The following is a 57,671-nucleotide window of genomic DNA, read 5'->3' on the forward strand; positions in this document are numbered from 1 at the left end:
GACCTGCCGGCCCTCCACAAGTCCGCTCCCCGTGGCTACTCCGTCGCCGTGGATCCGCTTGTCTCCAAGGCCGAACATTGTGGACCGCCCCTTGCTGTAGTGCTGGTGCTCCACAAAACTCCCCTCGTCCAGCAATGCCTGCAGCCGCTCCCGNGCGGTGTGCTTCCCNTTCTGGTGCTGCTGCTCTATCCGCGCCTCACCACCGCCAAGACGCACCTGCTCCCGAATCGTTTTCATGTGTTGTATCGCTTCCCGATTTCCCACTGTCCTACTCCTTGCAGATCTTCGCAGAAAAACTTCATCCTGCAGAACCGCCGCTCCGATTTGCCTCGAGCCCGGCAGCCCTGGTCTTCTGTATTCTTTGTACTCTTCGATATTAAACAGCCACGGTACGCCCTGACCGCACCCCTGTCAAGCTGTGACTTTTTCTTGTCCTCCCCATATAATACCCNGAAGGCGGAAGAAATGCTCTACCCAGTTGCGCCAGAAGAGCCTCTCCGGGCTATTCCGGGGGCGCTTGTGCCCGATTCCTTTTCCGGTATTCTCAGGGGGCGCCATCGGGAGGTGGCAAATATCGANCTTCGGGATCACCGGGGCTCCTATTTTGTCTCCCTCGTGGCGAATACCCGGGATCGAACGGCCCTTTCGATCTTTCTCCCCTCCCGGGAATCCCGGGTTCTTCTCGGGACACTCCAGCCTGGAGAGATCATCACCGGTCTGCCCCGGGGGATCGCACGGGGAAACCCGGAAACGGCGCCTCTCCTGGCGGAGTACCCCGGGGAGGCCCTCCATGNGGCCNGGCGCTACCAGGGCGAGCTCCAGCTATCACCGGCGGAACAACGGGCCCTCACCTGCCAGGACTGCCCCAGGACGCTCAGGCAGGTCCTTCTGGAGGAACCCCGCTTTCACCGCGGATTTCTGCCCCTCGTTTTTTCTGCGGGTCTTTCTGCGCGGTATTCTGNAGCTCTTTCTGCGAACGACCCTGCGGAGCCCCGGAACGATCCATTTCTTGAGCGAGCCAGACGGTGTCTGACGGCCGAAATCCCTCCGGACCCCCGGGTTCTGGCGGGACTGGCCGGACTCGGCCCCGGCTTTACCCCGGCGGGTGACGATTTTCTGGCCGGACTCCTGCTCGCCCTGGATATTGTGCTTGCCCTGGATATTGTCCCGATTCGAGAGGTGCCCCGGGACTCCCTGCTCTTTTTCCGGCGGGAGCTGGCAGCTTCCCTGGAGGGACATCTGGAAAAGACTACCACGGGAGGGGCAACGCTGCTTCGCCTGGCTCTGGAGAAGCGACCTCCCCTTTTTGCCCACCGGCTGTGCCGCGTTCTGGCACTGCCCGGCCGCCCCCCGGAGATCAGAGCCCGAAGAGCATCCCATATTGCAGATAGCCACGGGAATAGCTCGGGACTTGATTTTTTGGCTGGTTTTGCCTGGTTTCTCCTGATCCTTCCGGGATTTGACAGGGAGCAGAACTGGGTGTAGCGTTTACATCTTCCACGAGGAAGTTGTACGAATCCCCGGAGGGTGGTATCCCCGGGGGATTCCGGCAACGTACCGGTGACGGACCCGATGGATAACGGACCCGACGAAAGAGAGGCTTGACGTGAAGCGAATCATCCTGCGGAAGGATTCGTACTACGATTCAGTATTTCTGATGCTGATCAGTACGGACGTGAAGAAGCTGGAGGGGATCACCGACGCGGTGGTCGCCATGGGAACAGAGATGAACCTGGGGTTGCTCCAGGACATGGGCATGAGCGGGCCCGAGCTCGCCAAGGCTGGTCCCAACGATCTGATCATTTCCCTTGAGGGAGTTTCCGGCGAGGCCGTTGATGCCGCCGAGANGGCGGTGGACCAGCTCCTCACCAAGAAGGCAGCCCCCGGGGACNACGCCGCCTANCGCCACGCCAGTAGCGAGGCCGCCTACGAGGCCGCCCCCGACTCGAACCTGGTCATCATTTCCGTGCCCGGAGCCTACGCCCCGCGAGAGGTACGAAAAGCCCTCGGAGCAGGCAAGCACGTGATGCTCTTCTCCGATAATGTCTCTCTGGAGGAGGAGGTAAAACTGAAAACCCTGGCCCGCGAAAAAGGCCTCCTCCTGATGGGGCCGGACTGCGGTACGGCCATCATCAACGGAAAACCCCTCTGCTTTGCCAACCAGGTCGCGCCCGGTTCAATTGGCGTGGTCTCTGCCGCCGGAACGGGCCTCCAGGAGGTAACATCCCTGATCTCCCGCGCCGGAGGGGGGATCTCCCAGGCGATCGGTACGGGCGGACGCGATCTGAAGAGCGAAAAAGTGAACGGCTCCACGGCCCTCATGGCCATCGAGGCCCTGGCAGAGGATCCCGACACCCAGGTGATCGTGGTTATCTCCAAGCCGCCGGCCCCGAAGGTCGCCGAGCGGGTGATCCAGGCGCTGAAAAAAACGGGAAAACCCGCTGTGGTCCATCTGATCGGCCTGCCCGGGGAATCCTCCCAGGGGAACCTTCACTACGCCTCCAACCTCGAGGAGACGGCGCGCATGGCCGTGGCGATCTCCCGGGGAGAATCCTGGTCCCCCTCGGTTTTTGATGCCGACGAGAAGGAGATCGACGCTCTGGTGGAGCGGGAAGTCTCGGCTGTCTCCAGCAGCCAGCGGTATCTCCGCGGATACTTCACGGGAGGGACTCTCACCGACGAGGCGGTCTTCGTTCTGAACGACAGCCTGGGTGGCATCTATTCCTTCGACCCCAGCGACAAGGCCTTTGCCCTGAAGGACCCCCAGCGCTCGGAGAAACACACCATCGTCGACCTGGGCGAGGATGTGTTCACCGTCGGGCGCCCCCATCCCATGATCGATCCCTCCACGAGGACCGAGCGGATGCTCCGCGAGGCCGACGACGAGGAGATCGCCCTGGTTCTGGTGGATTGCGTCATCGGCTACGGCAGTCACCCCGATCCGGCGGGTGCCCTGGCCCCGGCGATCGCGACGATGCGCCGGGCTGCGGCAAAACGNGGGGGATATCTTCCCGTTATCGCCAGCATTACCGGCACCGAGGGGGACTTCCAGAACATTGCCTCCCAGGAGCGGGCTCTCACCGCTGCCGGTGCCGTGGTGATGCCCTCCAACTACCAGGCCGTCGAGCTTGCCCGGCGCATGATGGCTCTTCTGAAAACACGATAGGAGCAGAAAATCATGAGCAAGAACAATGTCACCGCCCTTTTCGGGCAGGAGCTGAACGTAGTAAATCTGGGACTCCAGGGGTTTGGCGAAACCCTGTCACAGCTGGGAACCCCCGTTGTCCCCGTCGACTGGAAACCCCCTGCCGGNGGCGACCCCGAGCTGGCTGCCCTCCTGGACCGCCTGGACGNGGCTGAAGCCGCAGGCAAGCTGGACCGGGCCAGGGCAAACCAGGAAGCGGTCACCCGGATTCTGAAGGGGAAGCCGACCCTGGTGGGAATCGGCATCGCCAGGGAAACCGTCCCGGGGATGCACAAGAAGCTTATCATGCACGCCGGGCCGCCCGTGGAGTGGCCCGATATGGCCGGCCCCCTGCGGGGGGCGATCATCGGGGGCATCCTCTACGAGGGGCTGGCAGAGACCCCGGAGGAGGCTGAAAAGCTGGCTGCCTCGGGTGAGATCACCTTCGATCCCTGCCATCACCATAACGCCGTGGGGCCCATGGCGGGAGTCACCACGGCCAGCATGCCCGTGTGGATCATGGAGAACNNNACCTTCGGGAACCGCGCCTACTGCACCCTGAACGAGGGGCTGGGCAAGGTGCTCCGCTACGGAGCCAACTCCAAAGAGGTNATCGACCGGCTGCGCTGGATGGAGCAGGAGCTGGCTCCGATCCTCAAGAAGGCTCTGGATCTGCACGGTCCCCTGGACATGAAGAATCTCATCGCCCAGGTTCTGCAGATGGGTGACGAGGGCCACAACCGGAACCGCGCGGGCACCAGTCTCTTCATTCGCGAAATGGCACCCTACCTGGTGATGCTCGACGAGGAAAAGGAACAGCTGGCCAGGGTATTCCGGTTCATGCACGAGAACGACCACTTTTTCCTGAACCTCACCATGCCCGCCTCGAAATGTACCGTCGATGCCGCTGCGGGGATCGAGGGAAGCTCCCTGGTCTATACCATGGCCCGGAACGGCACGGAGTTCGGCATTCGCCTGGCCGGTCTGCCCGACCGGTGGTTCACCGGGCCCGCTTCGGTGATCGACGGGCTCTATCTGCCGGGATTCTCTGCCGATGATGCGGCCCGCGATGTGGGCGATTCGGTGATCACCGAGACCTGCGGTATTGGAGGGTTCGCCATGGCGGCTGCTCCGGCGATCGTGAAGTTCGTGGGGGGATCCCCCGCCGATGCCCTGAACTTCACCCGCAAGATGTACGAGATCACTCTGGCCGAGAATGACACCTACCAGATCCCGGCCATGGACTTCCGGGGAACCCCCACGGGAATCGATGTGGTAAAGGTGGTAGAGCACGGTGTCCTGCCGGCGATCAACACCGGTATCGCCCACAAGGACCCGGGCGTTGGTATGGTTGGAGCAGGGCTGGTGAAGCCTCCCGAACAGGCCTTTCGGGACGCCTTTGCCGCCTTTGTAGAAAAATACGCCTGAAAAAACCTTCCGGAATGCCCGGGTAGCTCCGATACCCGGGTTCCGGAGAGCATCCGCAGGAACACCAAAACGGAAGGAGAACGGTATGAAGGACATGAAGGTAATCGATCTGAGCATCCCCCTGGGGATTGGAACTCCTCCCTGGCCCACCTACGAGCCCCTGGAGGTGAAATACTTCAAGCGCCTGGCGCCCAACGGTGCCAACGGCCAGCTGGTGACCCATTCGAACCACATTGGAACCCACCTGGATGGGGAGATCCACTTCTACACACCCGGAAAGGATATCGCCAGTCTGGACATGGATTTCCTCGTCCACGAGGGGGTGATCGTGGATCTCTCGGACGTCGCCGGTGAGTACGATGTCTATACCTCCCAGATGATCGAGGATCGGGTCGAGGTCAAGGAGGGGGATATTCTTATCATCTCCACGGGCTACCACCAGTACAGCTGGGACCAGCCCACGGCCGACGAGGTGACCTACATGGTGAAACACCCCGGGCCGGACCGGGAGTTTGCCGAATGGGCCAAGAAGAAAAAGCTCCGCTGGATCGGCGTGGACTGCGGAAGCGCTGACCACCCCATGAATACCAAGATCCGCGACTGGATGCCCCGGAACGCCGCCGAGTGCGACGCCCACTTCAAGAAGAAGTACGGCAAGGGCCTGACCGAGGTCTTCACCGACGACAAGTACCAGTTGATGCACCTGGAAATGTTCCCCCACGGGATCGTTCACGCCGAGTGCATTGGCGGGGATATCGACCTGCTTCTGAACCAGCGGGTGACGATCGGCTGTTTCCCCTGGCGCTTCGTGGATGGTGAGTCCAGTATCGCCCGGATCGTGGCTTTCGTGGACGAAGCCCGGTACCAGGAACTGATGGAGAAAAAGTCACGTTGCGAACTTACCAAGTTTGGCGATGTGGCACGGGCACGGAACCAGTGGCTCGTTGACGAAGCCCGACAGCGGGCCCGCAAGAGCTGACCAGGTTCACCCGAACCAGAGGCATCCCGGGGGAGTAATCCCCCGGGTTTTTTTTGCCCCCAGACAGAAACGGGTGTACACTTTCCCCAGGAGGACGCAACCATGAAAAGCAGCAAGCCCCTGGCAGGCCTGAAAGTTCTGGATATGACCAGGGTACTGGCCGGGCCCTACGCCACGATGATCCTCTCCGACCTTGGAGCCGAGGTGCTGAAGGTGGAGATGCCCGGCACGGGCGACGATTCCCGCCATTTTGGCCCCTTCAAGAACGGGAGAAGCCTCTATTTTCTCAGCATCAACCGGGGCAAGCACTCCATGACCCTCAACCTGAAGAGCGACGAGGGGAAGGATATCCTGCGGAAACTGGTTGCCCGCTACGACATGCTGGTGGAGAACTTCCGCCCCGGCGTGATGGAGAAGCTCGGTCTGGGCTACGAGGAGCTCAAAAAGATAAATCCCGGGCTCATCTACGCGGCAGCCTCGGGCTACGGCCACTCCGGCCCGGAGAGCAAAAAGCCCGCCTACGATATCCTGGCCCAGGCCGAGGGCGGGCTCATGGGAATCACGGGCTGGCCGGGAGGAGCCCCGGTCCGGGTGGGCTGTTCCATCGGCGATATCACGGCCGGTCTCTTTGCCTCGATCGGGATCCTGGCAGCCCTCCACCAGCGGAACGCCACCGGGCTGGGCCAGAAGATCGATGTGGCCATGCTCGACTGCCAGGTAGCGATCCTGGAAAACGCCCTGGCCCGGTATCAGGCCACGGGAGAAAATCCGGAGCCCCTGGGGAACCGCCATCCCACGATCACTCCCTTCCAGGCCTATCAGGCCCGGGACGACTGGTTCGTGGTGGCCATGGGGAACGATAATCTCTGGAAGACCTTTTGCACCGCCACAGGCCGGATGGATCTGGCCGAGGACCCCCGGTTTGCCACCAATCCGGCCCGGACGGAGAATCTGGACGAGTTGAACGCCCTCATGGAACCCCTCATGGCGGAGCGCACCGTCCAGGAATGGTCGGACCTCCTCTCGGAAGCGGGAATCCCCCACGCCCCCATCAACAAGGTCGAGCACATTATGGAAAGCCCCCAAATCCTGGCGCGGAAGATGCTCGCCACCGTGGAGGACTCCCTGGCGGGGACGGTCCAGGTGGCGGGGAATCCCGTCAAGATGAGTGGGTTCGAGGACTCCACCGAGCGCCCCCCCCTTCCCGAGCTGGGCGAGCACACCCGGGAGGTCCTTTCCGATCTGGGATATACCGACGATCAGGTCCGGGCCCTGCAGGACCAGGGGGTAATCTGAATGAAGTACGTTGCCCCCCGGGACCCGGCGCGGCTGCTCTCGGTACTCCGCCGGGGAGAACGCCCCCTTTCGGTGGAAATAGAAACCCTTCTTGATCGTCTGGACCGGTTCGAGGAGACCCTGCAGACGCTCCTGCCCGACGAATCTCCCGGCCAGCGGCGCGAACGCCTCCTGGCCGAGGCCCGGACCCTGGAGGAACGGTGGCCCCTAGCCGAGGAGCGACCGCCCCTCTTTGGTCTGGTGGTGGGGGTGAAGGATCTCTTCCACGCCCAGGGGTTTCCCACCCGGGCGGGGTCACGCCTGCCGGCCGAGACCTTTCGCCACGACGAGACCCCGCCTGCGGCAAGTCTCCAGCGGCTCCAGGAGGCGGGTGCGCTGGTTCTGGGAAAGACCGTTACCACGGAGTTCGCCTACTTCGGCCCCGGACCAACCAGAAACCCCTGGAACCCGGAGCACACCCCCGGAGGCTCCTCGAGCGGCTCCGCCGCCGCCGTGGCCGCCGGGTTCTGTCATATGGCCCTGGGAACCCAGACAATCGGTTCCATCTCCCGCCCCGCCAGCTTCTGCGGAATCGCGGGATACAAACCGAGCTACGACCGGGTCAGCCCCGACGGCATAATTCCCTTCTCTCCCAGCGCCGATCACGTGGGGGTCCTGGCTGCCTCGGCACGGGCCCTGCGCCTGATCGCACCGGTCCTGACCCGCCACTGGAACGATAGGGGGGGACACTCTTCGGCAGATCCCCCTCACGACACCCTGCGGCACCAGCTGGGAACGGTCCTGGTACCGGACGACGCCTACCTGGAGCAGGCTGCACCGGAGAGCCTGCGAGCCCTGGAGAGCCTCTGCGAGCGCCTCCAGGGAATCGGCGTTACCCCCCTCCGGGTGAAGGCCTTCCCCGATATCGAGGAGATCAACCGGAGCCATCAGGAGATGATCGCCGCCGAGTTTGCCCAGGTCCACGCCTCGTGGTTCGCCGAGCATCATGGGCTCTACCATCCCCGCAGCAAGGAACTGGTGGAGCGGGGGCTGGCCATACCCCAGGAGGTCTACGCCCGGGCCTGCGGTGGCCGTCAACAGATCCGCGACCGGATCCAGGAGACGCTGGACCGCCACGGGGCAACGCTCTGGCTCTCGCCAGCTGCGCCGGGAGAAGCGCCACGGGGGATTGATTCCACGGGAAGCCCCCTGATGAACCTGCCCTGGACCTACGCGGGGGTACCCACGGTGGCACTTCCCCTCACCAGCCTCCCCCACGGCACGGGGCCCGGGGGCCTTCCCCTGGGAGTCCAGGTGGCGGGACACTTCGGCAGCGACGAAGTTCTCCTGGACCGGGCCGTCCTGCTCGAGGAAGCGCTCCGGTAGGAGCGCTTTTTCTTCTCCCACGGGGGCCACGAGGGTTAATACGCCTACCCCCTCTGTGGTACCCTCGGGGTGTTTATGAAATCCTTGACAGCTCGCTCCCGAACGGTTCTGGTCTCGTTGCTCCTTCTCCTCGGTCTGCTGGTGATTACCATGGCCGTGACAACTCTCGCCCACCGCACGGCCCGGTTGCAACAACAACTTGACAGCCTGAGCAGGAACCTGGGCTCGGAAGTGGAGCGTCAGAACCAGCGGGGCCATCTCCTGGAAAACAACCAGCGCCTGGCCACCACCCACCTGCAGGAAGTCCGATCCCTCATGAACCTGCCCACGGCGGAATTCCGCTTCTCCCTGGACGACACCGGGCAGGACCCCGGACAGGGCGACGAGGAAGACCTCCTCCTGCGGGGCCTGGACAGAATCGCCGTGCACCACGAACGGGAAGCGCTGCACCAGGAGCTGGAAGAGCTCTTTGCCCCGGAAGGGGCCCTGACAGAAACGGTCCGCGAGCAAAATCTGACCCTCGCCCCCGGGGAGCGGCGCGGCCACTGGACCATCACCGACGCCACGGACCAGACGGCCCCCCTTCCTCCCCTGATAACCATCCACGTCTCGGGGAACGCCCCTCCCGCACAGGCGGTGCTCGAGGCTCTCGGTGGCGCATCACGGAGCGTCTCCTACGCCACCTCCCGCGATGAGCGGCAGCGGCACATCGCCGATGCCCTGGAAGACCTGCTCCCCCAGGCCCGGGAACACCGGTCAACTCTCGCCGACGAGCCCCCCGACCAGGACGACCCCGATGCCACCGGACAGGACTCCCCCACCGGGAGCGAACTCTCCCCCGACGAAGCCGCCAGGGAAGATCTCCGTGCCCGGGCCGCCTCGCCCCGCGTCCAGGACTGGCTTCAGGAGCAGGATCTCGATCTTTCCCTGGAGCCCCGGGAGACCCTGGACTTCCATGTCTTCGATATCACCACCAGGGAAGCCGGAGACACCGGGGCCACCCGCCTGGGGTCCCTGGCGGTGCTGAAACACAGCGGCGAGATATACCTCCTGGATCAGGAAGATGTGATGATCACGGGCCTCAAGACCCTGGGGAAGGAGCTCGATGCCTTCCACACCCCCCGGGTGAGTTCCCCCGAGGATGCCCTGGCCCTGCCCGAGAACTTCCCCCCGGGCTTTCGGGGAGGGTCTCATCGGGACGGGACCAACATCCTCCTGATCGGCACCCACGAGACCAAGGCTGACTCGATCATGCTCCTCTATCTCTCGCCGGACCGGACGATCTCCATTGTGAGTATTCCCCGGGACATCTACTACCAGGGCCGGAAACTGAGCGACCACTACGAGATCTACGGAGCCAGACCCTTTCTGGCCCGAATAACCGAGATCATCGGGCGCGAGATAGACGCCTACGTCTCGATAGATATGTACGCCTTTATCGAGGTGGTGGATATCCTGGGCGGGATCACCCTCACTCTGGAAGAACCCTTGAGGGACCCCACCTACCGGGTCCGGGATAACGGGACCTGGGGCACCCTGTTCTTCCCCGCCGGGACCCATACCCTCAGCGGTGTCGAGGCGCTCCGCATCGCCCGCTCCAGGGCGACCACCACCGATTTTGGACGGTCCAGCCGCCAGCACGATATTCTGGAGGCCCTGCGCCGGAGAATCAACACCCTCCACGCGGGCAACCTCTCCCAGGTCTACCAGCTGATACAGACCCTGGCCAGCTACGTGGAGACCGATCTTACCCCCTGGGAGATTACCCAGTTCTTCCTGGCCTACCGCAACGCCCCCATCACCAATCGCTCGGGCATGACCTACTACAACGTGCTCTATTCCACCTACAGCAACGTCCACTACGAGGGGATCACCCTGGCCGAAGCCGAAGCCAGGGAGAACTTCTTCATGGGGCTCTGGATTCTGCTCCCCCGGGGGGGCAACTGGGATGTGGTCCGCTGGTTCGTGGACGAGAATACCGCTCCCTGAGCTGCCCCGGGGCCGGGCAAGGGGCCGGCTCCCCGGGGAAATCTCGCCAGCCTCCGGGGAAACCCCCGACAGTCCCCGGGGGAAGCAAACCACCGGTCCCGAAAACCCGGGCGAGGTGAAAAAATCGGTCAGCCCACTGGCAAAGAGATCTCCGGTCCACCATAATCAGAGGGGAAGGAATTATCTTTTCACGACCGTAATTCGGGTTGCTCTGCACCTCGATCTTCGTTCCGGTGCGAGCCCCGGCTGTTCGGGCTTCGGTGCTACAAAGGGGGATCCATGAAGAATATCAAGTTGGGAATCAAGCTGGTGGGAGGTTTTTCCCTGGTGGCCGCGATCGTTCTGGTGGTGGGCTTCTTCGGCTGGATGGGGGCCAACCAGATGAACCGGCATATCGACGAGATATCGCGGGTCCGTCTTCCCAGTGTGGACGCCCTCCTCTCGCTCCGGGGAGAAGCCTCCTCGCTGCAAACTTCCTTCAGGTCGCTCCTGAACCCCCGCATGTCCATGGAGGACCGGGAGCGGCAATACGAAAACATCGCCACAGCCCGAGATCGGGTATACAACGAAGCGATCGCCAGTTACGAGCCCCTGCCCCAAACGCCCGAGGAGGCCCGGCTCTGGGAGCAGTTCCTGCCGGCCCTGGCAGCCTGGGCAGAATACAATAACTATCTCATATCAGAAGGTCGACGGATCGAGGCGTCGCAGATTCTGAACCCCGAGGAATACCAGGTGATCATCCAGGGCTTTATCGGCGACCACCAGGAGCTGATCCGGGATGTTGCAGTTCTGCTGATCACCGGGGCCGACTTCACCGGCGGCGAGGACCACCGGCGGTGCAACTTTGGCCAGTGGCTTTCGGAATACCGCACCGAGAATCCGGTGATTCTCCAGGCGATCCGCGAGATCGGCCCCTATCACGAGGCCTTTCACCGGAGCGTGACCGATATCCGTACCGCCCTGCGCCAGGGGAACCGGCCCCNGGCAGAAGAGCTCTTCTCCCAGACCCTGCTGCCCAGCGCCGACCGTACGATCGAGCTCTTTGGCACCATGCTCGCCGAGGCAGACCGGATTGACGCTATCTACGACGAGCTGAGCCGCCTGGCCCTCACCGAGGGTGTGCGCCATCAGAACGAGGCCTTCGAAATCCTGGACCGGGTTATAGAGGTTAACCGGACCGTGGCGGCCGAGGCAACGGAAATGGCCGTGCGCGACGGGGCGCGGGTACAACGGATCGCCCTGACGGGAATCGTCCTGGGCGTCACCCTGGCCCTGGTTCTGGGGCTCTTCCTCACCCGGGCGATCACCGGACCGGTCTACAAGGGGGTGACCTTTGCCCAGCAACTGGCCAGGGGTGACCTCACCACAACCCTCGACATAGACCAGAAGGACGAGATCGGCATCCTGGCCGGGGCACTGCAGGAGATGAGGAACCAGCTCCTGAGCGTTGTGGCCGATATTCAGTCGGCTTCGGCCAACGTGGCTGCCGGGAGCGAGGAGATGAGCGGCACGGCTCAGCAGCTCTCCCAGGGGGCAACGGAGCAGGCCGCCAGCGCCGAGGAGGTCTCCTCTTCCATGGAAGAGATGGGGGCCAATATCCGTCAGAACTCCGACAACGCCCTGCAGACCGAAAAGATCTCCCAGAAGGCGGCCCGCAACGCCCAGGAGGGTGGCCAGGCGGTCTCCCAGACGGTGTCGGCCATGAAGGAGATCTCCGAAAAGATCAACATCATCGACGAGATCGCCCGCAATACCAACCTGCTGGCCCTGAACGCCGCCATTGAGGCTGCCCGGGCCGGGGAGCACGGCAAGGGCTTTGCCGTGGTAGCCAGCGAGGTCAGGAAGCTGGCTGAACGGAGCCAGAAAGCGGCCGCCGAGATAGCCGACCTCTCCCGCAACAGCGTGGACGTGGCCGAGAAGGCGGGCACCATGATCTCCGAGATCATCCCCGATATCCAGAAGACGGCGGAACTGGTCCAGGAGATCACCGCAGCAAGCCGCGAGCAGAACAGCGGAGCCGATCAGATCAATCAGGCCCTGATGCAACTCGATCAGGTGGTGCAGCAGAACGCCTCGGCCTCGGAGGAGATGGCCTCCATGGCGGAGGAACTCAGCAGCCAGGCCGAGCAGCTCCAGAGCACGATGGAGTTTTTCCGGGTAAACAATTCCGGCCGGGTCGCCGAGGCTCCACGGGCAGTCCAATCCCGAAAAGGGGGAACCCCGGGCGGCCGAAGCTCCGGTGGATCCCAGGGGAGTGGCTCCACAGGCAGAAGCTCCTCCGGATCATCGAGCCAGGGAAAGGGCCCTCACCAGCTCGAGCATCACCAGAAACAGCGGGAATCGGGCGGATCCGGGTCCTCCGAGCGGGGAATCACCCTCGCTGACAAGGGTTCCCAGGCCCACTCCCGGATATCGCTGGATCTCAACGAGAACGGCCCCGACGATATGGACGGAGAGTTCGAGAGCTTCTAGCTCCCGGCGATTCGGACGGCCATCCGGTTGATCCGGTCGGTCAGTTCGGCCATCTGGGAGACCACCACCTTCACCGGCGCGCCTCTTTCACCGAGGCGCGCCGCCTGGATGGAGCCGTTTATCGCGACAACCTTGATCTGGTCTGCCAGATTCGTGATGTCCTGTGCTATCTGATCGAGCTCTTCCCGCCGTTCTTCGTCGGAGCTTCTCTTATCCAGCTCTTCCTGGACGATTATCGCGCCCATCTTCTGAATCGGCCCCACAATTTCAGGGTTTCCGCTGATCCCGATGCACCCGATTCGCCGGCCCTGCCGCAGAATCACCCCGTTATAACCAGCTTTGACCCCCTTGAAACGGGAGGCTTCTTCCTCGGAGACAGCCAGCTCGTCTATCTCTCCGGTCATGATGCGCTTCGCCCCTTCATGAACCGTTCCAACCCGCTCCTTCTGCACCGAGGCAATGATCACCCCTCCCTGACCCATGATGTTTACATTCTTCCCCGTAACGCGGTTGATAAGGGCAACGACCTTCTCGGCAGTCTCCACAGGAATAATCTCATCCTTCATAGTATCTCAGGATACCAGAGGAGCACCCCCTTTTGACTGGGCAGGAGGCACTGTCATGGCCCCTCATATTGTATCTCGAGCCCACCTCCAATTCTCTGGCTCCAATCGGTTCGGTGCAAATTGGCGGGGCGGGATCTCAGCTTCGAGGGATTCCTTTCAGATGTATCGACGGGCTCCCAATTTCACCGGTCCAGTCCGACTGTCCGACAGTCCGATTCACCGGCCAGGTACAGAAAAAAGAAAGGGTGGATTTGAGAGAGATCTTGCCCTATCATGATTTCCATGAAACCTAGCTATGCCCCGGACATTATCCCCACGGCAACCCGCTGGCTGCGGGAAGGACGCGACGTCGTGGTGGGTACCATTATCCACCAGGAAGGATCCTCCAACGCTCCCCTGGGGGCTCGCATGGCCTGCAACGACCGGGAAGAGATCGCCGGTGCCGTGAGCGGTGGCTGTGTTGAGTCAGACCTGGCCCGACAGGCCCGGGAGGTGATGCGGACCGGCGAAGCGCTTCTGATCCGCTACGGCCCCCGAGAGGGCGGGAACGAACCGGCCCTGGANGTGGGCCTCGCCTGCGGGGGATCGATCACGGTCCTGCTCGAACCACTGGACGAGGACTGGCTTGCCCGGCACCAGNANCCCTTTTGCGGAGTGGTGACCATCCAGGTGGCCGAGGGTTCTCCCTGTACCGTCACGCGGACCTGGTACCCCCGGGAGATGCCCTTTGGCGCGGGTCTGGTAAAAGATGCCTGGGAGGCGGGCCAGGCTGCNAGCAGGCGGTCGGGCACGCGAATTATCCTGGCCGAACCGGTGATTCCCGCCCCTGCCCTGCTCGTCTTCGGAGCAACCCCCGTGGCGGANGTCCTGGTACAGCTGGGAGGGATTATGGGGTACTCCTCGGTGATCAGCGACCCCAGGGAGACGCGCTTCTCGGGCCCCAGACCCGTGGCAGATCAGGAGTTTGCCTCCTGGCCGGACCAGACCCTGGGGAAACTCCTTGCGCAGGGCGACCTGGTGCAGCCGGGAAAACTCTTTGTGGTCTCCCTGGACCACGAACCCCGCTTTGAGGATGCCCTCTGGGAGGCCCTGCTGGAGCAGATGGGGCTGGGAAAGATCTCGGCCCCCTCCTATACGGGAGCGATCGGACAGCGGGACCGCGCCGGGGAACGGCGGGACCGGGCGGCCCGCAACGGGCTCGACCTGACACCTCTGGGACCGATCCATACGCCCGTGGGCATGAACCTGGGGGGCAAGGCTCCGGCCGAGGTCGCCCTGAGCATCATCTCCCAGATCGTGGCTTGTACGCACGGCCGACCCGGGGGGCACCTCTCAGGGTTTACCCCGGGAACACCTGGCTTACCGGTCTGACAGATCACCCTGCCCGGTCAGGGTCCGCAGAAGCCGGGAACTCTCGGGGTCGGCCCCCTCGCCGACGCCTATCGTCGCAGGGGTGAGCCCCCCGCGCTCACGCCGGACGCACTCGCGCAGGGCAGCCACCAGGGAGGGCCGGACCACTACCACCAGGGGGAGCAGGGGCACACCCTCTCCCCGCAGGAGTTCGCCCAGAAGCGCTGCGAACCCCTCCCCCCGCTCCAGCTCGAGGGGGCCGATCTCGTCCAGCACAACCAGCCGGTTACCACCCCGAAGCAGAAGCTCCCGAAGGGAAGCGGTGGCTCCATCGAACGCAGCGGGAGAAAAGAGATAGGGCCCCAGTGGCACGCCCGGAAAGGGGAGCTCCTCCCGGGGAGCCGCCGCCAGGGTATAGCGGGGTCTATCCCTCTCGGAGGCGCGCCGGGGAGGGGAAGCCGGATCCACCACCCGGGCCAGGGGGAAACGGGCCTCCCCGGGAAAGACCAGGGCGTCTATTCCAAAGCGCCTGCCCTGGTCGTCTTGGCAGGAAGGGGAGACCAGAGCAGCGACTCCCCGGTGACTTCGGGCCAGGCTCAAGCAGAACCTGCTCTTCCCGGCCCCCGGCGTTCCCGTAAGAATGGTCACCACGGGTTGCCTTCCTCTTCTCATGGCTCCTCCTGAAGCGTGCCCTGACGGCCCCAATACTCTTTTCCCAGTATACTTCCCCTGCCGTGGCCGGGAACAGCTGCACCGGGAGGTTCCCCCGATAGACACCACTTCCAGAGAGCCCGCACTCCCGGCGAGCCCGCCGGCCCTGACAGTCCCTGACAGTCCCTGCAGTATACAAACCCTACCAATACGTGGTACAAGTCCTGGCATCCAACACAAAGGGAGCTCATAGCAGAACCATGCAAAACACAATGGAAACCTTTTTCGAACTCAAGAAAAACAAGACCACCGTCCGGACAGAGGTGATCGCGGGTATCACCACCTTCCTCACCATGGCCTACATTCTCATCGTCCAGCCCCTGACCCTGGCCGAGGCGGGCATGGACTTCGGAGCGGTCTTTACGGCCACGGCGATCGCCTCCTTCATCGGGACCCTGGTGATGGCCCTGGTAGCGAAGTTGCCCTTCGCACTGGCTCCCGGTATGGGACTCAACGCCTTTTTTGCCTTCTCCGTTGTGGTGGGCATGGGCCGGAGCTGGCAGTTTGCCCTGACAGCGGTCTTCCTGGAGGGAATCATCTTCATTCTTCTCACCCTCTTCAACGTCCGGGAAGCTATCGTGGACAGCATCCCCGAGAACATCAAGAAAGCGATCTCCGTGGGAATCGGCCTTTTTATCGCCTTCGTGGGATTCAAGAACGCCGGGATCATCGTGGCACACGAAAATACGCTGGTCCAGTTGGGGAGCATGGGTGAACCGGGGGTTCTGGTGGCGCTGATCGGCCTGATCGGAACCGGGGCGTTCGTAGCCCTCAAGGTACGGGGCGCGCTCCTTGTGGGGATCCTGGGCGCCACGGTGATCGGCATCCCCTTCGGGATCACCACGGTGCGCGAAGGCTTCCAGATCATCAGCGCTCCCCCCTCGATCGCACCGGTCTTCATGCAGTTCGAGTGGGGCCAGATCTTCACCTTTGATATGCTTCTGGTGGTCTTCACCTTTCTCTTTGTGGACATGTTCGACACCGTGGGAACCCTGGTGGGTGTCTCCACCAAGGCCGGACTCATGACAGAGGATGGAAAGATTCCCCGCGTAAAGGGTGCCCTCATGGCCGATGCCATCGGGACGACGGCCGGGGCGATGCTGGGAACCAGTACCGTTACCACCTACATAGAGAGCGCTGCCGGGGTGGAAGAGGGAGGCCGCACGGGTCTTACCGCCCTGGTAACGGCCTGCTTTTTCCTGATCGCCCTCTTCTTCAGCCAGGTCTTTCTGCTGATACCCGCTGCGGCCACGGCCCCCGCGCTGATTCTGGTGGGTGTCTTCATGGCGAGCCCCGTGAAGGATATCAACTTCACCGACTACACCGAGGCGATTCCGGCCTTCCTGACCCTGATCGTGATGCCCCTGTCCTTCAGCATCTCCGAGGGAATCGTCTTCGGCGTCCTGGCCTATGTCTTCCTGAAGCTCCTCACGGGACGCCATAAGGAAATAACCCCCCTGACCTACGTGGTGGGTGTTTTTTTCCTGATCAGTCTGGTGGTGTGATCACTCCCCGGGGATAGCCCCCCGAGACGGCCCTCTGACCTGCGGGCCCGATCTGCTTCTTCCCCGGTCGCCCTCGGGCTGGGGAAAGATGGCGGGCGAAAATCCCGGGGGAAGATATCAGGGTATATCAAGGTATATCAGTCACCTGAGTTCCGGGCCGGGCGCCCGACCCGGAAGTCAGGCCCGGGATGCCAGAAAAAGCTCGACCGAGGGGACCCCCTCGAGCGAGCTCCACTCGTAGCCCGTTTCGTTGAGCCGCGCCTCCAGGCTGCTCCGGTCGTCGGCCTGAAACCCGATAAGAACATTCCCCCTGTCGCTGGCCCGATTCCGGTAGTGGAAGGCACTGATATTCCAGCGGGTCCCCAGAGTTCCGAGAAAATCTCCCAACGCTCCCGGTCGCTCGGGAAAATGAATCTGATAGAGATGCTCCTCCTGATCACCCGATACGGCACCTCCGATCATGTGGCGCAGGTGCTCCTTGGCGATCTCGTCGTCGGAAAGGTCGATGTGCTCGTAGCCCAGCGCATCCATGCGCGCCAGAAAGGCCCCCCGGTCGGCCGGGCTGGAAACACTCACCCCCACCAGGACGTGGGCGGTCTTGCCCCGGCGGAAGCGGTAGTGGAACTGGGTTATGGCGTGATCCCCCACCACGGCGGTGCAGAACTGCCTGAGCGCGCCTGCCCGTTCGGGCATGGCCGTGGCCACCAGCACTTCCCGGCCCGAACCGATCAGTGTCCGCTCGGCCACCTGCTGAAGCCGTTCGAAGGTCATATTAGCGCCCGAACACACCGCCACTGCCCGGGCGTCACCGGGCAGCCCGGTTTTCATGAGCCCCGCCGCAGCCAGCGCCCCGGCGGGCTCCACGATGCTCCGGGTATCCTCGAAGACCGCCTTGATGGCGGCACAAATTTCGTCGGTGCTCACGGTGATCACCCTGTCCACATAGCGGCGGACCGCCTCGAAGGTATGGACCCCCACCTGCTTGACTGCCACACCGTCGGCGAAAATACCCACGTGATCCAGCCGAACCCGCTCCCCCGCTCTCAGGGAGAGCTCCATGGCGTTGCTGTCAGCGGGCTCCACCCCGATGATCGTCACCTGCGGAACCAGCTGCTTCACGTAGAGCGCGATACCCGCCAGGAGTCCGCCACCACCCACGGGAACAAAGATATGCGTTACATCGGGAAGCTGTTCCAGAATTTCCCGGCCGATCGTTCCCTGACCGGCTATGACCAGAGGATCATCGAAGGGGTGGATGAAGGTTTCGCCGCTCTCCTGCATCCGCTCCCGGGCACAGGCGTAGGCCTCCTGAAAGGAGTCTCCCTCCAGAATGACCTCGGCACCGTGACCAGCCACGGCCTCTATCTTGATCAGGGGCGTTGTCTTGGGCATCACGATCGTGGCGGGAATACCGAGCATGGCAGCGCTCAGGGCCACGCCCTGGGCGTGGTTACCCGCGCTCGCCGCGATCACGCCGCGAAGGCGCTCCTCCCCCGTGAGGGCGGCAATCCGGTTATAGGCGCCGCGTATCTTGAAGGAGTGAACCGGCTGGAGATCTTCCCGCTTTAAATATACCTGCGCCCCCCGGAGAGCCGAGAGCTTCGGGGCGGGCGAAAGGGGCGTCTCCTCCGCCGCCTGGTAGACCCGGGCGAGGAGGACCTGCTTGAAGGCATCGGTCATGGCCCCATGGTATCGCCCGAGGGGCGGGGATATCCACCCCCCGGGAGGAGATTTCCGGCCGGGCTAGCTGCTCACGCTGCGCAGAGGATATTCCTCGCTGATGTAGGCTTCCTCGAATCCCGGGATCGCCCGAACCCACTGGAGGAACTGCTCGGCCTCGGCCTTCGTCTTGTAGGGACCGACCCGGAGCCGGTAGAAAATCTGGCCATCGACGTTCCGCGTCGTTACCCGGCCACCCAGATCACGTTCTGCCAGGGTCTGTTCGGCCTGAGCCACCCTGTCGCGACTCGGGGAGGCGATCAGCTGGATCCAGTATTCCGTTACCCGAACCTGGCGGGTTGCCCGTTGCTGGGGCTGTTCACGGGGCTCTCCGGCCGGGGGAGTCGCCTCCCGCCGGGGAGGGTCAGCCCGGGGCGGTGCGGGGCGGGATTCTTCGGCCGGAGCCTGGGAGACCCGGGAGGGTTCATCCCGGGGAGCGCGCGCCGGGGGCTCCTCTTCGCGGGGAGGCTCCGCCCGGGGGTCGCCGACCTCTGCCGGGAGGGATTCCCGGGGAGCAGCAGGGGGCCCTTCGGGGAGATCTTCCCCGCCGTAGACGATAATCAGGGGATCCTCCTCGACCGATTCCAGGGGAGCCCGCTCCTGGCGACGCACATATTCGATCGGGTCAAACTCCCGCACAGCACTCTGGCGCGTCCCCTCCGATTCAGCGCTCCCCCCGGGGTACAACAGGGCAACCCCCACTCCAAAGACGGCGACAAAAAAGATCGCCGCCGAAACGATGATCATCAGAACTTTGTTCTGCTCCATAGTGCGTTTAATCTCCTGGTTCCTGCCGTAACTGAAGAGCCTCCTCAAGCTGCCGATACAACAGCTCCGGCGCGCTCCGGTTATCTACTCTTATTATGTCGGCACGAGATCGCCGGGCTTGAATGTGGAGCTTCCGTTGCACCCACAGCCGGCGCAGCACCGCTCCCCAGCTCAGGGCATCTCTCCGGCGGGCCCGGAGCATCCTCGTGAGCAGGGGAGCCTCCACAAGAAAGACGCCATGGCAGAGCGGGTCCAGCCCCAGGGGAAAGAGCAGGGCCGCGTTTATGACCACCCTCGACGAGGGGTTCTCGCGCAGGATCAGCTCCGTACGCCGGGTAACCTCCTGCCGTATCCAGGGATGAACAATCTCTTCCAGCCGGGCCAGCGCCGGGGGGCTGGAAAAGACCAGCCTTCCCAGACGGCCCCGGTCGATCCGCTCTCCCCCTTCATCCAGGATGCCCGTGCCGAAACGCTCCAGGACCTCCTGGTGGAGCACCTCCAGCGCCTGGTGCCCCACCTGGTCCACGTTGATTTCCTGCCACCCCCGGGTGCAGAGCCACTGCACCACCATATCCTTGCCGGCGCAGCACTTTCCCGCTACCCCTGCCACCCTCACTGGTGCATCGCCCCCCAGCGGTCCCCGCTCTCCACGCTCACACCCAGGGGAACCGCGAGGGAAACGGCGCCTGACATCTCTTCCAGGAGGAGTGCCCTGACCTGCTGTTCCTCGTCGGGCGGGCATTCGAGAATCAGTTCGTCGTGGACCTGAAGGATCATCCGGGCCTGAAGGTTCTCCTGCCGGAGTCGTCGCGAGACGGCCAGCATCGCTTTCTTCACAATATCGGCGGCCGTTCCCTGGATCGGCGTATTCACCACCACCCGTTCCACCGCCGCTTTTACCGTCTTGTTCCTGCTGAGGATATCCGGCACCGGACGGGGCCGTCCCAGGAGCGTCCGCACCTCCCCTTCGACCTCGGCCCGGGCCACGGTGGCCTCGATAAACCGTCCAATGCCCTGATAGGTACCGAAGTAGGCCTGGATGAACTCCTCGGCCTGCTTGCGGGGCAGGCCCAGCTCGTTGGAGAGACGAAAGGCGCTCATGCCGTACATCACGCCGAAATTGATCGTCTTGGCGATCCGCCGCTGTTCCGCCGAGACCTCATCGGGAGCGACCCCGAAGATCAGCCCTGCCGTACGACGGTGTACGTCCTCACCGTTCCGGAAGGCCTCCATCAGCGCCTCGTCACCCGAGAGATGGGCCAGCACCACCAGCTCTATCTGGGAATAATCGGCGCTCACAAAGATCCAGTCCTGACGCGGCACGAAGGCGTCGCGGATACGCCGCCCCTGGTCATCGCGAACGGGAATATTCTGAAGATTTGGCTCGGCGCTGGAGAGGCGACCCGTGGCGGTTCCCGTCTGGTTGAGACTGGTGTGGATGCGCCCGGTCCGGGGATGGACCATCCGGGGCAGGGCATCCACGTAGGTACTGCGCAATTTTGTGTACATCCGGTATGCAAGAACCCGCTCGGGCAGGGGATCCTCCCGCGCCAGCTCCTGAAGCACCGCCGTATCGGTGCTGTAACCGGTCTTTGTCTTCTTCAGGGGCTGAAGTTTCCGCTCCTGGAAGAGGACCTCCTGGAGTTGTCTGGTGCTGGCGATGTTGAAGGGGTGACCCGCCAGATCGTGAATCTCCTGCTCGACCCGCTCGATCGTGAGGGAGAGTTCCCGGGAATACTCCTCCAGGGCGAAGACGTCGAGACCGATTCCGGCGGTTTCCATCTCTGCCAGAACCGGAACGAGGGGCATCTCCAGGGAGGTAAAGATATCGCGGACCTCCCGCTTGTCCAGAAGCCGGTCCAGTACCGTATACAGACGATAGGTAACAAAGGCATCCTCACCAGCGTAGCGCGCCGCCAGATCCAGGGGCACATCCCCGAAGTTCCTGTCATCCCCCGAGGAACCTCGCCGCCCCTTTTGTGCCGGGACCTCTCCCTCGGAGAAGAGATCGGCAAAGGCGATCGTCCGGTACCCCAGATAGTCCCGGGCCAGACGATCAAGGCCGTACCCCCCGGCCGAGGTATCCACCAGCCAGGCCGCGATCATGGTATCAAAATAGATCTGGCCCGGCCGTATCCCCCAGCGGGAGAGAATCTTGTAATCATATTTGAAGTTCTGCCCCACAATGCGGCAGGCCGGGTCTGTCAGGAGCGATTGGAGCTCCTGGCGGAGNTATTCTTCCTGGAAGAGCGCCCCCTCGGGCCCCCGCAGGGGTATGTAGCAGGCCTCGTCGGCGCTACAGGCCAGGGAGAACCCCAGGGGGTTCGCCGTGAGGGGATCCAGGCTATCGGTCTCCACATCGAAGGCGAAGGTTCCAGCCTCCCTGGCCCGGGAGATCCAGCGGGTCAGGTCCTCCCGGGTGGTAACCAGTTCGCACCGCCCCTCCCGCGCGAACCGCTCCTGCTCGTCCCGGGAGAGGACCAGCCCGGCCCGTTCCCGGGGAGACCAGGACGGACCGAGTTCGCCCTCCCTGGGGGCCTCCTCCGGGGCCGCCCCGTCCCCGGGCAGATCCCCCGGTCCGGCCCCCNCCTCCGCTACCGCCGGCGATACCCCCGTCTGCTCCACCAGTTTCGTCATTCCCTGGGCGATCATCAGCGGGGCGGCGGCNTGGTAATCGAGATCCCCCAGCTCATAGTCCGCTCCCCCGGCAGGGAGCGGCGCNTCGCAGGCCAGCGAGATCAGCCCCCGGCTCAGGAAAGCCTCGTGCCGTCCCGCGTCGAGCTTGCTGCGCCTGGCGGGGGTGAGGTCATCAAGATGATCGTAGAGATTTTCCAGCGTTCCGTACCGGGAGAGGAGATCGGCCGCTGTCTTCTTGCCGATGCCCTTCACGCCGGGNATATTATCCGAGGTNTCGCCGATAAGGGAGAGAAANTCCCGAATCTGCTCGGGCCAGACCTGCCAGTCCCGATACACCGCGTCCCGATCCATCTCGTCGATGCCGTCCTTGCCGGGCCGCAAAATCCGCACCGGTTCACCCACGAGCTGGAGCAGGTCCTTGTCCCCCGAGATGACCCGGCAGGGNCGCCCCTCGCTTCGGCACCGCTCGGCCAGGGTCGCCATCACATCGTCGGCCTCGTAGCGGTCGACCCGTACCGAGGGAACACCCAGAGCCTGGAGGATCTCCTCGATCACCGGGATCTGGGCGCGGAGGTCCTCGGGGGTCTCCTGGCGGTTCGCCTTGTACTGCTCGTACTGCTCATGCCGGAAGGTGGGCACCCGGGAATCCATGATCACCGCGAAGTGACGGGGCTGGTACTCCCGGAAGAGCGAGAAGAGGGTCCGAAANAANCCGAAGACCGCCGACGAGTTCTCTCCCCGGGGGTTCCTCAGGGGATTCCTGAAAAAGGCAAAGTACGATCGGTANATAACGCTGTAACCGTCCAGCAGATAAAGGGTGTCGTCCATATATGCCTTATACCATGGACATTTTCGATTGAACAGGAGCACCCTCGCTGTGCTATAGTAGAGNTATGGGAAAAAGAGGAAACCGTTCAAGGAACCGGGGCCAGCAGAACCAGAACCGTCCCCGGCCACCAAAAAAGAAAAAAGCCATTCCCTTTGACCCGGAGAAACATCTTCTTCCTCCGGCCCCGCCGGAGCGGGAGTACGGGGCCTGTCCCCTCTCGGGAGAAGAGATCGACGATATCGTGAATGCTATTGCGCACCCCCAGACGGGGGCTCCCGTGCGCTTCGAGAGCGTCATACAATCGCTCCGGGATCAGGAATCGGAAGAACTCGCCGAGGACGAACGCCTGGCCTATCTGGGCAGGGGCAACTTCGGCATTGTCAAAATAGAAAAAAAGGGCAGGAACAGGCCCGAGCTGGTGGTGCGGAAGTACTTCCACTACGAGGACACCCACGACAAGCAGCGATGGAGGCGGGAACTCGCGCCGGGGATTTCCCGGGATTACATCCCGAACCCCCAGCCCCTGGCCGACCTCTACTCACCGGAAGAGCTCGCTGCCTTTCCCCGGTTCGACGCGACCAGCTCCGCCGTGAACATCTCCCGCTCGTGAGGGCCACCCTGTCCTGAGATGATCACCATGGGGACCGAATCCGAACATCTCCCGCTCGTGAGGGCCACTCCCCTCCCGGGAGGGGGCCCTAGCGGGTCAGGTCTATCGATCGCCCCCCCCGGGGGGGCGGGGCAAAAACGGANCGCCCCTGNCGCGGCACCTGTAACTCCGTGATCCGCCGACCCAAGTCGTCCCTGTAGTTCCTCAGGAGTTCTTCATTTGTTCTCTGCTGCTCCCGGGCCCGGGCGAGGAGGGTCTCCATCTCTGCGCGCTGAACACCGGCCCGCGCATCCCCCCTGGCTCCATCGGGCGGGACCCGTCCCGGCTCCCGCTCCCAGGCCGCACAAACGCGCTGGACCGACTCGAGCGAGGAGAGCGNCTCGGCTCCCTCGCGAAGAAGATCCTCCAGGCGATCGGTCTCNCCCCCGGTGATGGCCCGATGCTGCTGCTCCAGAATCTCCAGATAGGAGAGCAGAAACTCCCTGGCCTGGCACCGGTAGCGCTCCAGACGATCTTCGGTCATTCCGCAGGATTACCCCGCAATGTTGACGCCCCCCCCGGTGGGAACGCTCCGGCCATCGGGCGATTGCCCTTCGATCTGTTTCCAGGCGTCCCGGAGGTTCACCATGAGCCCCCGCACCTCCCGAAGCGGCTCCTGCTCTTTTTTCACGTTGGCCTCCATNAGGCGATCGTTAAAAAAGAGATAGAGCCTGAGCAGATTGCGGGCGATCTCCCCCCCCTGCTCCAGGTCGAGGGAGACCATGAGCTCCGTNACGATATCCTGGGCCTTCACCAGGGCGTTGTTGATCTTGTCGAGTTCCCGGGAACTTTCCGCCAGGAGCGTTTCCGCCGCATCGATCTGCCGGAGCGCTTCATCGTAGAGCATCACGATGATACGCCCCTGGGACGCGGTCTTCACGCTCGTTTGCCGATAGGCACTCACAGAACTCTGTTGGTACGCCATGCTTCCTCCCTCTTGCATCTCCAGACCTTCACCATTCAGGCCTTCACTATTATGTACCCTTTTACATCTTTACGTGTGGGAACACACCCGATACATCGCACTGCACCGGATACACCAAAATTACACCGGACGGGGCAGTTCATCGCGCGTTGTCCCGCAGGATCGAGACGGGAACCACCTGGTANCCCCGCTCGATCAGCCCGTTCAGGAGAACATCAAGACGGTGGAAGAGATAGTCCTCCCGGCCACCGTCGGGACGGTCGTCACCGGGACGCCCCACGGTCATGGCGATAATCGACCCGGGCTTCTTCTGCCGTAATACGTCCTCGATGATCCGGGCCGACGGCGTGTAGCGCCGGGAAACTCCGCCGGCATCACGCAGGGGAACCCAGTCCAGGCTGTCCACATCCCGGCCAATGTAGGTGTAATTCATCATCCGCGCAGCACTGAGGATCGTCGGGTCAACGAAATAGTACGGTGCGTGCCAGAGCAAGGTCAACTCCTGCCCCGTGGCACCGTAGAAAAGATCCTCGTTTCGCGCNAGACCCTGACGNATAAACTCGGGAGTTATCTGAAACCGGCCACCTGCAAAATCGAAATGGGTGTAGAAGAGGTTTCCCACCTCGTGGCCGCTCTCGGCGATTTCCCGGACCGCCCCGGGATGGCGCTGGATAAAATCGCCGTTCACAAAGAAGGTCGCCCGAATCCCGTACTCGGCCAGGGTGTTCAGAATCTCGGGGAGCCCCGTGACGGAATCGATGGCGTTGAAGACCAGCGACACTTCCCNGCGCCTGATCCTGGAACCGTGGGTAAAATGGGTAAAATCCACGGGCTCCTCCTCCTGCGGGAAGGGCTCGTAGGCTCGGGGAGGTTCAGGGAAGAGCGGTTCCGTTCCGAAGCTGGCGATGTTCCGGACCATCACCATGTTGCGATAGCTGCCTCTGGAGAGCTCCTCCAGATAGACCCTGTTTCGGCCGCTGGCAACGCGGCGCTCCCGAAGCTCCAGGGCGTCCACGGANCTCCACCCCCGGGAATCGAGTTGAAAGGCCAGGCCCCCNCCCTGGACCTCCACGCGGCCGTTGCTCCGGTTAAAGCCGTAGCGTTCGGGCTGGCTGAGGGCGAGGACGGTTATCAGCGGGCCGTTCCCGCTCTGCTCCAGATGAACGTGTTCGATTCGCTTCCGCCCCGCCAGGAGGAGCTCCTCCCGGGAGATCCATCGCGCCTGCAGAAGCCCGGGCTGATCGATCCTGACCCGCACCTCGCCCGAGCGATGGTGACGGACCTCGGCCCCCTGGTCATCCCAGACCAGGAGGCTCTCGCCGTCGGGGGAGAGATCGATTCCCCGAACNCCCGAGTCTTCGGTGGCGCGGAAGCGGGTCCGCTTCTCCTGATCCTGAAGATCGAGCCGATACAGGGCAGAGACGGACTCCCCTGCCCGAATGCTTCCCGTCTTGAGGGTGATCAGATCGTCGGGAGACCACATGACCTGACGAACCCGGGTGTTTCGGGGCAAGTGAAGGAAGGGCAGCGAGAGGGTTTCCCCGGTGGTGAGAAAATCGTCGGCTTCCAGGTAAAAGAGGTGGATGTTCCTGCCGTCCCGGGAAAGGAGGATTTTTTCGCCGTCGGGCGATATCCAGTAGCGNTCAAAGACCGGATCGAACCGGTGCGGAAGCTTGCCCACGATCCGTCCGATCTTGAGCAGCTCCTGGTAGAGCGAGCGCGTGAAAAACTCTACCCCCGGGATGCGGTAGACCACGGACCCCGAGACAAAGTTGAGGGTATTTTCACCGCTCCAGACCACGCTGTGGATCGTTCCCGGCCCGATCCTGCGCATCCGCTCCGAGAGGACCCGATCCTCCTGATACTGGCGAACGGAGAAATAATAGACCTGACCTCCCTTGCTGTAGGCCAGAAAGCGGGAATCCCGGGACCAGCTGTGGGGCGCCTCCCCCAGGGCCAGCTCCACCTGCCCCGCCACGGTGATCTCCTGGTCCTGTCTGGTATCGTAGAGCCGGAGCTCGCCGTAACCGGAGGAGGTGGGAACCAGATAGGAGAGAAATCGTCCGTCGGGGCTGGAGACCACGCCCAGAACTTTCCCGGTCTGGATCGCCTCGCCGTGAACAAAGGCGGGGAAGGCTTCGAGGGGAGAAAAGCCGCTGAAGCCGTCCCCTAACGTCCCCCGGAAGAGGCCGAAGCGATTCTGGATCTGCAGGATCGACCCCTGATCCAAAACGGCGATGCGCTCGGGAAAGATGGTGAGCTGCATACGGGTGCCACCCGGAATGTCTGCAAAGAAGAGTGTATCGTAGGAGCCAAACTCGGGAACCTCCGCCGTGGCGGTGAAGAGCAGCTCCTCCGAGGCGTTCAGATCGAGCCCGCTGAAGCGGACCTGCCCCGCCAGGGAGAGCGAGCACGCCGTCCAGAGCATGACAACCAGCGTCAATCGTTTCAAGTTCCTACCTCCCGGTTTCCCCTACCATGATCGGCACCTCAGGAAAAAAAATGAGCCCGGGAAGGGAAATTACCGGCCCTGCAGGGGGGCCTCCAGCATAAAGGAATCCAGCTCCTCCTCCAGGTCTTCCAGACGCCGGACCATACGGTCCAGGCGGTCCAGAAGATACCCCTGCTGCTGCGTTTCGAGCCGGTCGAAGGGATCATCCAGGAACTCCCCGAGCGAGGCGGGCTCCCAGGGGGTCCCCTGACGATCACTCATCACAGAAGCTCCGCCGCCAGCTCGGCCAGGGGACTCCGCTCGGTCCGCGTCATGAGGACGTGTCCAAAAAGTGGCTGCCCCCTGAAGGCCTCCACCAGATAGGTGAGACCGTTGGAGTTCGCATCCAGGTAGGGGCTGTCGATCTGGAAGGGATCGCCCGTGAGAACCACCTTGGCGTCGGTACCCGCCCTGGAGACGATGGTCTTCACCTCGTGGGGCGAGAGGTTCTGGGCCTCGTCGATCACGATAAACTGCCCCGGGAGGGACCGCCCACGGATATAGCTCAGAGCCTCCAGCTCTACCAGACTGCTGTTAATGAGCTGCTCCGGTGTCTTCACGTTGGGTTTGTGGTAGACCCCGAGAATATACTCCAGATTATCAAAGAGCGGCTGCATCCAGTGGGAAAGCTTCTCGTTCTTTGCCCCCGGCAGATAGCCGATATCCTTGCCCATGGGGATAACGGGGCGGCTCACCAGAACACGCTTGTAGGTTTTGTCCTCCAGGGTCTGCTTGAGCCCCGCAGCGATCGCCAGAAGGGTCTTCCCCGTTCCGGCCTTGCCCACCAGNGTTACCAGTTGCACCGCCGGATCCAGCAGAAGCTCCAGGGCGATGCGCTGCTCCGTATTCAGGGGCCGAACCCCCNCCACGGCGGGNATTTTGTGATCGATCAGCTCGAGCCGGGGAGATTCGCCCTGGCGGTANCGCCCCAGAAGCTCCTCGGGATGTTCCTTGTCCCGCAGCACGAAGAACTGGTTCGGCATCGCCTGATCGCTCCACTCCACGGACTGGTCCTGTTCGAGCTGGCGGTACGTCTCGGGACGCGTATCCAGAAAGGTGTAGCCGCTGTAGAGACGGGTGATATCNACGGTTTGCTTCTCGTAGTCCACAGCCTTGAGGCCCAGCGAGGCGGCCTTCACCCGGGCGTTGATGTCCTTGCTGACGAAAAAAACCCTGTTGCCCGCCTCCTGAAGCTGCCAGGCCGTGAGAATGATCTTGTTGTCGGCCTTGTCCTGGAGAAAGTCGTTGGGGGTGTGCCGGGGCTGGGTAGAGACGACCCTCAGGGTGGCACCGTTCTCTATCTTTACCCCCGTGGAGAGGTTGCCCGGCCGCCCCCGGTCGTCCAGGAATCGGATCGCCTTCCGGGCGTTCCGCCCCCGCTCGTCGGAGAAGGTCTTGAGCCGGTCCAGCTCCTCCAGTACCCACATGGGAACCACCACCTCCTGATCGCGGAAACTCAGGATCGCGTCGGGACGATGGATCAGCACATTGGTGTCGATGACGAAGATCTTCTTGCCGGGACTACCGTTTTTTCCGGAATCGCCGGTTTTGCTGGAATCACTGTCTNTGCCGGAATCACCATTCTTGACGGAATCACTNTGTGCCATACTTCACTCCTTGCTGGGTCCCCCCGGTTACAGCTCCGGTACAGTCCATCCGATGCCAGNCTCGCGTAACAGGACTGCCTCGCGAACAGGCCTGCCTCGTGCAACAGGNCTGACCCCCGCAGGAGGCCAGGTTCCCTGTAACAAGTTTATGGTACTGCTATTGTACTGTCGAATCTTTTGCAGGAATAGTGTAAAACAGGAAGAATGCCGCAGCCCCTCATTGTCCAGGGCGATCACTCGATTCTTCTGGATGTTCACGACGACGAAGCCGCCGAGGCCCGCAACGGAATCGCTCCCTTTACAGAGCTGGAAAAATCGCCCGAGCACTTCCATACCTACCGGATATCACCCCTCTCCCTCTGGAACGCCGCAGCAGCGGGGCTCTCGCGGGAGGAGGTGATCACCCGCCTCCGCCGGTACAGCCGGTTCCCCCTGCCGGGGAATGTGGAGCACGCTATCGGGGAGCTCATCGGGCGTTACGGGAAACTTCGGCTCGAACCCGGCGATGACGATTACACCCTGCGCCTGATCGTTCCCGACGAGGATATCCGTCGGGAGTTGCGGTCCCGCACGAACCTGNCCCGGTACCTCCGGGAGGAGGAGGATCCCCGGAACCACCCCGAGACCTTTCTTGTCTCGCTCCTGGACCGGGGAACGGTAAAGCAGGAGCTGATCCGCCTGGGCTATCCCGTGGATGACCGGGTACCCCTGGCTCCGGGGGAGACCCTCTCCTTCTCGCTCCAGGAAAACACCCGCTCGGGNGCACCCTTCGTGCTCAGGGACTACCAGAAAGAGGCGGCCCTGACCTTCCACGGGGGCGGCTCCCCCGGCACCGGCTACGGCGTGGTGGTCCTCCCCTGCGGTGCAGGGAAAACCGTGGTGGGGATCGAGACGATGCACCTTCTCCAGACCAGCACGCTCATCCTCACCACAAACGTTGCTGCCGTGCATCAGTGGATGGAGGAACTCCTGGACAAAACCACCCTGGAGAAAGACCAGATCGGCGAATACAGCGGAACCCGCAAGGAGGTTTTGCCCGTGACGGTAGCGACCTACCAGATTCTGGTCTGGCGCCCCGACCGGGAGTCGCCCTTTCCCCACTTCGATATCTTCCGGCGCCGTTCCTGGGGTCTCATCATCTACGACGAGGTTCACCTTCTGCCGGCGCCGATCTTCCGGGTTACCGCCGAGATCCAGGCCGTGCGCCGGCTGGGACTGACGGCCACACTCGTCCGGGAGGATCGNTGCGAGACCGACGTCTTCTCNCTGGTGGGNCCAAAGCGCTACGACGTGCCCTGGAAGGANCTGGAGCAGAAGGGATGGATCGCCGAGGCCTCCTGCTACGAGATTCGTCTGGACCTTCCCCGGGAACTCAGGACAGAATACGCCGTGGCGGACAAGCGGCGAAAATATCGCCTGGCGGCAGAAAATTACCGCAAGATCGAGGCCGTGAGCCAGCTTGTGGAAAACCACCGGGGAGAGGCGATCCTGGTGATCGGCCAGTACCTGAATCAGCTCACCGAGCTGGCCCGCCACCTGGAGGCCCCCCTCATCACGGGGAGCGTCCCCAATCAGCGGCGGGAAGAGATATACCGGGATTTCCGGGAGGGGACGGTGCCGGTGATCGTGGTGAGCAAGGTGGCAAACTTTGCGATCGATCTCCCCAACGCCTCCGTGGCGATCCAGGTCTCGGGGAGCTTCGGATCGCGCCAGGAGGAAGCCCAGCGCCTGGGNCGCATCCTCAGGCCCTCCCCGGGAGAACACCACAACTCGACCTTCTATACCCTGGTGTCCAACCACACCGTGGAGGAGGAGTTCGCCGCGAACCGCCAGAAATTTCTTGCAGAACAGGGGTACACCTATCATATCGAACACTGGACAGACTGAAACAGCCTTCAGCCGGTACCTGCTCAGCCTGGAGGATGAGTCGTTCTTTGCCCTGATCAGGAACTACCTGGGGCCCGTGCGAACGCCCTACAACAAACACGATCTCATAGCAGGAATGATAGAGTTTCTCTCCCGGGAGGAGACCCGCCGTGCCATACGGGCCCGGATCGACGACGAGGACGAACTGCTCCTGGCTGCGACAGCTCTGCTGGGCCAGGCCAGAGAGGACCAGCTCTATCGATTTCTCGAGGACCGCCTCGATTACGCCCGGTTCCGATGGCTCCTGCTGAACCTTCGGGACCGCCTCCTGCTGATCGATGGTTCCTCACCGGCGACGGTCCGGATNAATCCCCTCCTGGCAGAGACTACCCTGGGGCCCGCGACAGACCCCCGAAAACTCATCGCCGGGGAGCCCCTCCCCCGAGAGATCCTGGATACCCCGGGGGAGCTGCCCTGGCTCTCGGCGGCCTGCGCGGCGGCGCTCTACGCCTTCCTGCGGGAGGAGCCGAACCTCTATACCCAGGCGGGCAAACTCCGGAAGCGCACCGCTACCCGCCTGGAGGAGCGCTTCGGGACGCTCCTGGCGGGCCCGGTGGGGGAAGAACGCCTGGAGACGGCCCTGCGGGGTCTCGCCACACTGGAACTCCTGGCCTTCCACGACGACGAGGGGGTGCTGCTCCGTCCCCAGGCCTGGGACGAGCTCGCCGACCTCCCGGAAGAGTGGATTCAGGCCCTGCTCTGGGCGGCGCCCCTGGCCAGCGCCACCCCGGAGGCCTTCGACATAGCGGCGCTCCTGATCGCCTTCGCCGGAACGCTCCCCCGCGAGAGAAGTTTCTCCCGGGGCGAGATACTCCGGATTCTCCGCCTCACCGAGGCGGGACAGAACCAGACCTTTCCCTTCACGGGGGAGACCCCGGACCTCCTTGCCCGGGTGGGATTGCTTCTGCCCCTGGGCGCACCCGGGGAACCCCCGGAACGGTTCCGCCTGAACCCTGCGGCAGCGGCGCTCCTGGAGCGGGCTCCCGGCTCCTCGGGGAAGGCCGCGCTCCAGGCGACGATGGAGATCAACGTCCCCCCGGGAACGCTCTTCCGGGACCGTCTCGACCTTGCCCGGATCACGGCGCTGCGGCGTTTCGATGTTATGGTGGTCCTCGAGTTGTCCCGGGAGAGCCTCTCCTCGGCGCTTCGGGAGGACCAGATCGCGGCCCGCGAGACGATCCTGCGCATTTGCGGCCCCTCCCTCCCCCAGAACGTCGACTTTCTGCTCCACCGGTGGCAGGACCGCCTTCAGGCGGTGCGGCTCATCCGCGGGGTGGTTCTGGTGATCCACCAGGAGGCCGAGGAACTCCTGGGTTCCGCAGAGCAGCTCGAGCCCTTCATCCAGGAACGCCTCGCCCCGGGGGTGATGCTCGTCGCTCCCGAGGCGGTTCCCCGGGTGGAGGAGCACCTCCGGTCTCTGGGATTTCACGGTTCGGTGCGGCTGGAACCGGCCGCTTCCGGGGGCGCTCCGCCTCCGGAGTACCGGCGGTTCCTCCAGCGGCACCGGGGCTCGGCGCTGGCTCCACCGGCTCCCGGCTACTCCCGGCGCGAACCACCCTCCCCTGAGGCGGGCTCCGCGCCTCAAGACCGGCCTGACCATCTGCCCGAGGCGGCGGTATCCCCGGCAGAGTCGCTCACGGCCACACTCATGGAGACCCTGGAGGCCCAGGACCTCCCCCAGGAGGCGGCCCGGGAGCTGGCACTGCGTATCGAGGGAAAACTGATCCTCTTTCCCGAGCAAATCAGCCCCGACGTGGTGGCCCGCCACGGGGTGGAGGCGAAAGGGCTGGATTACCTGGGCAAGATCCGCCTGGTAGAGCAGGCGATCCGGGAAGAGGAACTGCTGGAAGTGATCATGCGCACCACCGAGGGAGCCCCGGTGAAGCTCCTGCTCCGGCCCCGGGAGCTCATCCAGAGCGGAGAAGACCTGATGCTGCGGGCCCTGGAGCTCCCCGAGGGGAAGCCCCTCCGCATCAGGATTCGGCGGGCCTCCCTGGTCCGGCGCCTGAGCGGGACCCTCCTCCGTTCAAGGAAAGCTCACCCAGGCGCTCGATAAAGAGCCGGAACTGGGCCGACGCCTGGCGTTCGAACATCTCTTGACCGTTGATCACCCTGCACCCGGCAGCCCGGGCGCGCTTGAGCAGGGGGGTCTCGGGGGGCGTATAGATGATGTCGTAGACCACCTCCCTGCCGGTGAAGACGTACCGGGGAACGGGATCCTGGGGGTTCTCGCCCATGCCCACCGAGGTAGTCTGGACCAGAATATCAAAGGGACTCCCGGACCGGACCAGATCATCCAGCCCTCCGGCGCGGTCCTCGGGAATTCGGCAGTCCTGAACCAGCCCCAGGGCGCGGGAGCGGGTGCGATTGAAAACATGGACCTCGGCGCCCTGTGCAGAGAGCCCGGCCGCCACGGCGCGGGCAGCACCGCCAGCCCCGATCACGGCGACCCTGAGCCCCGCCAGATCGCCCAGCAGTTCCTGGAGGGGCTCCAGGAAGCCCGCCTCGTCGGTGTTATCGGCGTACCATCCGCCGCAATCCTCGCGGGTCGAGCGAACCAGGGTGTTGGCAGCCCCGGCCCGGAGTGCTGCCGTCCCGCAGGTTCTGGCCTCCACCCCCGTGGCCACGGCGAAGGAAAGGGCGGCCACCTTGTGGGGGACCGTCACAGAGACGCCCTGCAGGGGAATCACCTGGGAGAGATCGGAAAAATCGGAGAAGGAATCGAGCCGCAGGGGAAGATAGATCGCATCGATCCCCTCCCGGGCAAAGCGCTCGTTGTGATACCGGGGAGACCGGGAATGGGCCACGGGAGCACCGAGAACGGCAAAGACGGGCCACTCCAGCCTGGCCTGGTCTACCCGGTAGACCTCGGCCAGCGTCCTGGGGTCAACCTGGCCCGGAGCAGCTGCCGCCTCCGGGTCACCCCCGGAAGAATCGGAGGCGTAGGTCCAGAGGCTCCTCAGNCGCGCGGGAAAAGCCCGGGTGAGAAAGCCCTGTTCGCCCATGCCGACCCAGATAGCCCGCCTTCCGGGCATCATCTGGTGAAAGGTGTCGGCTGCCCGGATCAGCTCTACCAGATCCCTGGCAGAACAGGTAGCCACAGCGAGCTTGGCCACCTCCTTGGGATCGGCTGCAAGGCGGGCCATGAGCTGCGAGAGATCCCGGGGAGTTTCCCGGGGAACGTGGTGAGACCGGATAACCGTGCCCCCCCGGGCGCGAACCGTCAGGGCAATCTGATCCCAGACCGGATGCCCCCGGCGGTCCAGCTCGATATCGACATAGTCCGGAGAGATCGCCTCCTGGAGTGCCCCGAAGAGAAAAACACGCTGGGCGTCGTCNCCCTCCCAGCGGCCCAGATCCCGGACGCGCCTGATGGTGAGTACCACCGGTACCCCGGGATTTGACTCCTCCCACCACCGGCGTATNGCGCCGGGATCGCGCTCCGAGGGCTTCAGCAAGTCCACCCGAAGCTCCACCAGGGAGATCCAGGGACGATTTTCTTCCAGCTGCCGGGACCACGCCGCGAGCGTATCCCCCGTAAGACACAAGCAGATCATGACCTAACCCTACCGGGAAAGGGACGTTGTGGGAAGTATTCCCCGGTCTGTGCCAGGNNCGGTCGATTCCCGGGACGAACCCCGGGGGCAAACCTCCGGGACGCACCCCCGAGAATGAACAATAGTTATAGTGAAAAAAAACAATTGTTCTTACAATATTCTGAAAGGTCGGTTGCATAATATGAGAAGCCGGAATAGTATTGTGATAGTTTATGTGATTGAAGGCGCAATTTAATGGAAACCAAGATAAATAGAGGGATCGTCCTTCGCCTGGCCAAGTACCTGCGGGTCTTGCACAAGCTGAAGGGCATGGGATTTGTAAAGGTCTTCTCCAACAACCTGGGTGACGCGATCGGGGTCACCCCGGCGGTGGTACGCAAGGACTTCTCCATCATCGGGATTCCGGGCAACAAGCGCGGCGGCTACAACATCGATGTCATTATCGAGGAGATCGAGCGCATGCTGGGCAAGGAAGACCGGCAGCCCATCGTGGTACTGGGGTGCGGCAAGATCGGCAACGCCCTGATCAACTACACGGAGTTCGAACGCGACGGGATCGAAGTTGTGGCGGGCTTCGAGATCGACCCCGCCCTTATCAACCCCAACGCCCACATCCCCATCTANCCCATCGCGAAGCTCCCCGAGGTAGCCGCCAGGGAGTCGGTGAAGGTGGCTGTTATCGCGGTCCCCGATGNGGCNGCCACGGANGTNTTTGAACTGGTCACTGCCTCGGGAATCCCCGGGGTTCTCAACTTCACCTCGGTGGATCTCAAGTGCGGGCGGTGTGATTTCGACGAGTGTGCGATCCGGTGTATCGTGCAGAACGTGAATATCGGCCTGGAGATAGAAAACCTCTTTTACCTGGTCAGGATGAAAGAGGCCGACATACTGGATCAGACCAGATCCCGAACAGAAACGCTCACCGCTCAGACAGGATAACGCCCATGACTCTTGCAGAATGCCTTGAACGCGTAGATGGAAGCTGGATCATCCCCGGGAAAGAGACCGAGGAGTTCTTCGATGTGGTGGTCTCGGACCTCATGAGCGATGTTCTGGTGACAGAGCTGGAGGATTTCCTCCTGGTGACGTCCCTGACATCGGAGCAGGTNCTGAGGACCGCCGATATCGTCGATGCCCGGGCTATCCTGATCACCAACGGGAAGCAGCCCCAGGAACGGATGAGAAGCCTGGCACAGCACCAGACCATGCCGATCATGGTCACGCCCCTGACAACCTTCGATACCTGCCGCGCCCTGGCGGATTGCAAAAAACAATAATCAGAGAGAACAGGGGGATGCCATGAACAGCGGCGGCACATCCATTCCCATCGATACCGATCAGGGGTCACCCATCATCCTGGAGCTGATCTACCGGCTCAAGATCCGGGACGTAATGACGGAACCCACCTTTACCTGCACCACCGACGAGACCATGCGGGACGCCCAGCGGATCATGAAGACCAACAGCATCAGCGGGATTCCCGTGATGGAGGGGCGGCGCCTCGTGGGGATCGTCAGCGTGGACGATGTAATCACGGCCATGGAAAAGGGCAACATCAACGATCCCGTCCAGAACCACATGACCCGTCAGGTGATCGTCCTGGAAGACGACATGCCCCTGAGTTTTGGCATCTCCTGGCTCGACAAATACCGCTTTGGCCGCCTGCCCGTGCTGAACTCCAAGAAAGAGCTCGTGGGGATCGTGACGAGCCGCGACGTGATCGTGGCCCTGCTCCTGGAGATCAACAAGGAGATCGAGCGTTTCGAGAAAAACACCAAGCACAAGGANTCTTCGGGCGAGGGCTTCCGCCTGGAATATACCACCCGNCCCTTCGATTTCGAGATGGCCGGCCGTCTCTCCACGGAGACAAAGCAGCAGCTGAAATCCCGGGACCTTCCGCCCAAGCTGATCCGCCGCGTGGCGATCGCCACCTACGAGCTCGAGATGAATCAGGTCGTCCATTCCGAGGGTGGCACCGTCCAGGTCTCCTACGAGGCAAAACGGCACCGCGTGACCATTCGGGCCCGCGACCACGGCCCGGGGATCGAGGACGTGGAGGCCTCCCTGGAAGAGGGAGTCTCCACCGCCAACGAGTGGGTCCGGTCCCTGGGATTCGGGGCGGGCATGGGGCTTCCCAACACCCGCCGGGTCTCCGATGAGTTCTCTATCTCCTCGTCTCCGGCCGGGACAAACGTCGACGTGGTTATCTATACATCGCAGGAGGGAAAATCATGAACATTTCTGAATTAGCCGGAACGCTGGATCTGAGACTGGTCCAGGAGACCTACGAAGACGGACCGGTCCAGGGGGCCTATACCTCGGATCTGCTCAGCGATGTCATGGCAAACGCCAGCAGCGCCGATGCCCTGATCACGATCCAGGCCCACAAGAACACCATCGCCGTGGCAACCCTGGTAGGAGCCTCGGCGATCATCATCTGCAATAACCGGCCCGTTCCCCAGGACATGCTCGACGCTGCCGAGTCCGAGGGTATTGCGATCTTCGTGAGCGACGAGGACCAGTTTACCCTCTCGGGACGGCTCTACAACATTCTGAAGGGATAAGAGCNGGCCGTGACGGTTGTCGCCGACCTTCACAACCACTCCTGCCTCAGCCCCTGCGGGGACCTGGAGAACAGCCCCGGCGCGCTCTGCCGCCGGGCGGCAGAACTGGGGATCTCCATGCTGGGTCTCACGGACCATAACAGCGCCCGGAACTGCCCGGCCTTTGAGGAAACCTGCCGCCGCGAGGGGATCATTCCCGTCTTTGGTACCGAGACCACCACCCGCGAGGAGGTCCATATCCTCTCGCTCTTCGGGACGGTTCGGGAGGCCCTCGACTGGGGCGACTGGATCTACCAGCGCCTTCCCGATTTCCGCCACGATCCGGAGAAGTTCGGAGACCAGGCCGTGGTCGATGCCGATGAGAATATCCTGGATTTTGAGGAGCGGTACCTGATCCCGGCGATCGATGCCTCGATCGAGGAGATCGCCGAGGAGACGCTCCGCCGGGGAGGNCTCATTATTCCGGCCCATATCGACAGGACCGCCACGAGCATCGCCTCCCAGCTGGGGTTTCTTCCGGACCAGCGCTTCAGCGCCCTGGAGGTGACCCGCCTTCCCCCGCCCTTTGATACCCGGGGCCACACCCTGATCTGCGATTCCGATGCCCACTTTCTCGATGATATGGGGAAGCGGACCTTCTCCTTCGAGATTTCCCCCGGGGACCCCTCGCCCTTCGCTGCCCTGGCCAGGGTACTCCGGGAGGGAGCGGTTCGGCTCTCCATCACCGCCCCGGCCTGAGGAAGTCCGGNGGCTTCGGGCCCCGGGAAAGCCTCGGGTTCTACGAGACCTGTGAGACCCTCGGGGCCGGTTTGTACCAGACGTTCATGCTCTCCAGGCTCCCCCCGATCTGGGTGTTTTTCACGAGAGTTCCCCCGTAGCGATACCCTGCCCTGAAGAAAGTCCGGTTCATTGCGGGCTGGGAGAGCCGGGCGATGGTGTAAAAGCACCGGTACTCCTGCCGGAGCAGGGCCTCCTCCATGGCGGAGAGAAGGGCCCCCGCCAGCCCTGCGCCCCGAAAGGCGGGATCTACGGCGAAATCGGTCATCTCGGCGCTCTTCCGTCCGGGGTGCTTCTCCGCCGAGGCCGCCGCCGCCAGAGGATGAGGACTATCGGCGGGAGCCGGGACAAGATAATAGTCCACGTCGTTCTCCATGGTCCGGGCCAGATAGTCCGGCGAGTCTATAGGAAAGGGATAGCTCTGAAAGGTTCGGGCGTAGAGCCCCGCCAGGGCGGGGATATCGTCGGGTCGGGCCCGCCGGATCCGGGCCGAAGCAGAAGCCGGACCTTCGCTCCCTCGCNCTGGCCCTGCCCCTGACTCTGACCCTGAACCTCGGAGGGAATCTGACCCGTGGGGAGACTCCGACCCTCGCGATGACTCACAGGCCGACCAGGAGGCACAGACCTCGAGCAGTTCCCGCTCGCTCCGGGAGAGGACCTCCCGGGCGGGAGAAAAATATCTGACCAGAATCATCGCCGCNTCTTTGCCCCGAAAGTAACCCGGGATCGTCGCTTCCAGGCGGTAGCCCCGGGCCAGAAAAAAGGGAGCCTCTCCCTGGGGGAGGATAAAAAAGTGCTTCCCGTACCCCCGTTCTTCCTGGAGTTCCCCGATCCGCTTCCAGAGGAGATCCCGATCGGAGGCGTGGTACTCCATGAGATAGATGCGGTCGCTCCCGNTTCCGTGGTGCAGCCGGGAACGGCCTATCCGTTCCTCGATATCGCTCATTCTGCCTCCTCTTCCTGGCGGCGGGATATGCGGGTGGTGTTCTCGGGGACCAGGGTATAGACGTCGTCCTCGTCCGAGAGGAGTTGGGTGATCCCCGTGGCGTTGTTTTCCCGGGCCTCGTCGAGCTTCAGTTGGAGGTGGCAGCTGTCGCAGTCGCGATTGCAGTAGGTATGGGGGTACTCCGAGGGCTCCCGGTAGGTGGTGATCACCCCCTCGAAGTTTCGCAGCACCACCTTGGAGGGAGAGTAGGAGACCAGATAGTTTGGAGCAACCGGGATCTTCCCCCCTCCCCCGGGGGCGTCCACCACGTAGGTGGGCACGGCGAGGCCGCTGGTGTGGCCCCGAAGGCTCTCCATGATCTCGATGCCCTTGCTCACGGGTGTGCGAAAATGGGTGAGCCCCTCCGAGAGATCGCACTGGTAGAGGTAATAGGGCCGCACCCGGTTCTGGAGCATCTTCTGAACCAGGGTCTTCTGTATGCGGGGACAGTCGTTGACGTCCCGCAGGAGTACCGTCTGGTTTCCCAGGGGTATCCCCCCATCGGCCAGGCGCTTGAGGGCCGCCCTGGACGAACCCGTCACCTCCCGGGGGTGGTTAAAATGGGTGTTCACGTAGAGGGGCTGGAAGCGTTTGAGCGTATCCACCAGCTCATCGGTGATCCGGTAGGGCAGAACCACGGGCATGCGCGTACCGATCCTGATTATCTCGATGTGGCTGATCTCGCGAATCTGCTCCAGGATCCACTCCAGGTAGGAATCGGAGAGCATCAGGGGATCGCCCCCCGAGAGGAGAACATCGCGAATCTCCCCGTGGTCGCGCAGGTAGGCGATGCCCTGCGAGAGGATGTCTCTGGTGGGAATGGAATCACGGTCTCCCACCTTGCGCTTGCGCGTGCAGTGTCGGCAGTACATGGAGCAGCTGTTGCTGACGTGGAAGAGCACCCTGTCGGGGTAGCGGTGCGTGATGGCCGGTACGGGGCTGTCCGTATCTTCCGAGAGGGGGTCGGCCATCTCGTAGTCCTGGCGGACCAGCTCCCGCGCGTCGGGGAAGGCCTGTTTCATGACGGGGTCGTTCTGCCAGTCCGTCACGTCGATCAGGGAGAGATAATAGGGCGTGATCGAGAGGGGGAAGGTCTCGATCGTCTTCTGGAGAGACTCCCGTTCCTCCCGGGAGAAGGTAATGCCCGAGACGGCCTCGAAGGAGTCGAGGTCGGTGATGGAGTGCTTTATGTGCCAGCGCCAGTTCGACCAGTTCCCTCCGGTGAAGTTCTCCTGGAGTTTTCCCGCGATCTCCCGCTGCTTGCTGGTAAAATGCTTCATGTGCAAAAAATGTATAGTGTTGAAAGTAATTAATCAAGGGAAACGGTGCGGGAATCACCCTTTCCGGGCGAGCCCCTCCAGAACATCACCNATGGAGCCCCGNANGACCCTCCGGGCCCGGGTGTCCCAGGGGGTCTCATCGCGATTCACGATGATGAGGCAGTCCCCNCGGTACTGGTGAAGGAGCCCCGCTGCGGGGTGCACCACCAGGGAACTNCCCCCGACGATCAGAACCTCGGCCCGGGAGATCGCCCGGGAGGCCCCTTCCACCACGGCCTGATCGAGATGTTCTCCGTAGAGCACCACCCGGGGGCGGACCATCCCGCCGCAGCGATCGCACCGGGGAACGACGCCGGTGCTCTGGATAATCTCTTTGAGGCCAAAAGATTTTCCGCAGGAGCAGCAGCTGTTGCGGTGAACCGATCCGTGCAGTTCCCAGACAGTTTTGCTCCCCGCAGCCTGGTGAAGGCCGTCGATGTTCTGGGTTACCACAGACAGGACTTTACCCTGGGCCTCCCAGGACGCCAGAATCTGGTGGGCCCGGTTGGGCCGGGCCTGGGGGTGCAGGAGGTTCTGGCGGTAGTAGGAAAAAAATATCTCGGGCTGCTCCCGCAGCATGGAGGCACTCAGNAGTTCCTCCGGCGCGTAGCCCCGATAAAGCCCCCGCGCCCCGCCCCGACTGGAGCGGAAGTCGGGGATTCCGCTCTCGGTGGAGACACCGGCCCCGCCAAAGAAGACGATCTTCTCCGAGGCCGCCAGGATATCCTCTATGTCTTTATCGTGGACGTCGCCGGTTTTCATAGGCTCCCCCTGTACTGGTTCCAGGAGCTGGCACCGCAGCCTCCTGGTACTGGCCGCCCCTGCCGGGGTTCTCCCTGGCGGGGCGGCTCTGCTTCNGGAAATCTGTTGCAGGCACTTCGCTTCAGAAGACCTGCAGGAGCCCCCAGGCTCCGCTGGTCCGCCACCGGGGGTCCTCTTCCTGAAGGACCTGACACCGTTCCCGGGATACCCCGGCGAGGCAGTCGCTCTTTATGGTCCGCAGAAAGAGCCAGGGAGTGCCCGGCTTCCTGCCGGCAGCCTCTTCCAGGGGCGTCTCCGGTGACCACAGGGTATCATGAAAGACCCGGCGATAGTTGAGGTCTCCCTTGAAGATCACCAGGCCGGCCCCTTCCAGCGCTTCCCCGATGCGGGGAGGCGCATCGTCGAGAAAGCGAGGCTGGCACCAGAAGTCGTCCGGGGCGAGCCGCAGTGTGCCCTCCTCCAGGGCCGAGGCAAAGGCGGCGGCGCAGGTGCGAACCTCCTGGCGGGGNTGGAGCGCTGCGACCTCGAGGAAGCGCGCCAGGTCTGCCACGGTGGTGTCGCTCACGTAGGTGGGGTACAGCTTGAGGTGCAGCACCAGGGAAACGCCCAGAAGCCGTTGCAGGGCCAGGCAGAGCACCATGTCACCGGCCAGTTCCGANCCGGTATTATCCATGACCAGATGGACCTCCCGGCCCGGGGTTGCCTGCTCCCCGGGAGTACCCTTCAGGGAGAGGAGATGTTCCAGAGCCCGCTGCTCCTCCCGAAGCACCAGGTGCCCCTGCCCTGCTCCCGCTGCGTCCAGGGCTGCGCCGCCGCTGAAGCTCAGGTCGGCGCGGTTCCCCCAGAGGGAGAGGTAGAGGGCCTGGAGGAGCTCATCGCCGGTGGTCCCGGGAGCTCCCCCGGTTGTTCGGGCTTCTGCCGCTGCCAGGATGGGCCAGAAGGCGTCTCCCCGCTGNAGTTCTTCCTCTTTCAGGGGCGCGAAGGGGTCTTTCAGGGTGGAAAAGTAGTCGCAGGCCTCCAGCAGGAGACGGTAGGCCCAGGTTTCGGCGAAGAACCACTGCGTTTCCTGCCAGCGCTGCCCCCGGAAGGGTCGCCACAGAAGGTCCCACTGATCCTTGTCGAAGGCGGGGTCGGTCAGGGGCGGGATTCTGCTGTTTTCCTGCATGCCCCGGGAGAGCTCCTGCAGTCTCCTTTTAATCCGGGAGGGAAAGGCGGGGTTTGCCCGAACCACGGCATCCACAATGTTGGGAAATCGCTCTGTCATGGTGTTTGAGGCGAACCAGTTGGATGAATCGGTTTTAATGGGTTGCTGCGAAAGAAGGTGATTCATGGGTTATTTATACCTGTCTTTCCCTCTTCGGAACAAGCATAGCCAGAAAACTTTCCCCCAGGCTGTCGCCCCGGGGGAGATGATACAAAAAACAGTTTTTCATTGGTTCTTGTATAAATCACGCGCAAGCTATTATACTGGTATAATCTTATTATTGAGGGAGTGAAAAATGGGTTTCGAACTGAAGAAAGTTTCAAAAAGTTCTCTTATTACGGTAAAAGAAGGNCCCCAGATGGCAAAGCGGAAGGGTGCCCCGGTTACCAACGAGATCGGGGTAAACTTCAAGTTTGACGCGAAGGAGAAGGTTCTTTCGGGAAAGATGATGTTTTTCGAGGTTAAGACCGATCTGGCCGACGAGCGCGAACTCTACGAGGCGATCGAAAAGGCGATTAACGAGGTTCTGAAGGCCCGGATGTAAGGGGCCCCGACGCGNTAGCGCCAGCTGATCCGGGGGGAGCGGAAGACCGGCCGCCCCGGCCCGGCGGCGGCGACAGAGCCGGAAAAGCCGGGGCGAACCAGCCGGGCTGAAGCGGGGGGGCTGNGCCCCCTTTTGATGNTCCGGTCCGGGGGGTGTTCGGCGGGTGTGCGGGTATCCTCCCGGGGCTTTTCCGGGTATACTCGGGGCGTGCTCTTCGATGTACTGAACGAGTCCCTGGTAGAACCGGGGTACAGGGCCGATTCTCTTGAGGAGGTTGTGGAGGAGTTGCTTCGTCTCCTCGATGCGACGGGGAAGGTGCTCGATCTCGAGCTGGCCCGGCGCGACCTTCGGGAGAATCAGCAGCATCTTACTGCGGGGATGCAGCACGGTATCGCGATTCCCCATGCAAAGACTGCTGCGGTGAAGGAGCTTCTGGCGGCGGTGGTGGTGACCGAGAGGCCGCTCGATTGCCAGAGTGTGGATGGTTCCCTCTCGCAGATTTTTATCATGACTCTTTCCCCCCACGAGATGACGGGTCCTCATATCAGGTTTTTGAGCGAGATCGGCAGGTTGCTGAAACACCGCAGGGTGCGCCGGAAATTGCTCGAAGCGCGGGATTCCGGGGAGCTTCTGGCGGTTTTGCAGCGGGCCTGAGGGTCCGGGTGTATTCCGGGCCGGGTCTCTCCCGGGAGGGCGGATGTATTCCGCGCCCGGGAGGGGTTCTCAGGGTGGTGTCAGAGCAGCGTTTTCAGAGCGCCGTCAGGAGCACGCCCAGCGAGAGTACCGCGGCCAGGGCGAGAAAGAGCTGAAACTGGGGGCCTCCCCGGTGGAAGGCCGTGAACTGCCGGGCCAGCTGCTGAGTCTGCCGGGCCAGCATTTCTGAGGTCAGAGCAGGGATACTCCGGGCCGATCTGTCGCGCATGGCACCAGCACCGGACGATACGGGGGCCGGTCCCGATGGGGCAACCAGTTTCTTCCTGAATCCTCCCCACAACAGAAGCGATCCACCCAGGGGAAGCAGGGCCGCCCCTATGGAGGAGCCCGAAAACCCCCTCCAGCTCTCGATTCCCGGGACCAGGGCGGGGTGCAGGCCGATCAGAACCGTTACGGTGGCAACGAGCACGGCGGGGATCAGGGNGAGCGCCCGGGCTCCCCTCGGAGCAATGGTGACGGGGTCTTTNCCGGGAGCCCAGAAGATCATCCAGAGAAATTTCAGAAAAGAGAGGCCCGTTCCAGCCGAGGCAAGCTGAAGGAGCACCCCCGGCACGCCCTGGCCAACGGCGTATTTCAGGAGTTCCTTGCTGGCGTAGCCGCTGGTAAAGGGGACCCCCGAGATCGCGGCAGCACCGATCACTCCCAGCAGGCAGAGGATCGGCCGTTTTCGGGCGAGACCGCCCATGCGGGAGAGATCCTCCTGGGGTTCTCCCCGGGGGCCGGCGAAGGATCGCGCCGCTTCGGCGGCGACCATGAAGAGCAGCGCTTTATAGAGGGTATGGGTTACCAGGTGAAAGAGCCCGGCCCGGAGGGCGGTATCGGCGATACCGGCCATTCCCACGGCGGCGGTCATGTACCCGACCTGGCTGATCAGGTGGTAGCTCAGGAGGTGCCGCACCTGACGCTGCCGAAGCGCCAGCACCACGGCGATCAGGGCCGTGAGAGCTCCGATCCAGGCGAGGACCGGAACCCCGCCGGGAGAAAATCGCACCAGCCGGGCCGCCGTGAGGACCCCCACCTTGGTGGTGAAGGCCGAGAGCAGGGGCGTTACGGCGAGGGGCGCCACGGGATAGGCCCGGACAAGCCAGCCGTGCAGGGGAACTCCCGCCGTCTTTATCAGTACCGCCAGCGCCATGAAGGGTTGTGCCGCCGGGACCAGCCCTTCCGGGCCGAGGCTGGCGGTGCAGAGCGTTCCTGCTTCGGTAAAATGAAGCAGGGCCGCCACAAAGTAGAGGGACGCTGCCGTGATCTGGACAAGGAGATAGAGAGAAGCAGCCCGGCGGGATTCCCCGGTTCCGGTCTGCAGAAGAAGGACGAAGGCCGAGAAGGTGAGGATCTCCCAGGCCACGAGGAGCGTTATCAGATCACCGCTCAGGGCGGCCAGGAGCCCCCCTCCCGCGTGGACCAGCCCCGGCAGGAGCGCCCGGTGGTGTCCCTGAAGAAAGAGCAGCAAAAGACTCACCGTACCGGCAAAGCAGAAGAGCAGCAGCACCGANGCTTCCATGCCCGTCGGTACCGTCCAGGTCCAGGAAAAGACCGGCTTCACGGGGTGCCTCCTCTCGCAGCTGCACGAGCTGCCTCAAGCGCCGCATCGAGGTTCGGGGCTGTGGCGATGAAGGCCCGGCTCGCCTCCTCCAGAAAGGGNATGATCCACCCTTCCAGGACGCCCGTGGAGAGGGCCAGCCCCGCCAGAATCAGGACCAGAACCGCCGCTGGCACCGTTCCGGGGGCAGATGGCACCCGGAGCGGGGAAGCAGGGCGCGCCCCCTTCGGGAGCGTGCCGGACCCGCNGGAACTGCCGGAACTTCGGGGATGCGCGAGTCCTNCGGGTTTTCCGGGGCCAGCCAGAATCAGGGCGATCCGCGTGTAATAGACCAGGGAGATCACCGTTCCCAGGGCGATCACCAGNAGCGGCATCAAACCTGGCTGGACCGCTGCGACCTGCCACTTCGAGGCAAANCCTCCCGTTGGCGGCAGGCCGATCAGGGCCGNCGCCGCCCCCAGAAAGGCGATAAACGCCAGGGGTGCAGCGCCCCCCCGGCCGGAGAGATCGGCGATTCGCGTTGTTCCCGCGCCAGCCATGAAGCTGCGACAGGACCAGAAGAGAGCGCTCTTCATGGCGCTGTGATTCACGGCGTGGTAGAGGGCCGCAGCGATGCCGGCTGTGGCGAGAGAAGCCCCGCCGGGGGAACCACTGGCCATTCCCGCCGCGCCCAGACTCAGAAAGATGTACCCCGCGTGGGCCACGCTGGAAAAGGCNCAGAACCGTTTCAGCTCGCCCTCGAAGAGGGCCATGAGGTGCCCCAGAATGATGTTGATCATCCCCGCCCAGAGGAGCACAGGGAAGAGAGCGGGCACCAGGAGCGGTGCCTGCAGGAGCCCCCAGAGAAGACGGATCAGGGCAGCCAGATAGACCTTCATGCCGCAGGCCGAGAGGAATCCCGCCGCAGTGCTTCCTGCGGCCTGGTACGCCCGGGCCTGCCACAGGTGGAGCGGCACCAGGCCGATCTTTATCCCCAGGGAGACCACCAGCGTCACCGCCAGCACCGCCCGGGTTTGTCCTGCCAGGGATGGCAGAACCCGGGCTGCCAGGGGAAGCGAGAGCGTTCCCGTGGCCCGATAGATCACAACCAGGGCGAGAAGAAAGAGGACGCTGCTGAAGGAGGCCATAATCAGGTAGGTCAGGGCCGCAGCGGCGTTCCCCGGGCGCCCCTTCATGCCGATCAGCCCGACCGTGGAAACCGTGGCCAGCTCCAGGAAGACAAAGAGATTAAAGAGGTCCGCCGCCACNAGAATACCGTTGAGCGCGCTCGTATACAGACACAGGAGGGGGAAGAACTTCCCCGCCAGGGAAGAGCCCCCCCGGGAGCTCAGGGAGAAGATCGAGACAGCCACAAAGCCCGAGAGAACGATTCCCGCCAGCAGGACCGTCCCCGCGTCAGCCNCCAGGAGGATCCCCCGGGGAGGAAGCCATCCCCCGGGAGTGTAGAGAACCAGCCCCCGCAGGGCGACCTCCCGGGCCAGCAGGAAAACCGAACCACTCTGCGCCGCCAGCCCCGCCGCGAGAACCACCCCCCGGGCGCGGGGAGCGGCCAGGTCAGCCAGGGCGAGGAGGAACGCCATTCCCAGAGGAATAATCACGATCAGCAGGGGAAGATGTTCCACGGGCTACTCCTCCTGCCGGTGAATTTCCCGANAAATCCGGGAGAGGTCGGTGGTGCCGAAGCGCCGGTACAAGACAACCGAGAGGGCCAGGGCTATCGCCAGAAGNCCCGCCCCGATGACGATCGCCGTCAGGGCCAGGGCGTGCGGCAGGGGATCCACAAAGGCCCCGGCCGGGAGCTCCCCAAGGGGGCCCTCCAGAATGGGCGCCGCACCCCCGGGAACCCAGGCCAGAGCTGCGAGGACGATCACCAGGGATGACTCCATGACNCTCATGGAGATGCAGATATTGATCAGATCGCGGTGAACAAGGAGGCCGAAAAGCCCCACGGCAAAGATCACCCCCGCCGCAAGGAGGGTCAGCGTCTGGATATCGGAAACCACTAGTCGCCCTCCCCGGCAAGGTAGCAATAGATCGCGCTGAGCCCGGCGGCCACCTTGCACCCCACCACAATGTTCAGCACCGGGATGATCCCCCCGCTGAGAAGCGTTCCCGGAGTCCCCAGGGGAAATCCCGCGACCGCGTTGGCGAGGAAGGACGACCCCAGGAGAATCCCCAGGATTCCCGTGGCAAGAAAGGCCAGCGCGCCCAGGTATTCCAGGAATCCCAGAAACCGCAGGGGAACCCGCTGGAGGGCAAAGCGGTGCCCGAAGGCCACGTGGAGGAGAATGACCAGAACGGCGATNCTCACCCCTCCCTGGAACCCTCCTCCGGGCGAGCGATGNCCGTTGGTTATCACGTAGGAGGGGAAGATCAGGAAGAGCGGGAGCAGATAGACCAGCGCCCTGCGCGAGAGCACACCCAGGGGCTGGTCCTTCCGGGCAAAGCGGGGCGTCCCCAGAATGGCGGCGATCACCAGAGCCGATCCGAAGATCACCGAGGCCTCTCCCAGGGTATCGAAGGCGCGGTAGTCCATGAGAATTGCCGCAGGAATGTTGATGCTCCCCGTGGCGCCGACCCCTTCCTCCAGAAACCCCCCAAAGGGACGCCCCTGGCCCTCCCGGAGAATCGCCACCAGCCCACTCCCCGCCGCGACCACCGAGAGGATCGCAGCGACGATAGTGCGCCCCAGATCCCGGGGCCCGGTCACCGGACACCCCCCGTGCGATTCAGAGCCGTCACAAAGAGCGCGGTCATGAGCCCCGCGCCGATCACCGCCTCAGCCATGGCCACATCAACGGCCTGGAGCATGGCAAAGAGGAGGGTGGAGAAGACGCTGAAGACCGAGAGAAGAATGACCGAGGCCAGGGGCGCCTTCAGGAGGACCGCCGCTGCGGCGCTGACCACAGCGCCGGCGAGAAGAAGAACATAGGAGACCTCCAGAAGCAGGCTAGTCATTGTGAGGCTCCGGGGAATCGCAGTGCTCCGGGGAATCAGAGAGCCCCGGGGAATCAGAGAGCTCCCGGGCATCGCGCAGCTCCTGATACTCGTCCAGGACCAGGTGGCGCCGGGAACGGTCGATCCGATAGTTGGCCCGGGCGATCGCCTGGGTCGCGATGGGGTTGGTGATCATGAGAAAGAGAAAGATCACGGCGATACGCAAACCAAAGAGCACCGAGGGAGCGGCCAGAGCTGCCCCCAGGACGATCAGTCCTGCCCCGATGGTGAGCCCCTTGGTCCCCGCGTGGAGCCGCGTGAAGGCGTCGGGAAAACGCCACATACCCACGGTCATGGCAAAAACGAAAAACGATCCCGCCGCCAGGGCGAGAAAACTCAGGCCACGCAAGAGCTGATCGAGCATCACGGGGCGCTCCCCTCCCCCAGGGGCGCTCCCCCGGAATGCCCGTCACCAGCCCCCCCGTCCCGGTCGCTCTCCGGCGGGGAGGGCACTTTTTCCTCGAGGGCACGGGCAATCACCAGAAGATCGGCAAAGAGCAGGAGCCCGTAGACCAGGGCGATATCGAGAAAGATCGCCCGCTCCATAAGCAGGGAGAGAAGAACCAGGGCCACCACGAGCATCATGCCGATGGCGTCGCCCGCAGCGATCCTGTCGAGCAGGGTCGGCCCCCGGAGAACACGGCCCAGGCAGGCGAGACTGCACAGGCACAGCAGGACCAGGACGAGAGCAATCACTCCAGAATCCTCCGGATCCAGGGACGAAGTCCCCCGGTTACCTGCTGATCCAGGGTCGTTGCGTCGTACTCCGACACGTCGATCCAGTGAATGAAGAGCGCGTCCTCCTCCTCGACGTAGTCCAGGGAGAGTGTCCCCGGCGTGAGGGTGATCGTGTTTGCCAGGGCCGCCACGCCACTCATCCCCGGGAGAGCGGTACGAACGCGAACGATCCCCGGCCAGAGGGTGATCGAGGGTTGAAGCGCCAGGAAGGTTATCTGGAGACCCGAGAGAAGGATCTTCCCGGCGAAGACGGGCATAAAGAGAAGACCCGCCAGCACATTCTTCAGGAGCGCCCCGGGACTGCGGCGGTTCTCGCTGCACCGGGGAAACCAGGAAGGCCCCCGGCTGCGGCGAAAGAGGAAGAGGCTCACCAGAACGATCACCCCCCCGGCGATGCTATCGGCCAGGGCGAGGGACCCCACGAAGATGATCCAGAGAAAAAAAAGCGTTACCGCAGCCAGCGCTGAAACCATAGAAGGAGATAATAGGGGAGAAGGATTCTTCGTTTCAAGAAGTATCGTCCCCGGCGGCTCCCTCGCGGCGGGGCACGATCAGGGGCAGAATTCCCCGATGAACCTGAAGCTCAACGGGAGTCCAGGCGAAGACCTCGCCGTCGCCCTGAACGGGCTGGGGCTTCCGTTCGGCCTCCAGGAGGAGCCGGTCCCCCACCCGGTAATGGGTAAAGCGCCCCTCCCGGGCCTTGTGACGAAGGAGAATCCTCAGGCAGATCTCGACATAGTCGATCAGGGAACGCCCGTTCACCACATAGACCTCAAGAAAGCCGTCGCAGAAGGTCCCGGCAGGGCCCAGAACGTTGGGAAGGTGATCCAGAAGGGTTCCACTGGAGACGATGAGTTCCGTGGCCTCCACCCGGCGTGAATAACTGTCCATCACCAGATGGTACCGGCAGGAACGCCCCCCCAGAACATGACCGACGATCCGCCAGAGATATGCCAGGAGACCAAAACGCTTTTTATCCTGCGGGGGGGTCTCCTCCATGGACCGTGCGCTGATACCCACGCTCAGGTTCAGCACAAAATGCCGCCCCTCCACGGAAAAGGTGTCCACCGCCCGCGTTGTTGCGACGGGCGCCCCCTCGACAGCCGCAGCCAGCAACGCCACGGCGGCCTCGGGACGAAGGGGAATACCCAGGGCACGGGCAAGACCGTTCCCCGTGCCGGCAGGCAGGATTCCCAGCACCGCCCCCGTGCCGACCAGGCCGTTCACGACACTCCCCACGGTACCGTCGCCNCCGCAGGCNACGACCAGGGAGACCCCGTCGCTGCAGGCCTCTCTCACNANCCCCGGCAGGTCTTCCGAGGCCGAGGTCTCGTGAATGATCACCCTCCGTCCGGGAGCGGCCAGTTCCCCCGTGAGGAGCGCCCTGATCCTGGTGGTGTCTCCGGCCGTTCCCGCTGCGGGGTTTACCACGGCCAGTATGTTCCGGTACAGCACGGTATCAACAATAATACCTGGAGAAGAGATTTTCCAGAAACCTCGTGGTTCCGGGATCCTTTCGGTCCAGACGCTTTCAAGCGTTGCCGGGAGCATCAGCCGTTGCCGGGGCGGGCTCTTTCGGGCATACTCGGGGAACATGAATATCGGAATCGTCGGTCTTCCCAAGGCAGGAAAGACCACAATTTTTAACGCCCTGACGGGCCAGGAAGCAGAAGTGGCCGAGTACGCCTCGGGAAAGGTTGAGCCCAACGTGGCGGTGGTGGATGTGGGGGACCCCCGGGTGGACAAACTCTCGGAACTCTACCAGCCCAAGCGAACGATCTTCGCCACCACGGAGTTTATCGACTTTGTCAGCGGAACCCAGGGGACCGACACGGCGGGGATCTTCTCGGGCGAAGGCATGACCATGGTCAAAAACGCCGACGCCCTTCTTTTGGTTCTCCGCAATTTTTCCAACCCCACCCTGGACGAGACCTGGGGAACGGCTAGCCCCCTGCGGGATCTGGAAACGATCGAGGCCGAGCTGATCCTCTCGGATCAGATGATCGCCGAACGGCGGCTGGAACGGATCGAGGCGGACCACAAGCGCGGACGCAAGACGCCCCGCTCCCAGGCCGAGGAGAAGGTGATGCACCGCCTGGTGGAACAGCTCGATCAGGGGGGCGCCGTCCGGGATATGGAGTTCACCCCCGACGAGCTGCTGCTCATCAGCGGCTTCCGCTTCCTCACGGCCAAACAGGTTCTGCTGGTACTGAACTCCGACGAGGATCAGTACGGACAACATCAGCCCCTGGTTGAGAAACTTCAGGAGCGTTATCCCGTAATCGAGTTCGCCGGAAACTTCGAGATGGAACTCTCCCGCATGGACGCCGACGACGCCCGGGCCTTCATGGAGGATATCGGGATATCCGAGTCTGCCCGAAACCGTCTGACCGCCTTCGCCTACCGCATGCTGGGATACATCAGCTTTTTCACCGTCGGGGAAGACGAGGTCCGGGCCTGGACGATCCGTCGGGGCCAGAACGCCCAGGAAGCGGCGGGAGCGATCCACTCCGACCTGGCCAAGGGCTTTATCAGGGCCGAATGCTTTAACTACACCGATCTTCTGGAGAGCGGTTCCGAACAGGGGGTAAAACAGAAGGGCCTCTTCCGCCTGGAGGGCAAGGAGTACCCCGTCAAGGACGGAGATATCCTGAACATCCGTTTCAACGTCTAGGGGGATACCCGGGCAATCGTCCCCCCTCCGACAATGCCCCTTCGGGAAGATGATTTCCTGGAAGGGGCACCGCTCAATCTCTTATACTGACGGTAATGTACTGAACGTGATGTACTGACGGGCAGAAAACAGCAATGTAATAAGAGGAGAGCAGGCGTGCGAATACGAACGAACCGGCTCGGAAAGAAACTGATGATCCCCCTGGTTATCGCGCTTCTCGTCTTCATGGCGGTGAGCTTCTACACCGGTGACATCCTCCTGGGAAGGCGCGTCCTGAACCAGCGCCGGGAGTACTACCAGGAACAAACCAGTGGCTACGCCGGGCAGATGGACCACGCCGTGGGCCTCATCCAGGCCGTGGGGCAATCCATCGCTGCCTCGGGGCCTGTCCTGGCCGCCACAGCCCGGGACGGGGGAACCGGAGCCCTGACCGAACAGATCGGGTCCTTCCTGGCCGGTTCTGTCCGTACCTCGCCCCACGTCTTCGGCTACGGCCTCTGGTTCGAACCGGAGGTGATTCCCGGGGAGACCTGGTTCGGCCCCTACAGTTATCGCGACGGCGAGATGGTGGAGGTCACCTGGGAATACTCCACCCCCGAATACGACTATCACAGCCACGACTGGTACCTCCAGGCCACACCCGACCGGAACCCCGAGGGCATTCTCACCATGACCNACCCCTACTACGANGAGACCTCGGGTCAGACCTTCATCACCATCGCCGCTCCGATCTACCGGGAGGACCAGACCTTTCTCGGGGTAGTCTCGATCGACTGGACNCTGGATTTTCTCCCGGAACTGCTCGCCGATATCCGCACCACGGAAAACTCTTTTCCCTTTCTTCTGGACCTGCAAAATGAAACGGTTCTGTANCACCCGGACCCCGGNGTTGTGCAGGCCCCCTTCAGCGAGGTGCCCGCGCTCCTGCAGGACCAGTCCCGGGATCTGGCCATCTTTTNCCGGGATCTTGACCTGGTNCCCTACCGTTTCGGGATCGCCGTTCCCCTGGAAGAGGCCTACGGCGATATTCGGGCGATCCGCCTCATGAGCCTCCTGCTGTTGCTGGCNACACTGGTCCTCATCACNACCATGGTGATGACCGTGAGCAACCGCGTCGTGGTGGCTCCGATCACGGCGGTTTCCAATCAGCTCAGCCGGATCGCGGGAAAAGAGGCCGATCTGAGCGAGCGCATCCGCCTGAAACGCCGCGATGAGGTGGGGGACCTGGCAAAGGCCTTCAACCGGTTCATGACAAAGCTTCAGCAGACCATCGAAGGAATCAGCTCGGCCCTGGGCAAGACCGACCACGACATGAGCCGCGTAGCAGCCAACTCCACCCAGACCACAGCGGCGATCCAGCAGATCCGGGCGAACATCTCCTCCGTGGGTCAGGGCATGGCTCATCTCCACCAGAACATNGAGGAGAGCGTGGCCGCCGTCCGGACCATGAAAGATGCAGCGAACCAGATGCGGGGCCAGGTGGACAGTCAGGTCGCAGCGATCGAGGAGACCTCCACAGCCACNGAGGAGATCAACAACCGGACCCAATCGATNCGGGACACGGCAGAGCAGAAGATGGAGGGTATGAAGGAGCTCGCGGACCTGGTTGATCAGAGCCACCAGGACTTTGNCGGGATAGACACCCAGGTAGCTGCGCTGATCACCATGACCAGCGACATGATGGCCGCCTCGAGCATGATCAATACCATCGCCTCNCAGACGAACCTGCTGAGCATGAATGCCGCCATCGAGGCTGCCCACGCCGGGGAATACGGCAAGGGGTTCTCCGTGGTGGCCGAAGAGATCCGAAAACTGGCCGAGACGGCCTCGCAGAACTCAAAGACCATCAGCCAGTCTCTTCGCGAGAGCGTATCCTCGGTGAAGGCCCTCTCGGAGGTAGTAGGCAAGGCGCGCAGCGTCTTTGACCAGGTCCAGGAATCATCCCGGGATGTCTCGGGNTCCTTCGAGGAGATCGTCCACACCATCGATGAGCTCTCGGGGGGNATTTCCGAGATGACCAGGGCCTTTCTCTCGATCCGCGATGCGATCGAGACGATCAAGGATCAGTCCGGTCTTATCCAGGATGAGAGCAGCCAGATNGCCCTGCTTGATCAGAAGAACTCCGAGATCGGNACCTCCGTAAAGGGGGCCGTGGAAGAGATCTCCCTGGGGGCAGAAGAGATCAGCAAGAGCATGGTCGATCTGGACGAGGGAATCCGCGATCTGGCAGAAGAACTCAGCGAGATCAGGGATCAGGCGAGCCAGTTCTCATCGAAGTCGTAGTCGTCGCCGGCCGGTCCCGGAAGATTCTCCGGGGCTGGCCCCTNTACNGAAGAGCTCCGGTGCGGGTACTGAAGTGCGGAGGCTGAAGTCCTGAAGCGCTGAATCGGCCCTGTACCGCNCCCTAAATTCCATGGTACACTTTCGCGCCGCTGCAGGCGCAGCGATCAACACACGAATGGGGTATCTATGCTGACAAATCCGGTTTTTCTGTCTGTCCTTATCATGGTGGCACTCTGTTTGCTCAANCTCAACGTCCTGCTCTCGCTGGTGGTCTCCGCCCTGGCCGGCGGGATTCTGGCCGGGATGTCCCTCACCGGCACGATGAGTACGCTCATCGGGGGAATGGGAGGAAACTCGAGCACGGCCCTGAGCTACATTCTGCTGGGCGCGCTGGCTGCCAGTCTTCACAAGACCGGTATCGCCCGCATACTCACGGGCAAGATCGTCCGGGCCGTTCGGGGCAAGGCGACGATCATGCTNCTCATCATCGCCGGNGTGGCCTGTCTCTCGCAGAACCTGATCCCCGTGCATATTGCCTTTATTCCGATTCTGGTTCCGCCCCTCCTGGCGGTGATGAATAAACTCTCCATCGACCGGAGAGCCGTGGCGGCAGCCCTCACCTTTGGCCTCAAAGCNCCCTACGTGGCCCTTCCCGTGGGGTACGGCTGGATCTTCCACGGGATTATCAGCGACCAGATGGCAGAGAACGGACTCGCCGTGGAGCAGGGCCAGATCTGGCACGTGCTCTGGATCGCGGGAGCAGCCATGGCAGCGGGACTGCTGGTGGCGATCTTTGTCACCTACCGGAAGCCCCGGTCCTACNAGATGATAGAACTCCGGGAAGACCAGGACTCATCGGCTTCGGATGCCCCGGCTGCCGGCGATGCTCNCTCGCTTACCCCGAAACACTGGGTTGCCCTGGCAGGAGCGCTCTCGGCTCTGGCTATCCAGGTGAGCCCCCTGGGTTCGCTCCACATCGGAGCCCTGGTAGGGCTGGCGATCATGCTCCTGGGCCGGGCCATCGAGTGGAGCGATATCGACGAGATGATCCACAGCGGGATCGGCATGATGGGCTTTATCGCCTTTGTAATGCTCGTTGCAGCGGGCTACGGAGCGGTCATCCGCGAGACCGGGGCCGTGGAACCCCTGGTNGAGAGNGCCCGGGTGCTGCTGGGAGGGAGCCGTTTCATGGGTGCCACGGTGATGATCCTGATCGGGCTCTTCATCACCATGGGGCTGGGCACATCCTTCGGAACGATCCCCATCATCGCGGCGATCTACGTGCCCATGGCGCTTTCGCTCGGCTTCAGCACGCCCGCCACGATCCTCCTGATCGGCGTTGCCGGCGCCCTGGGAGACGCAGGCTCCCCCGCCTCGGACAGCACTCTGGGGCCCACGGCAGGACTGAACGTGGACGGCCAGCACGATCACATCTGGGACACCTGCGTGCCCACCTTCCTGCACTACAACATTCCGCTCATCGTGGCGGGAATTATCGGGGCGGTTCTGCTCTAGACCCTCCACATCCTGTTCCGGATGACCGTGCCCTGTGCGGTCTCTTCCCGGGTTCCTCTCCCGGGAAGAGCCGGGCTTGACCCGGGCCCGGAGCTCCCCTCCCCCTCCTGGCACAGTCCGGCGGCCGGGAACTATACTATATGTGGAGGGTCAGGATGAGGAAAAACCGGCTGGCCTGGCTGGGTCTTCTTTTTCTTCTCGTCGGACTGCCAGCCCGGGAGGATGCGGGGGCAGAACATTTCCGCCCCCTCCCCGCGCCGGACTCTGTTCCGTCTTTCGCGATCTTCTCCGAGGAGTGGAACCCCTTCAATTTTACCGAAGACGGTGAGGCCCGGGGGATATCGGTGGAGCTCCTGGAACTCCTCCTGAAGAGCCTGGGGTCGGACCAGACCAGGGAAGATATCCGGTTTCACCCGTGGGCCCGCGCCTTTTTCATGGCCCGGGAGCAGCCCCGGAGCCTCATCTTCACCACCATGAGAACCACCGAGCGGGAAGATCTTTTTCAGTGGGTTGGCCCTGTTTTTATCCACAAGACCGAGCTCTTTGCACGGCGCGACCGCGCCATCTCCCTGGAGAAACTCAACGACGCCAGGGAGTACACGATCACCACCTATATCGACGGCGCACCCGAGCGGCTTCTCCTTGAGCGGGGGATCCTGCTGGAAGAAATCGACCGGGTTTCCACCCAGGAAATCGCCTTCCTGAAAATTCTCCATAACCGGGCCGACCTTATACCTACCAGCAAACTCTCCCTCGTCATACTCTGCCGTCAGGCAGGGGTTTCCCCCGGGATCTTTGAGTCAGTCCAGGAGATTGCCCGGCGGGGGATGTATTTTGCCTTTTCTCTGGACACACCCCGGTGGGTTATCACGGAGCTCCAGAGGAATCTCGACAACCTCCACCGACGGGGTCTGGTGGCGGAACTCTTCGCTGACCATGATATCGCCGGAGTCTACGACATCCGGGATATCCTCGCTCACTGACCAGNCTGTTCCAGACAGGTCTCTTGCCCGTTCCCGCTCAATTGGGTAGGCTTGGCCCATGGTTACAGAAATATGTCTCGTCCGTCACGGAGAAACCGACTGGAACGCCCGTGCCCTGATCCAGGGCAGCACCGATATTCCCCTGAATGACACCGGCCGGAACCAGGCCAGGGCAGCAGCCGNGATGCTGCAACAGGAACGCTGGGACGCGCTCTACGCCAGCACCATGATTCGCGCCATCGAAACCGCAGAGATCATCGGGGAGGTCCTCTCGCTCGGGCCCGTTACAACGGACCATAACCTGCGGGAACGGGAGTACGGCATCGCCGAGGGAATGGATATTGCTGAACGGTACCGCCGCTTCGGCGANGGGCCCATTCCGGGGGCCGAAGAGTGGGATCAGGTACGAAAGCGTGGCCTGGAAGCGCTCGAGGCGATACGGAGGGCCAACCCGGGGCAACGGGTTCTGGCCGTTGCCCACGGGGGGCTCATCAACGCGCTTCTGGGAGTCATCAGCGCAGGGGAGATCGGTTCGGGGAAGACCGTTCTGAAGAACGCCTCGACCAACCTGATCGTCTGGGACGGCTCATGGAAGGTTCGCTGGTATAACCGGACCGCCGAGGCGGCCTGACCGGCGCCGCTCCCCCGGGAGTGGCTCTCCCGGGAGCGGCTCTCCCGAATCCCTCATTGAGGGATTTCGGGGGTCTTGATCCGTGCCACAGCCTGGTTGATCTCTTCCTGGGAGAGCTCGAACCGCTCCAGACCGCCGTTGAAATAGGCCTCGTAGGAGGCCATGTCGAAGTTGCCGTGCCCCGAGAGGTTCATCAGGATCGTCTTGGCAGCCCCTTCTTCGCGGGCCTTCAGGGCCTCCCGGACAGCAACGGCGATCCCGTGGTTTGCCTCGGGGGCGGGGATGATCCCCTCGGTCCGGGCAAAGGAGACACCAGCCTCGAAGCTTTCCACCTGATCCACCGCCTGGGCCTCTATGAACTTGTCCTTCAGGAGCTGACTCACCACCACCCCTGCCCCGTGGTAGCGAAGGCCTCCGGCGTGGATCGCCGGGGGGATGAAGTCGTGACCCAGGGTATACATGGGAAGGAGCGGGGTCATCCCCACGGTGTCGCCAAAATCGTAGCGGAAGACCCCCCGGGAGAGCTTCGGACACGCCGCAGGTTCGGCCGCGATGGCCCGGAGGGTTTGCTTTCCTTCCAGCTGATGCTTCAGGAAGGGAAAGGCCAGACCCGCAAAATTGGAACCGCCCCCAAAGGGACCGATCACGATATCGGGGAAATGACCGGCCATCTCCATCTGGACCAGCGCCTCCTGGCCGATGATCGTCTGGTGAAGGAGGACGTGGTTCAGAACGCTCCCCANGGAGTAGCGCACATCGTCGTTCTTTGCCGCCATCTCGACGGCCTCGGAGATGGCGATTCCCAGACTTCCGGGAGAATCGGGATCCTGGGCGAGGATTTTGCGGCCCGCCTCGGTGCGATCCGACGGAGAGGGATAGACCTGGGCGTTCCAGGTGTTCATCATGAGCTTCCGGTAGGGCTTCTGGTTATAGCTGCTACGCACCATGTATACTTCGCACTGAATGCCAAAGAGCTCGCAGGCGAAGGAGAGGGCGCTGCCCCACTGGCCGGCCCCGGTCTCGGTGGTGATCTTCTTTACCCCGTCCTGACGGTTGTACCAGGCCTGGGGGACGGCGGTGTTCGGTTTGTGAGACCCGGCGGGGCTCACCCCCTCGTACTTGTAGTAGATCCGCGCGGGGGTATCCAGGAGTTTTTCCAGACGGTGAGCCCGGAAGAGCGGTGTGGGACGCCAGAGCGCGTAGATGTCGCGCACTTCCGGCGGGATCTCGATCCACCGCTCCTGGCTCATTTCCTGCTCGATCAGACCCGAGGGGAAGAGCGGCTCCAGGGCATCCGGCGTCAGGGGCTCTCCCGTGGCGGGGTGCAGGGGAGGAAGCGGTTTATTGGGCATGTCTGCCACAATGTTATACCAGTAGCGGGGGATTTCCCGTTCCGACAAAAGAATCTTGGTCTCACTCATGACAGACAATTCTACGGACAGGAGCTCCGGTGTCAACCGGAAATATTCAGGAAAGGCCCTTCCT

At 63.0% G+C, this 57,671-nt stretch carries 52 protein-coding genes; 25 read left to right on the forward strand and 27 right to left on the reverse strand.

Annotated features, from left to right (window positions below; genetic code table 11):
• On the reverse strand, window positions 1–237 hold a 237-nt coding region (locus B071_RS17695), incomplete at its 3' end, for a carboxyl transferase domain-containing protein (protein ID WP_026245069.1).
• A 228-nt stretch (window positions 238–465) separates the two neighbouring features.
• Here B071_RS17695 and B071_RS0112990 point away from each other — a divergent pair.
• The 8 genes from B071_RS0112990 (at window position 466) to B071_RS0113025 (ending at window position 12,713) form a co-directional block, all read left to right on the forward strand.
• A complete protein-coding gene (locus B071_RS0112990) occupies window positions 466–1,485 on the forward strand; it encodes an oxamate carbamoyltransferase subunit AllH family protein (RefSeq protein ID WP_083914968.1) in 1,020 nt (339 codons plus the stop codon).
• A 121-nt stretch (window positions 1,486–1,606) separates the two neighbouring features.
• Window positions 1,607–3,166, forward strand: coding sequence for an acyl-CoA synthetase FdrA (gene fdrA / locus B071_RS20130; RefSeq protein ID WP_018527501.1), 1,560 nt, complete (start codon window positions 1,607–1,609; stop codon window positions 3,164–3,166).
• Window positions 3,167–3,523: 357 nt separating this feature from the next.
• Window positions 3,524–4,612, forward strand: coding sequence for a YlbE family protein (locus tag B071_RS20135; protein ID WP_438829716.1), 1,089 nt, complete (start codon window positions 3,524–3,526; stop codon window positions 4,610–4,612).
• An 85-nt stretch (window positions 4,613–4,697) separates the two neighbouring features.
• Window positions 4,698–5,591, forward strand: coding sequence for a cyclase family protein (locus tag B071_RS0113005; RefSeq protein WP_018527503.1), 894 nt, complete (start codon window positions 4,698–4,700; stop codon window positions 5,589–5,591).
• Window positions 5,592–5,693: 102 nt separating this feature from the next.
• A complete protein-coding gene (locus B071_RS0113010) occupies window positions 5,694–6,887 on the forward strand; it encodes a CaiB/BaiF CoA transferase family protein (protein WP_018527504.1) in 1,194 nt (397 codons plus the stop codon).
• A complete protein-coding gene (locus B071_RS0113015) occupies window positions 6,888–8,252 on the forward strand; it encodes an amidase (RefSeq protein ID WP_018527505.1) in 1,365 nt (454 codons plus the stop codon).
• 75 nt (window positions 8,253–8,327) lie between these two features.
• The gene (locus tag B071_RS18700; RefSeq protein ID WP_157703233.1) at window positions 8,328–10,241 is read left to right on the forward strand and encodes an LCP family protein; all 1,914 of its coding nucleotides are present in this window, start codon (window positions 8,328–8,330) and stop codon (window positions 10,239–10,241) included.
• A gap of 279 nt (window positions 10,242–10,520) precedes the next feature.
• Complete coding sequence (locus tag B071_RS0113025) at window positions 10,521–12,713, forward strand: methyl-accepting chemotaxis protein (protein ID WP_018527507.1); 2,193 nt, start codon at window positions 10,521–10,523, stop codon at window positions 12,711–12,713.
• Here the strand turns inward: B071_RS0113025 and B071_RS17705 are convergent.
• Window positions 12,710–13,279: a sugar diacid recognition domain-containing protein gene (locus B071_RS17705; RefSeq protein ID WP_018527508.1), complete on the reverse strand. Its 570-nt coding sequence runs from the start codon at window positions 13,277–13,279 to the stop codon at window positions 12,710–12,712. The genes B071_RS0113025 and B071_RS17705 overlap by 4 nt on opposite strands.
• A 282-nt stretch (window positions 13,280–13,561) precedes the next feature.
• On the opposite strand from B071_RS17705, the gene B071_RS0113035 reads away from it, so the two are divergent.
• Window positions 13,562–14,650 (forward strand): XdhC family protein, encoded by a 1,089-nt coding sequence (locus tag B071_RS0113035; protein ID WP_169336356.1) that lies wholly within the window; start codon window positions 13,562–13,564, stop codon window positions 14,648–14,650.
• On the opposite strand, the gene B071_RS0113040 is transcribed toward B071_RS0113035, so the two are convergent.
• Entirely contained in the window at window positions 14,639–15,301 is a 663-nt protein-coding gene (locus tag B071_RS0113040; protein ID WP_157703234.1) for a P-loop NTPase family protein, read from the reverse strand. The two genes, B071_RS0113035 and B071_RS0113040, sit on opposite strands and share 12 nt — an antisense overlap.
• Window positions 15,302–15,540: 239 nt before the next feature.
• Here B071_RS0113040 and B071_RS0113045 point away from each other — a divergent pair, with 239 nt between their 5' ends.
• Window positions 15,541–16,845, forward strand: coding sequence for an NCS2 family permease (locus B071_RS0113045; protein ID WP_498365811.1), 1,305 nt, complete (start codon window positions 15,541–15,543; stop codon window positions 16,843–16,845).
• A gap of 177 nt (window positions 16,846–17,022) precedes the next feature.
• Here the strand turns inward: B071_RS0113045 and ilvA are convergent, their stop codons facing one another.
• The 4 genes from ilvA to polA all read right to left on the reverse strand — a co-directional run bounded on the left by ilvA (window position 17,023) and on the right by polA (window position 22,797).
• Complete coding sequence (gene ilvA, locus B071_RS0113050) at window positions 17,023–18,525, reverse strand: threonine ammonia-lyase, biosynthetic (RefSeq protein WP_018527512.1); 1,503 nt, start codon at window positions 18,523–18,525, stop codon at window positions 17,023–17,025.
• A gap of 63 nt (window positions 18,526–18,588) precedes the next feature.
• Complete coding sequence (locus B071_RS20190) at window positions 18,589–19,332, reverse strand: SPOR domain-containing protein (protein ID WP_018527513.1); 744 nt, start codon at window positions 19,330–19,332, stop codon at window positions 18,589–18,591.
• Between the two features lie 7 nt (window positions 19,333–19,339).
• Window positions 19,340–19,948, reverse strand: coding sequence for a dephospho-CoA kinase (gene coaE / locus B071_RS0113060; protein ID WP_169336357.1), 609 nt, complete (start codon window positions 19,946–19,948; stop codon window positions 19,340–19,342).
• Window positions 19,945–22,797, reverse strand: coding sequence for a DNA polymerase I (polA, locus tag B071_RS0113065; protein WP_018527515.1), 2,853 nt, complete (start codon window positions 22,795–22,797; stop codon window positions 19,945–19,947). The genes coaE and polA overlap by 4 nt, the downstream gene beginning before the upstream one ends.
• 65 nt (window positions 22,798–22,862) lie before the next feature.
• On the opposite strand from polA, the gene B071_RS0113070 reads away from it, so the two are divergent.
• Window positions 22,863–23,408 carry a hypothetical protein gene (locus B071_RS0113070; protein ID WP_018527516.1) on the forward strand — a complete coding sequence of 182 codons (546 nt, stop codon included), beginning with the start codon at window positions 22,863–22,865 and terminating at the stop codon, window positions 23,406–23,408.
• An 88-nt stretch (window positions 23,409–23,496) separates the two neighbouring features.
• Here B071_RS0113070 and flgN read toward each other — a convergent pair whose 3' ends face one another.
• From flgN to B071_RS0113095, 5 genes are all read right to left on the reverse strand, one after another.
• Complete coding sequence (gene flgN, locus B071_RS0113075) at window positions 23,497–23,931, reverse strand: flagellar export chaperone FlgN (protein WP_018527517.1); 435 nt, start codon at window positions 23,929–23,931, stop codon at window positions 23,497–23,499.
• A gap of 9 nt (window positions 23,932–23,940) precedes the next feature.
• Window positions 23,941–24,390 carry a flagellar export chaperone FliS gene (fliS, locus tag B071_RS0113080; RefSeq protein ID WP_438829711.1) on the reverse strand — a complete coding sequence of 150 codons (450 nt, stop codon included), beginning with the start codon at window positions 24,388–24,390 and terminating at the stop codon, window positions 23,941–23,943.
• 121 nt (window positions 24,391–24,511) lie between these two features.
• A complete protein-coding gene (locus B071_RS0113085) occupies window positions 24,512–26,800 on the reverse strand; it encodes a polysaccharide deacetylase family protein (protein WP_018527519.1) in 2,289 nt (762 codons plus the stop codon).
• Between the two features lie 93 nt (window positions 26,801–26,893).
• Window positions 26,894–27,085, reverse strand: coding sequence for a hypothetical protein (locus B071_RS0113090; RefSeq protein ID WP_018527520.1), 192 nt, complete (start codon window positions 27,083–27,085; stop codon window positions 26,894–26,896).
• The gene (locus tag B071_RS0113095; protein WP_018527521.1) at window positions 27,085–28,470 is read right to left on the reverse strand and encodes a PhoH family protein; all 1,386 of its coding nucleotides are present in this window, start codon (window positions 28,468–28,470) and stop codon (window positions 27,085–27,087) included. The genes B071_RS0113090 and B071_RS0113095 overlap by 1 nt, the downstream gene beginning before the upstream one ends.
• Window positions 28,471–28,674: 204 nt before the next feature.
• Between B071_RS0113095 and B071_RS0113100 the strand changes: the two genes are divergently transcribed.
• Window positions 28,675–30,357 (forward strand): DNA repair helicase XPB, encoded by a 1,683-nt coding sequence (locus tag B071_RS0113100; RefSeq protein WP_018527522.1) that lies wholly within the window; start codon window positions 28,675–28,677, stop codon window positions 30,355–30,357.
• Complete coding sequence (locus B071_RS20665) at window positions 30,311–32,452, forward strand: hypothetical protein (protein WP_018527523.1); 2,142 nt, start codon at window positions 30,311–30,313, stop codon at window positions 32,450–32,452. The genes B071_RS0113100 and B071_RS20665 overlap by 47 nt, the downstream gene beginning before the upstream one ends.
• Here the strand turns inward: B071_RS20665 and B071_RS0113110 are convergent.
• The gene (locus B071_RS0113110) at window positions 32,370–33,953 is read right to left on the reverse strand and encodes a type I 3-dehydroquinate dehydratase (protein WP_018527524.1); all 1,584 of its coding nucleotides are present in this window, start codon (window positions 33,951–33,953) and stop codon (window positions 32,370–32,372) included. The genes B071_RS20665 and B071_RS0113110 overlap by 83 nt on opposite strands.
• Window positions 33,954–34,187: 234 nt before the next feature.
• Here B071_RS0113110 and B071_RS0113115 point away from each other — a divergent pair, with 234 nt between their 5' ends.
• The 5 genes from B071_RS0113115 (at window position 34,188) to B071_RS0113135 (ending at window position 37,255) form a co-directional block, all read left to right on the forward strand.
• Window positions 34,188–34,892 carry a redox-sensing transcriptional repressor Rex gene (locus B071_RS0113115; RefSeq protein ID WP_018527525.1) on the forward strand — a complete coding sequence of 235 codons (705 nt, stop codon included), beginning with the start codon at window positions 34,188–34,190 and terminating at the stop codon, window positions 34,890–34,892.
• Between the two features lie 101 nt (window positions 34,893–34,993).
• On the forward strand, window positions 34,994–35,230 hold the full coding sequence (locus B071_RS0113120) for a DRTGG domain-containing protein (RefSeq protein WP_438829717.1): 237 nt from the start codon (window positions 34,994–34,996) through the stop codon (window positions 35,228–35,230).
• A 115-nt stretch (window positions 35,231–35,345) separates the two neighbouring features.
• Window positions 35,346–36,188, forward strand: coding sequence for a CBS domain-containing protein (locus B071_RS0113125; RefSeq protein WP_438829718.1), 843 nt, complete (start codon window positions 35,346–35,348; stop codon window positions 36,186–36,188).
• Window positions 36,185–36,517, forward strand: coding sequence for a hypothetical protein (locus tag B071_RS0113130; protein WP_018527528.1), 333 nt, complete (start codon window positions 36,185–36,187; stop codon window positions 36,515–36,517). Before B071_RS0113125 ends, B071_RS0113130 begins: the two co-directional genes overlap by 4 nt.
• A 9-nt stretch (window positions 36,518–36,526) precedes the next feature.
• Window positions 36,527–37,255, forward strand: a complete 729-nt coding sequence (locus B071_RS0113135; RefSeq protein WP_018527529.1) for a PHP domain-containing protein — start codon at window positions 36,527–36,529, stop codon at window positions 37,253–37,255.
• Between the two features lie 40 nt (window positions 37,256–37,295).
• Here B071_RS0113135 and ablB read toward each other — a convergent pair whose 3' ends face one another.
• From ablB to B071_RS0113155, 4 genes are all read right to left on the reverse strand, one after another.
• Window positions 37,296–38,240 (reverse strand): putative beta-lysine N-acetyltransferase, encoded by a 945-nt coding sequence (ablB, locus tag B071_RS0113140; protein WP_018527530.1) that lies wholly within the window; start codon window positions 38,238–38,240, stop codon window positions 37,296–37,298.
• On the reverse strand, window positions 38,237–39,559 hold the full coding sequence (gene kamA / locus B071_RS0113145; RefSeq protein ID WP_018527531.1) for a lysine 2,3-aminomutase: 1,323 nt from the start codon (window positions 39,557–39,559) through the stop codon (window positions 38,237–38,239). Before kamA ends, ablB begins: the two co-directional genes overlap by 4 nt.
• A gap of 54 nt (window positions 39,560–39,613) precedes the next feature.
• On the reverse strand, window positions 39,614–40,360 hold the full coding sequence (locus tag B071_RS0113150; RefSeq protein WP_018527532.1) for an NAD-dependent protein deacylase: 747 nt from the start codon (window positions 40,358–40,360) through the stop codon (window positions 39,614–39,616).
• A gap of 121 nt (window positions 40,361–40,481) precedes the next feature.
• Window positions 40,482–41,690 (reverse strand): ARMT1-like domain-containing protein, encoded by a 1,209-nt coding sequence (locus tag B071_RS0113155; RefSeq protein WP_018527533.1) that lies wholly within the window; start codon window positions 41,688–41,690, stop codon window positions 40,482–40,484.
• Window positions 41,691–41,922: 232 nt separating this feature from the next.
• Between B071_RS0113155 and B071_RS0113160 the strand changes: the two genes are divergently transcribed.
• Window positions 41,923–42,108 (forward strand): hypothetical protein, encoded by a 186-nt coding sequence (locus B071_RS0113160; protein WP_146049339.1) that lies wholly within the window; start codon window positions 41,923–41,925, stop codon window positions 42,106–42,108.
• Window positions 42,109–42,315: 207 nt separating this feature from the next.
• Window positions 42,316–42,762 (forward strand): PTS sugar transporter subunit IIA, encoded by a 447-nt coding sequence (locus B071_RS0113165; protein ID WP_103680358.1) that lies wholly within the window; start codon window positions 42,316–42,318, stop codon window positions 42,760–42,762.
• Between the two features lie 94 nt (window positions 42,763–42,856).
• Here the strand turns inward: B071_RS0113165 and B071_RS17710 are convergent, their stop codons facing one another.
• The 9 genes from B071_RS17710 to B071_RS18710 all read right to left on the reverse strand — a co-directional run bounded on the left by B071_RS17710 (window position 42,857) and on the right by B071_RS18710 (window position 49,696).
• A complete protein-coding gene (locus B071_RS17710) occupies window positions 42,857–44,326 on the reverse strand; it encodes a proton-conducting transporter transmembrane domain-containing protein (RefSeq protein ID WP_438829719.1) in 1,470 nt (489 codons plus the stop codon).
• A gap of 38 nt (window positions 44,327–44,364) precedes the next feature.
• Window positions 44,365–45,945 carry a complex I subunit 5 family protein gene (locus tag B071_RS0113175; protein ID WP_438829720.1) on the reverse strand — a complete coding sequence of 527 codons (1,581 nt, stop codon included), beginning with the start codon at window positions 45,943–45,945 and terminating at the stop codon, window positions 44,365–44,367.
• A gap of 45 nt (window positions 45,946–45,990) precedes the next feature.
• Window positions 45,991–46,428, reverse strand: coding sequence for a cation:proton antiporter subunit C (locus B071_RS0113180; RefSeq protein WP_438829712.1), 438 nt, complete (start codon window positions 46,426–46,428; stop codon window positions 45,991–45,993).
• The gene (gene mbhE, locus B071_RS0113185) at window positions 46,368–47,075 is read right to left on the reverse strand and encodes a hydrogen gas-evolving membrane-bound hydrogenase subunit E (RefSeq protein WP_018527539.1); all 708 of its coding nucleotides are present in this window, start codon (window positions 47,073–47,075) and stop codon (window positions 46,368–46,370) included. The genes B071_RS0113180 and mbhE overlap by 61 nt, the downstream gene beginning before the upstream one ends.
• Entirely contained in the window at window positions 47,072–47,323 is a 252-nt protein-coding gene (locus tag B071_RS0113190) for a hydrogenase subunit MbhD domain-containing protein (protein WP_018527540.1), read from the reverse strand. The genes mbhE and B071_RS0113190 overlap by 4 nt, the downstream gene beginning before the upstream one ends.
• Window positions 47,316–47,726, reverse strand: coding sequence for a monovalent cation/H(+) antiporter subunit G (gene mnhG / locus B071_RS0113195; RefSeq protein ID WP_018527541.1), 411 nt, complete (start codon window positions 47,724–47,726; stop codon window positions 47,316–47,318). Before mnhG ends, B071_RS0113190 begins: the two co-directional genes overlap by 8 nt.
• Window positions 47,726–48,058: a monovalent cation/H+ antiporter complex subunit F gene (locus B071_RS0113200; protein ID WP_018527542.1), complete on the reverse strand. Its 333-nt coding sequence runs from the start codon at window positions 48,056–48,058 to the stop codon at window positions 47,726–47,728. Before B071_RS0113200 ends, mnhG begins: the two co-directional genes overlap by 1 nt.
• Window positions 48,055–48,573, reverse strand: a complete 519-nt coding sequence (locus B071_RS18705) for a Na+/H+ antiporter subunit E (protein WP_018527543.1) — start codon at window positions 48,571–48,573, stop codon at window positions 48,055–48,057. Before B071_RS18705 ends, B071_RS0113200 begins: the two co-directional genes overlap by 4 nt.
• A gap of 34 nt (window positions 48,574–48,607) precedes the next feature.
• Window positions 48,608–49,696: a diacylglycerol/lipid kinase family protein gene (locus tag B071_RS18710; RefSeq protein WP_083914973.1), complete on the reverse strand. Its 1,089-nt coding sequence runs from the start codon at window positions 49,694–49,696 to the stop codon at window positions 48,608–48,610.
• On the opposite strand from B071_RS18710, the gene ychF reads away from it, so the two are divergent.
• From ychF to B071_RS0113235, 5 genes are all read left to right on the forward strand, one after another.
• Window positions 49,695–50,774, forward strand: a complete 1,080-nt coding sequence (ychF, locus tag B071_RS0113215) for a redox-regulated ATPase YchF (protein ID WP_026245234.1) — start codon at window positions 49,695–49,697, stop codon at window positions 50,772–50,774. The two genes, B071_RS18710 and ychF, sit on opposite strands and share 2 nt — an antisense overlap.
• A gap of 327 nt (window positions 50,775–51,101) precedes the next feature.
• On the forward strand, window positions 51,102–53,057 hold the full coding sequence (locus tag B071_RS0113220) for a methyl-accepting chemotaxis protein (RefSeq protein WP_438829721.1): 1,956 nt from the start codon (window positions 51,102–51,104) through the stop codon (window positions 53,055–53,057).
• A 222-nt stretch (window positions 53,058–53,279) separates the two neighbouring features.
• Window positions 53,280–54,572 (forward strand): Na+/H+ antiporter family protein, encoded by a 1,293-nt coding sequence (locus tag B071_RS0113225; protein ID WP_438829722.1) that lies wholly within the window; start codon window positions 53,280–53,282, stop codon window positions 54,570–54,572.
• A gap of 155 nt (window positions 54,573–54,727) precedes the next feature.
• Window positions 54,728–55,555 (forward strand): substrate-binding periplasmic protein, encoded by an 828-nt coding sequence (locus tag B071_RS0113230; RefSeq protein ID WP_018527548.1) that lies wholly within the window; start codon window positions 54,728–54,730, stop codon window positions 55,553–55,555.
• A 58-nt stretch (window positions 55,556–55,613) separates the two neighbouring features.
• Window positions 55,614–56,186, forward strand: a complete 573-nt coding sequence (locus tag B071_RS0113235) for a histidine phosphatase family protein (protein WP_018527549.1) — start codon at window positions 55,614–55,616, stop codon at window positions 56,184–56,186.
• A 53-nt stretch (window positions 56,187–56,239) separates the two neighbouring features.
• On the opposite strand, the gene B071_RS0113240 is transcribed toward B071_RS0113235, so the two are convergent.
• On the reverse strand, window positions 56,240–57,607 hold the full coding sequence (locus B071_RS0113240) for a TrpB-like pyridoxal phosphate-dependent enzyme (RefSeq protein WP_018527550.1): 1,368 nt from the start codon (window positions 57,605–57,607) through the stop codon (window positions 56,240–56,242).
• Window positions 57,608–57,671: the final 64 nt, after the last annotated feature.

The organism is Alkalispirochaeta alkalica DSM 8900, from assembly GCF_000373545.1.
Taxonomy (GTDB): domain Bacteria; phylum Spirochaetota; class Spirochaetia; order DSM-27196; family Alkalispirochaetaceae; genus Alkalispirochaeta; species Alkalispirochaeta alkalica.

Coding starts and splice junctions, on each gene's coding strand:
- B071_RS0113005 (WP_018527503.1), top strand. CDS start 4,698: ATGAAGGACATGAAGGTAATCGATCTGAGCATCCCCCTGGGGATTGGA.
- B071_RS0113010 (WP_018527504.1), top strand. CDS start 5,694: ATGAAAAGCAGCAAGCCCCTGGCAGGCCTGAAAGTTCTGGATATGACC.
- B071_RS0113015 (WP_018527505.1), top strand. CDS start 6,888: ATGAAGTACGTTGCCCCCCGGGACCCGGCGCGGCTGCTCTCGGTACTC.
- B071_RS18700 (WP_157703233.1), top strand. CDS start 8,328: ATGAAATCCTTGACAGCTCGCTCCCGAACGGTTCTGGTCTCGTTGCTC.
- B071_RS17705 (WP_018527508.1), bottom strand. CDS start 13,279: ATGAAGGATGAGATTATTCCTGTGGAGACTGCCGAGAAGGTCGTTGCC.
- B071_RS0113040 (WP_157703234.1), bottom strand. CDS start 15,301: ATGAGAAGAGGAAGGCAACCCGTGGTGACCATTCTTACGGGAACGCCG.
- B071_RS0113045 (WP_498365811.1), top strand. CDS start 15,541: ATGCAAAACACAATGGAAACCTTTTTCGAACTCAAGAAAAACAAGACC.
- ilvA (WP_018527512.1), bottom strand. CDS start 18,525: ATGACCGATGCCTTCAAGCAGGTCCTCCTCGCCCGGGTCTACCAGGCG.
- B071_RS20190 (WP_018527513.1), bottom strand. CDS start 19,332: ATGGAGCAGAACAAAGTTCTGATGATCATCGTTTCGGCGGCGATCTTT.
- B071_RS0113070 (WP_018527516.1), top strand. CDS start 22,863: ATGGGAAAAAGAGGAAACCGTTCAAGGAACCGGGGCCAGCAGAACCAG.
- B071_RS0113090 (WP_018527520.1), bottom strand. CDS start 27,085: ATGAGTGATCGTCAGGGGACCCCCTGGGAGCCCGCCTCGCTCGGGGAG.
- B071_RS0113130 (WP_018527528.1), top strand. CDS start 36,185: ATGAACATTTCTGAATTAGCCGGAACGCTGGATCTGAGACTGGTCCAG.
- kamA (WP_018527531.1), bottom strand. CDS start 39,559: ATGAAGCATTTTACCAGCAAGCAGCGGGAGATCGCGGGAAAACTCCAG.
- B071_RS0113160 (WP_146049339.1), top strand. CDS start 41,923: ATGGCAAAGCGGAAGGGTGCCCCGGTTACCAACGAGATCGGGGTAAAC.
- B071_RS0113190 (WP_018527540.1), bottom strand. CDS start 47,323: ATGACTAGCCTGCTTCTGGAGGTCTCCTATGTTCTTCTTCTCGCCGGC.
- mnhG (WP_018527541.1), bottom strand. CDS start 47,726: ATGCTCGATCAGCTCTTGCGTGGCCTGAGTTTTCTCGCCCTGGCGGCG.
- B071_RS18705 (WP_018527543.1), bottom strand. CDS start 48,573: ATGGTTTCAGCGCTGGCTGCGGTAACGCTTTTTTTTCTCTGGATCATC.
- ychF (WP_026245234.1), top strand. CDS start 49,695: ATGAATATCGGAATCGTCGGTCTTCCCAAGGCAGGAAAGACCACAATT.
- B071_RS0113230 (WP_018527548.1), top strand. CDS start 54,728: ATGAGGAAAAACCGGCTGGCCTGGCTGGGTCTTCTTTTTCTTCTCGTC.